The sequence below is a fragment of the Bacillus badius NBRC 15713 genome (assembly GCF_001591605.1).
GTDB classification, from domain to species: Bacteria; Bacillota; Bacilli; order Bacillales; family Domibacillaceae; genus Pseudobacillus; species Pseudobacillus badius.
On sequence record NZ_BCVF01000030.1, the window covers coordinates 1 to 51,634 of the forward strand.

Consider the following 51,634-nt stretch of genomic DNA (forward strand, 5'->3'; position numbering starts at 1 on the left):
GATCAATTTTCTTGCGCCGCCTCAATGGCGACTTTATTAATTTAACACATTCACTTTCGTTTGTCAAAAGTTTTTTTAAAACTTTTTGAAAGTGTTTTTCAGCTTCGCTAACTTATTTCCTTAGCGACTCTTAATACTATATCAGGTGTTATCAAAACCGTCAACTCTTTTATAAAAATAAAATTCAACCTTTAGTGATGGCTTGCAGCTCTTTCGCTTTCAAACCAAAAAGGATGCTGAGCAGCAGAGGGATTTCTCCTCTTCTCCACTTAATCTGCTTACCTTGATTTTTCGGCCTATTTATTGAAGGGAAATTTTCTTGTTAACTTTTATCCTTTAACGAAGCAAAAAAGGCTGCCCTGCATAGGGCAGCCTCTCTATAAGCTTAAACTAAGAAAACGAAATACAGCACAAAGATAATAAACAATAGATACATGATCGGGTGGATTTCCTTCCCTCTCCCTTTTGTGATCATTGTAATCGGATAGAAAATGAAGCCGATAGCAATCCCAGTTGCAATACTGTATGTGAGCGGCATCGCAATAATGGTTAAAAATGCCGGAACGGCTATTTCAAACCTTGACCAGTCAATTTGCCCAAGGGCTGACACCATCAACACACCGACAATGATTAATGCGGGTGCAGTTACCGGTGCCGTAATTACCTCCAGCAGAGGAAAGAACAACAATGATAATAGAAAAAACCCGGCTGTAACAACAGAAGCAAAACCTGTCCGGGCACCAGCAGCCACCCCGGCAGAAGATTCAATATAAGAAGTCGTTGTCGACGTTCCAAGTAAAGCGCCGATCACAGTGGCACATGAATCAGCAAAAAGCGCTTTTCCGGCACGAGGCAATTTATTTCCTTTCATTAAGCCGGCTTGGTTAGCGACAGCCACAAGCGTTCCCGCTGTATCAAAAAAGTCTACAAACAAGAAGGTCAAGACAACGACCAGCATTTGAATCGTAAAAATCTCTGATGGCGATTGAAAAATTGTTTCTAACGCCACGCCGAAAGTGGGTTCAATGCTTGGCACTGTTCCGATGATCTGCTTTGGCAATTCAATCAGGCCAGCCATCATCCCGACTATTGCGGTAATAATCATCCCAATAAAAATACCGCCATTGACTCCTTTTGTCATTAACACCACTGTAATTATGATCCCGAAGATAGCAAGCAATGTATTGCCAGCAGTTAAATCGCCGAGCCCTACAAGCACAGCATCATTATTAATAATAATTCCCGCGTTTTGAAATCCGATAAAGGTGATGAACAGCCCAATTCCCGCTCCTACAGCAAGCTTCAACTCCGTTGGGATGGAGTTAATAATTTTTTCACGCAAGCCTGATAGCGTGAGCAAAATAAAGAACAGCCCAGAAAATAAGACGCCAGCCAATGCTGTTTGCCAAGGAACACCATATGTTAAAACAACCGTATAGGCGAAAAAGGCATTTAACCCCACACCAGGCGCCAGAGCAACTGGATATTTTGCCAGCAGCCCCATGAGCAAAGAACCGATCGCTGCTGCAACCGCCGTTGCTACAAATACAGCCCCATAATCCATTCTCATAGCATCTGGCAAATCCGGCACATTCTTTAACGACAGCGTCACTGGATTCACAATAAGAATGTAAGCCATGGACAAAAATGTTGTTAAGCCGCCGATAAATTCCCGGCGATAATTTGTTCCCAGCTCTTCAAACTGAAAAAACTTTTTCATGATAATCTCCCTTCTCTTCTCCCTCAGAATAAGTGCAAGCATCAGATTTCTTTCTTTATTCATTAAGCTTCACTGGAAATCCGCAAAATCATTCCTTTGCATAAATCCATAGATATCGGCATGCTTTATCCTCAGAATTGCCGTTAAACGAAAAAACGCTTCGGACAAAAGCGTCCGAAGCGTGACTAGGATACGAAACGACAGAGAAATATCTATCTGTTTGCACCTCGTAGTCAAGCTATTTACGGCAGCTCGGTAGAAACTTTTGGGCCATATCCCCAAGATTATACGAAGAAAACATAAAGATTTAATTCTCTCTCATTTTATCGGTCTTCTTACCATCGGTCAAGAAGAACACGAACATTTATTGTATTTTTTTATTTTTTATTCGCCTTTACTCCCACTCGATTGTAGCAGGCGGCTTGCTTGTAACGTCATAAACTACGCGGTTTACGTGCGGCACTTCATTAACAATACGTGTAGAAATTTTTTCAAGAACATCCCAAGGGATACGTGCCCAATCAGAAGTCATGCCGTCAATAGACGTTACTGCACGAATGCCAATCGTATAATCATACGTACGGGCATCCCCCATAACACCTACGCTGCGAATATCGGGCAGCACAGTGAAGTATTGCCAAATCTCCCTTTCCAAACCATTAAGACGAACTTCTTCGCGCAGGATCGCATCAGATTCACGAACAATTTCCAGCTTTTCTTCGCTGATCTCTCCCAATACACGAATGCCAAGACCTGGTCCCGGGAATGGCTGACGCCAAACGATATGATCAGGAATACCAAGCTCTGTGCCAAGAGCACGAACCTCATCTTTAAACAGGGTATTTAACGGCTCGATTAACTTAAACTGCATATCTTCAGGCAGCCCGCCCACATTATGGTGGGATTTGATCGTTTGAGCTGTAGCTGTGCCGCTCTCAATAATGTCAGTATAAAGCGTTCCTTGAGCTAAGAAATCAATGCCTTCGAGCTTAGTTGCTTCATCATCGAACACATAAATAAATTCATTGCCGATAATTTTACGTTTTTGCTCAGGGTCAGATACACCTTTTAATTTGTTCAAGAAGCGATCCTTGGCATCTACCTTGATAACGTTCATATTAAATCCTTGAGCAAAGGTTTCCATTACACTATCCGCTTCACCTTTGCGCAGCAGCCCATGATCCACAAAAATACATGTCAGCTGATCACCAATCGCCTTGTGAATCAGTACAGCCACGACAGAAGAGTCCACTCCGCCGCTTAAAGCGCACAGTACTTTTTTGTCACCGACTACTTGGCGGATTTTTTCCATTTCAACTTCAATAAAGTTTTCCATCGACCAGTCGCCTCTGCAGCCGCATACCTCAAACACAAAGTTTTTCAATAATTCAAGGCCATAGACAGAGTGTTTTACTTCCGGATGGAATTGTACCGCGTAAAGCTTCTTTTCTTCGTTGCTCATAGAAGCGATCGGACAAGAAGGGTTAACAGCATCAACAGAAAAACCTTCAGGAGCAGCTGTGACTAAATCGCCATGACTCATCCAAACGACTTGTTCAGCCGGCAGCCCTTTAAAGAGAGCCGTTTCGTTTTTCACTTGAATAGCGGCCTTTCCGTACTCACGGTGTGAAGCAGGCTCGACTTTTCCGCCAAAATGCTTCGTCATCAGCTGCATGCCGTAGCAAATGCCAAAAATAGGAATATTTAATTCAAAGATCTTTTCATCACAATGAAAGGCAGTTTCCGAATAAACGCTATTTGGTCCGCCGGAAAAAATGATGCCTTTCGGGTTCATTTCTTTTACTTCTTCTGCAGTAATTGTATGCGGATGAAGTTCACTGTACACGCCAAACTCCCGGATACGGCGGGTAATTAATTGATTGTACTGACTGCCAAAGTCTAAAACTAGAATCATTTCCTGGTTATGTAATTCCGGTTTTCCTGTCACTCTTTCCACTCCTCTGTTGTGCAATAAGATACTGCTCGATGTACATAAAATAAAAACTAGAATCCTTTCAGCGCTGAAAGCAGAATTCTAGTTGTTTACAAAAAGAATCTGCCCTCATAGTCCAATCATTTACGGTGATTTAGTAGAAACTTTCGAACCATATTATCGAAAATATATGAAGGAGACATGGATTATTCGAGCTAATTTTAACTCATTTTATATCTATCAACCACGGCGGTCAAGCTGTTCTGTTGTTAATTAAATATTCAGTAAAAAACCTTTTCGATGTGTAACCGCTTTTTTGCTGTCCTTCCAATTTTGCCTGCCTTGGATGGCTTTTCATAGAAGCATTTCTCCGGAATGTCTCCATCTTGATGATGCGTCCATGGTTAGGATGCCCGCAATTTCATTTCTAAGCACAAAATGCATAAATGATCATAAAAAGCCAGGAGCCTTTGCCGCTATGTATACAACGGCAAAGGAGGAACCTGGCTTTTTATGCATTCGTTAATTGACTTTGACTGGTACATTATTCAGCAGGCTGATCGTTGTTTCACGAATCAGACCTGGCAAAACGCCAAAGGAGTAAGGCTTATATACCCTTTCCGTCCACTTATGGCCGTCTTTCCCATATACGCCCATATTGATAGAAGGAATATTTAAACGGCGGATTTCTTCAACTGGCAGCGTATAAAGATTGCCCACGTTCGGCAAGTTATTCAACAAGCTTTGCAGTTCTTCATTCGTTTCATGGATGGATAGGTAGCTGCCATCCGCCAGATAAGGGAAGAACTTTTTCACTTCAAATGTTTCGCCGCTTTCTTGCTGCGCTTTTTCAAGCACCTGCTTCATCGTTGTTAAAATCGCCTGCTCTGCCAGATTATCCTCCCGAAGGAAGTTATGAGGCAAATATGGAGGAGCAAAGAATAACACGACACGCGGTTTTTTAATTGGGTCCATTTCATTCAGCACTTCAACAATTTTAAAGGCAATCATCCGGACGTCAAGCATTTTGTGCTCTTCTGTCACCTTTGCGCATACCGCCTCTACATCAATCCCTCTGTTCTTTAAGTCTCTGCTATATTCTTCAAGAGACACGACTTCAATATCCCAAGTCAAGTGCTTGCGAGGAAGGCCTGAGCGATGCAGGTACTGCTCGTACTGGCTTGACAAATACTGTGTGATTTCCTGGCAAGCTTCAGCAGTAATCTGACGCAGCTTTTGCATGACATCAGCCGCAGAATCACGGTAGAGGAAATAGTTAAAGTATAGATAACTGCTCGTTGCTGTTTGGACGTTGTAGGTGAATTTATTATCCCGCTGGAATAAACATGTCGGCGGCAGCACCATTTCATCTGGAATGTTTTCACATAGCTCCACGTTATTGTGAATTCTTCTTGTTAGTTCAGCTGCGATGAAATTCGGATCGACCCCTTGCAATGTGTCTCCGACGTGAGCTTCCCTTCCATAAATATAAAAGCTCGGAAGGATTTTGCCAGCGGCTCCTGTATAAATATATCTTGTTGTATCTCCATCATATTGCGGCGTAATGAAATCATTATTAATGGCTGCTACATATTCCAAGCCCCATTCATTCTTTAAGCGCTCCAATTCGAATACCGCACTTTTCACTCCAGCGTGCTGGCTTTCCTCATCCGGGTTAAACATGACGAGTAAGTTGCCTGGCAGTTCGTCGCGATGCTCTGTGAAATAAAGAAGGTTAGCTAAATGAACCGCCGCGCCGCTTTGCATATCAACCGAACCGCGTCCGAACATCCAGTCACCGGACTGCGCATCCGCTTGAACATCCGCATCCTGCTCAAACCCTTTAAAGAAGCTTTGGAGATAATCCGGATCAAACGCATGAGGACGCAACGCACCAAAATCTTCAATCCCGACCGTATCAATATGAGCATGGTAAACAATCGTCTGTTTTGCATTGATACCGCCTTTGACAAATGCAAAAACATTTTTTCTGTTTAAAGCATCATTGATGGCCGTTTGCTCCCAAACAAGCGCTGGATTCTCTTGAAAATACGGGTAAGAACGCAAAATATCTAAAATAGCATCGGCTACTGCTACCTCGCCGCCCTCTGAAGCGTTAATGCTTGGGATGCCAACCAATGTTCTTGTTAATTTCTCTACTTGCTCCTGCACAGATAAATGTTTTAATTCATCATACATAACGATCAACCTTTCCATGATGTTTTCAAAGCCCGAATTCTTTTTAATCGTTACAAGACGGATCTTGTTATTTTCCTACGCTGTGTGTTTGTTCTTGTTCTTTGTTCTCTTTTTTAATATAGCGGTTAATATAATCTTTGGTAAGCTCTCTTACTTCTCCGTTCAAGAATAGTAAAGCGATCACGTTTGGCAAAACGATCATAGCAAGCATTAAATCAAGGAACTGCCAGATGAATTGCAATCCGCCAACCGCTCCGGCAATAATAGCCGCTAAATACACAAATCGCATAATTTTGGAAAATTTCAGGCCGAATAAATACTCCGCTTGTTTCTCTCCGTAAAACACAATCACAACAACCGTTGATAAAACAAAGAAGAATAAACAGATTGAAATCAGTGTTCCAGCTATTCCTGTACCTACCACATTCGATAAAGCTGTTACGACCATAGTGGATGCTTTGTCTGCCGTTACATCTTGCCAAGCTCCTGATGTGAGAACGACCAGAGCCGTCATCGTACAAACAACAAGCGTATCCACAATTACCTCGAAAATCCCCCACAAGCCTTGCTTCGCCGGATGCTCTGTTTTAGCAGCGGCATGAGCGATTGGTGCTGTTCCCATCCCTGCCTCGTTCGAATAGATGCCGCGTGCCAGTCCCCAGCGAATTGCAGCTGCGACTCCGGCGCCGGCGAATCCTCCAGCAGCTGAAATCGGAGCGAATGCCGATTTGAAAATCAAGGCAAAAGCAGCAGGAATTTCAGTTACGTTAGCACCTAAAACAATGAGAGCGCTTACTAGATAAATACCTACCATCAATGGAATGAATTTTTCTGTGACAGAACCAATGCGCTGAATACCGCCCAGCGTCACTAAAGCTACTAATACAAGAACAATAATCCCCGTCGCCAGCGGCGGAATATTAAATGAAGATTCCACTGTTTGGGATAGAGAATTGGATTGAACCATCGTACTTGCCACAATTTCAATCATTAAGAAAAATGCGAAAAATACAGCTACCGGTTTCCAGCCAAGCCCCTTTTCAATATAATGCATCGGGCCGCCTACCCATTCTCCTTCTTCATTTTTTGTACGGTATTTAACACCAAGTACAACCTCAGAATACTTAGAAGCCATCCCGATCATCGCAACGACCCACATCCAGAAAATAGCTCCTGGTCCTCCTAGAGCGATTGCCACCGGAACCCCAACTATATTGGCAGCGCCTATCGTAGAGGCAAGCGCAGAGGTCGTCGCTTGGAAAGGCGTGACTGAGCCTGGCGCATCATCTTTCACGAAAATTTTGCCAAATGTTTCTTTCATCACGTGCGGCAAATAACGAAATTGGAAAAAGCCTAAACGGACCGTTAAAAAAAGACCGCCGCCTAACAACAGCAGCATCATGGGAGGTCCCCAAATCCAATTCGTTACTGAAGCCACTAATTCTTCAAAGTTCTTCATATCGTTCCCCCTCATTGTTCATCTTTGTGGAAATACTTTGTCTATTCCACCCATTCCTTAGAATTTCGTAAAAATTGCAGGAAAAAAAGAACAAACTTATAATTACACCTCCAATTATAGAATATTTTGCGCATAAAGAAAGCGCTTTTATTTTTTGCGCAAAATATACTTGCGGATAGAAACAAAAAAAGCATAATTATTTTACAGTAAATAACATAACGGCTGCCCAGTAAAAAAGGACCTCCCCCTTCTCTGAAAGCAGACGACATAAAAAGGCATCAGGGAAATTTATTTCCCTGATGCCTTTTCCATCCCTGCTTTATTTCCAAAAGTCATCAAAAATGCTAATTGGCAAGTGCCGTTTGTGACGCGAATTTAAATATAATTGTTCAATGCGCTCTTTTGCAGCTTCCGGCACTTCTTTTCCCTCAAGATAGTCATCAATATATTCATAAGACACCCCAAGAGCCGCTTCATCAGGAAGCATGGGCCGGTCCTCTTCCAAATCAGCCGTAGGCACTTTTGTATATAAATGCTCGGGACAATCGAGAGCTTTCAGCATTTGACGGCCTTGCCGCTTATTTAAGCGGTAAAGCGGAACCAGGTCGGAGCCTCCGTCTCCGTACTTTGTGAAAAAGCCGGTGATTGCTTCCGCTGCATGATCCGTTCCCAGAACAACGCAATTTTTCATCGCGGCAATGCTATATTGAGCTTTCATTCGTTCCCGCGCTTTTTCATTGCCTTTAGCAAAATCGGAAAGTGTGATGCCTGCTGCTTTTAATGCTTGTTCGCTTGCATCTGCGGCCGCCTTGATATTCACAGTAAGCGTTTCGTCAGGCTGGATAAAATCGAGAGCATCCTGGCAATCCTCTTCGTCCTTTTGCACGCCATTTGGAAGTCGGACCGCATAGAACTTGTAGTCTTCTGATCCAGTTTCAGCCTTCAGCTCATCGGCCGCCATCTGTGCCAGCTTCCCGGCAAGAGTAGAGTCTTGGCCTCCGGATATTCCGAGAACAAATCCTTTAAGAAAAGAATGTTTTTTTACGTAGTCTTTCATGAAATCAATGCTCTTTCTGATTTCTTCCTGCGGGTCAATCACTGGCTTTGCTTTCAGTTCCTCAATGATCTGCTGCTGTAAATCTGTCATTCATTATTCTCCTCCTCAAGTTGTCGCTGCTTTAATCTTTTCTCTGTTTGCTCTTTTACTTTCTGAATAAGCTCCATTTTATTATTCCAGCATTTTTCGCTTAAGTCGACTGGATAGGCCTCCGGATTCAAAATTCGTTTATACTCGTCCCACAACAGCCCAAGGCTGCTCTTTAAATATTCACGGATAGCTGTTAATGTCGGCAATTCATACACAAATTCACCTGAAACGAAAATGTCTTCATGCAGATCACGCGCTTCAAAATTTGTGACAAACTTGGAGATATACGTATGGACGGGATGAAACATTTTAATTTTCTCCTGTTCCTCCGGTTTTTCGTCGTCCAACACAATATAGTCGCCTTCAGACTTGCCGCTTGTCCGGCTGATAATCCGGTAGACGCGCTTCTTGCCGGGCGTAGACACCTTTTCGGGATTGCCGGAAATTTTAATCGTATCCTCAAGTTCTCCGCGTTCATTTTCAATGGAGACCAGCTTGTAAACCGCGCCTAAAGCCGGCTGATCAAAGGCTGTGATCACTTTGGTGCCTATGCCCCATGTATCGATCCTGGCGCCTTGCGCCTTTAAGTTTAAAATGGTGTATTCATCAAGGTCATTGGAGGCAACGATTTTTGCCTCATGGAAGCCCGCCTCATCCAGCTGCTTTCTCGCCTCCTTGGACAAATAAGCAAGGTCGCCGCTGTCAAGGCGAATCCCCATAAAACGAATTTGACTGCCCATTTCCTTAGCAACTTGGATGGCATTGGGAACACCTGATTTTAATGTATCGTACGTATCCACCAGGAAAACACAATTCTTGTGCGATTCCGCATACTTGCGAAACGCTGTATATTCATCCCGATACGCTTGAACCATCGCATGAGCATGTGTGCCTGCTGGCGGAATGCCAAACAGCTTCCCGGCACGAACATTGCTCGTAGCGTCAAAACCGGCAATATAGGCGGCGCGCGTGCCCCAAATTGCAGCGTCCATTTCCTGGGCCCGCCTTGTCCCAAATTCCATGACGGCATCTTCTCCGCACACCGTCTTGATGCGGGCAGCTTTTGTGGCAATTAACGTTTGAAAATTAATGATATTAAGCAGCGCTGTTTCAATTAATTGTGCTTCAATAAGCGGCGCCTCTACCCGAATGAGGGGTTCGTTGGCAAAGACAAGCTCTCCCTCTCTCATCGAACGAAGGCTTCCTGTAAATTCTAACTTCCTCAAATATTGCAGAAAGGCTTCGTCATACTCACCGATACTGCGCAAATAGCTAATATCACTCTCTGTAAATTGGAGGTTCCTTAGATAATGGACAGCTCTTTCCAGCCCTGCAAATACGGCATAGCCATTTTCAAAGGGCATTTTTCGGAAAAACAGATCAAACAAAGCCTTCCTTTCATGGATGCCATCTTTCCAATACGTATAGGCCATATTAATTTGATACAAGTCTGTATGCAACGATAGACTGTCATCTGTAAATAAACGTGTCACCTTCATCGCCCCTTTATCGGTTATGTTACCACGATTCCCGCTTCTTCAATCTTTATACAGCTGTTTTTACCCTTTCATTTGTCAGTTGTCCCAAACATTGGTATTCTTTTAAGCAGTGGTTTATACTTTTTTATTCAGCTTTACCTGAACAGGTCTCTCCCAAGAAAAAGTGGGTATAAGACTAGTAGAAAAAGTAAAGGGAGAAGAAATCAATATGAATGAAAAGCTATTGATATGCTGGAATAGCCCGGATGAAAGCCTTTCAGACGAACTCTATATTGAACAGCTAAAACAATCGTTTAAAGATAAAAAAATAAAACAATTAATTAAGCAGGCCAAAGCTCTTTATAAAATCGATAGGCCTGAACTGCAGCCGCCAGCCTATTCGTTTTCTGTTATCCACGCCGATGTCCCGATGGACAAAGATTCTGATTTCCAGCCGGTTGAAACAGAAGGCTTTGTTATTTACGAAGGGAAGGGCAACGATTACAAAGAATTCCTGATTGCCGTCAATACGGTGTTGTCTCTTATTCATCCATCTTCGGAAAAGTGTATTTTCATTATTAAAATTGCGGCTGAGCTTAAATACCTGAATAGAGAAGTAGGCGCAAGATTTATTCATGACCTTGCGGAAGAAGTCTTTTTATATTCAAGAAAGAAAAAATAAAACGATTCCGGTCTCACCGGAATCGTTTTATTTTTCATGAGAAGATATCCGGCTTTATTTTCAAACCAGCTGCTGATCGTTCTCAAGAGGTCAATTATTTAGTTTCTGCCGCCTTATTTTCGTTATCTGGGCGATGCGTATAGTCATAGTCTGACGGATCGACCGGTGTAAAGCCCTGCGGCGTATAGAAGCGCAGCAAGTCTTCATTCAGCACTTTATCTGAAAGACGGAGCTTTTTCCCAACGATTTCTGCTTGCTTCTTCAGCTCTTCTGTTTCTTCTATTTCTTCGCCGGTTTCTGTGCTGTAATACTTATCATTGATAGCTGTTACGTCCTTGCTGATAAAATCTCCATTGCGGAACGGCACGACTTCATTATGCTGCGGCGACAATAAATCCGTCCCCATCTGCACATACGGCTTCGTATCAATTCCTAATAAATGAAGAAGCGTTGGCAACAAGTCTATTTGTCCGCCGTATTGGTGCTGCACCCCGCCTTTGACGCCAGGCACATGAATAAACAGCGGCACCCGCTGAAGCTGGGCATTTTCAAACTTGCCTACTTCCTTGCCTGTTACCACAGACATGGCTTTGTTATGATTATCGGAAATGCCGTAATGGTCTCCGTACATAATAATCACTGAGTTGTCATACAGCCCCGATTTCTTCAGGTAAGCAACAAACTCCTCCACCGCTTCGTCCAAATATCTGGCGGTTTGGAAATAACCATCTACTGATTTATCGCCCGTATGATGAGGTTCAATCGATGCTTCCTCTTGGCTCATCGGGAAGGGAAAATGGTTCGACAGTGTAATAAACTTCGCATAAAACGGCTGCTTGACTGTTTCAAGCAATGGGGTTGATTCTTTAAAGAACGGCTTGTCCTTCAACCCGTAGTTCAAGACGTCTTTTTCATTCATATCGTAGTAGCTGGAATCAAAAAATTGATTGAAGCCTAATGACTTGTAAATTTCATCGCGGTTCCAGAAGGATTTTTTGTTGCCGTGAAATACAGCAGACGTATATCCTTGCTGTCCTAAAATAGCTGGTGCCGCCTGATAGGTGTTATGTCCCTTCATTGAAAAAGCGGAGCCTTGCGGCAAGCCGAACAAGGAGTTTTCCAGCATAAATTCAGCATCTGATGTTTTCCCCTGGCCGGTTTGATGGAAGAAGTTATCAAAATAAAAGGTATTCTGATCATGCGCCAATGAATTCAAAAACGGCGTTACTTCTTCTCCGTTCAGCTTGTAATCAATAATGAAGTTTTGCAGCGATTCCAGATGAATATAAATGACATTTTTCCCTTTCGCTTTCCCGAAATACTCCGGGTTCGGCTGAGCATAAAGCGAATTAGTGAAGTTGACCACTTCTGTGATGTCGCTGCTGTCTGCCAGCGCTCTCTGCGTAGAAGCTTTTGAGCTTTGGACAGCATCATAAATGGTGTAATTGTACATTCCTAAATACTTCACCAGGTAGTTGCGGTCAAATGTTCTCGTTAACAGCTGCGGACGGTCTGTTTCTGCCAGTCCCAAGTTGACAGCAAAGAGAATAATAGCTGTTAAAAAAACCGCTCCTACTTGACGCCCTTTTAACTTGATCGGCTCCGGCTTCACATACTTAGAAAGCAGCAGCCCGATTAAAAGGACCGTATCAAGAAAATAAATAAAATCATATGGATGCAGCAAAGCACCAATGCTTTTTCCTAAATCACCTGCATTATCCGTTTGGGTAAGCGTCGGCAATGTAATGAAATCGGTAAAAAAGCGATAATATACGATATTCGCATATAGCAAGAAAGATAATAGAAAATCAATAATAATCATCCATATAAACGATCTTCTTCCCTTGGCAAAAAGAGCGAAGGCGAGGAAAAGGACTGCAGAGCTGATCGGGTTAATAAACAGCAAAAATTTCTGCATGACGTTATCGATGCCAAGATCAAATTCTATTTGATAAGCTGCGTATGTTTTAAGCCAAAGGAGAATGACAGCCAATGAAAAGAACCCCATCGGCTTGCTAAGAGAAAACAATTCCTTATTCATTGCTTTCTTCACTTTCTTTTCACCCCTGTTCTATCTAAATACTATTAAGATGGAAATCTGCTATTCGTCAAAACTTTGATTCCCGAAATAAAAATGAACATAATACATAATAGGGAGCGTGGGAAAAAAAGTCAACTATAATATGCTCAAAAACTAAATCACCTTCTTTTTCCACAACTGGCATAGCAAGGCCAACTGCTAATATGAACAGCGGCCTCTCCCGCCTCTTCAATTTATTCATCCGATTTAAAAATATCCCCATCAGCTGAAAATCGCTTTTTTGGCAGCTGCGGCAAGCTGGAGCGTTTCAAGTGTTTTACAATATTCATCAGTAATCTCTCCATTGATCTCTTCATGTTCTTCCTGCAAATAATCAATCACTGCTAAATGCTCAAACCAATCCCCAGGCTCCGCCGGAGAGTGTCTGGCATTTGCCCAGGCGAATGCCAGACTAGGACTGTACAGCCGGGCGGCCCCTTCCCTTAGCCGGCAAGCCTGAAGCCGTTTTGTAAAGACTGAACCCGGAAGATCTTCATTGACATCGTTAAACAGATACGGCCAATAATCTTTTCGTGATCCGGTATGGCGATGGCGGGCGGCCCAATTGACCACCTTCCCTAGCTGGCTTTTGTCTTGGAAAAGCAAGCGGTACAGCTGCTTTCCCAATCTAATCCGTTCATGCAGGGAGGAAAAGTGATGCAGCGTCAGCCCGATCAGCCCCGTTCTTTCTGTTTGAGGACCGGCATCAAACGGAAAGAGCAGATGACTGGCGGACAGAAGATCCTGAACAACGAATGCTAACGTCTGAAAAACTCGCTCCTTGAACAGCGGATCTTGAATCACCCTTTGCTCCAAATAGCTTTGTTCGTTAATAATGAGGGCAAAAGTGAGAAAAACAGAACCGCCCTTTCGCCAATAGTAGTTCCATATTACTTCCATAAATGTCGACACATTCAAATAAGGCAATAAGTAAAATAAGCTTTTGCTCCTCCTTTTGCTTTCCATAAATAATAACAGCTGCGGATAAGCATCTTGAAAGATGAGCCAGTTGCCCCGTTCCAGAAAACTGAAGAAAGCTTGCCGCTTCTCTTCATTTAAAAGGCGCGAATGAAGCTCTCCTCTTAAGTCAGTCATATTCCATCCCCCATTCCGGGAGATCATATGGGCAAGAAACGCCCAGTGAATTTCCGGGTACATCCAATAAAAGTCTAAATAGGCTTTTGTCCGCGTGATGTTATTTGCATTAAGCCGTTCTGTTTCCGAGCGGATGTTCCGAAGCAGCTTCTGTTCTTCTCTTGAAAGACTTTTCTCTCCCGGCATAGGTACAGCTTGAAGTCTTTTCTTGCAATCCTCTTTAATTTCCGCAAGAGCGGCCGTCAGCGGATTTTTGTTCTTCTTTTTTGGAAAAAAAATGACCATTCACCTCCGCCAGCCTTCAACTTGAAAGAATTCTTTTTCCCGAAAAGAATATGTATAGAAAAAATGTGTTTACCTGAGGGGATGATGCATCGATGAAGTTGCGTGTAAACGATCTGATGGCTCAAATAACTGAACAGCTCAAACGGTCGCAGACAGCGGATGGTTCGTGGGCTTATCCATTCGAAACGGGCATTTCCACAGATGCTTATATGATTATTCTATTAAGGACCTTAGGGATAAATGATGAAGAGTTGATTCGCGGATTAGCAGAAAGAATCTTGAGCAGACAGGCCACAAACGGTGCATGGAAGCTTTTTCAGGATGAAAAGGATGGCAATGTGACCGCAACAGCAGAGGCCTATTATGCTCTTCTTTATTCTGGCTATGTTGCCAAAGGAGACGCACGCTTGCAGGCCGCCAAAACATTCATCCGCGCCAAGGGCGGAATCGAAAACACCCATATGCTGGCGAAAATCATGTTTGCTTTGACCGGCCAATACCGCTGGCCTCCTTGTTTCCCCATCCCAATTGAAGCCGTTCTTTTGCCTTTTTCGTTCCCAGTCAATCTCTACGACTTGTCCGTGTTCGGCAGAGCCAATCTGATTCCTATCCTGGTTGTGGCTACTAAAAAATACAAAAAGAAAACAAAGAAAAGCCCTGACCTCTCTGACTTGTTCATCTCCAGATCTGACGACAGCTTTCACTGGCCGGACAACCGGGAAATCCAAAAGCTTCGTGCAGCTATGGAGAACGAAATCAGGCATTTGCCGCGACTGCCCCACTCTATCCATTCAGCGGCGGTGCAGCGGGCGAAACAATACATGCTTGATCATATCGAGCCCGATGGCACGCTTTACAGCTATTTCAGCTCTACTTTCTTGATGATCTTTGCTCTTCTGTCACTCGGCTATGCCAAAAGCGACCCGGTCATTCTGGAGGCGGTGGCCGGCTTAAAATCGATGAAATGCACAATCGGCGGCCATCCGCATATCCAGTACACAACAGCTTCTGTGTGGAACACAGCTTTAATTAGCTACGCTCTGCAAGAAGCCGAAGTTTCTCCATCTGATCCCGTCATTCAAACAGCAAACCGGTATTTGCTAAGAAGGCAGCAATATAAATATGGAGACTGGGTGTTTCACAATTCAAATGCCTTTCCCGGCGGCTGGGGCTTCTCCAATATCAATACAATGAATCCGGATGTGGATGATACAACAGCCGCTCTAAGGTCGCTCGCCTCTCTGGTCAACAGCTCTTCGACCGTTTATCAATCATGGAAAAGAGGAGTTGGCTGGACCATGTCCATGCAAAATACAGACGGCGGCTGGCCGGCTTTCGAAAAAAACATCAACAAGAAATTATTTAACTTCCTCCCTATTGAAGGCGCGCGATTTTTACTGACGGATCCGAGCAGCGCAGACTTAACAGGAAGAACACTTGAGTTTTTCGGCAGCTATACCAACGTGCAGAAAAAACACAGCCTCCTTAAAAAAGGAACTGACTGGCTGATAGAGAATCAGGAAACAGATGGTTCCTGGTACGGCCGATGGGGCATCTGCTATATTTACGGGACATGGGCAGCGATGACAGGTTTAAAAGTAGCTGGAACAGGCACACAAACACCAGTGATCCAACGAGCAGTCCACTGGCTATGCCGAATTCAAAATGAAGATGGCGGCTGGGGAGAATCTTGTACAAGCGACATCAAGCGCACGTATATCCCGCTTGGCTCCAGCACCTTAATCCATACGTCTTGGGCGCTTGATGCCCTGATTGCAGCCGCTGATAAGCCGACTAAGGAAATCCGGGCTGGCCTTTCTTACTTGCTCCGCTCCTTCCATAAAAACGATTGGACGATAGATTATCCTGCTGGCCAAGGAATGGCTGGCGGCTTTTATATTCACTATCACAGCTACCGCTATATCTTTCCTCTTCTCGCCTTGGCCCATTACAAAAGAAAATTCGGCTGATGGTGCTGTCCTGCTTGGCAGCCAAACAAAACCGCCGGCGGTCTTGTTTGGCTGCTTCTTCAAGTATGCGTGAAAGGGGAGTAGCCCGCCGGAAAAGAAGCGCTTTGCAAGCCGTGCTCTTCCAGCTTCCGATACAAGGTGGCAAGGCTGATATTTAACTGGGCAGCAATCTGCTTTTTTGCCTTTACTGAATGCCCATACTTTCTTAGCATATCCTGCAGAATTTCCTTTTCATGAAGGCTCAGCATCGCTTTCAGGGAAGAAGGCTCAGAAGGGATATTTTTTTGTTCAAGTATCCGTCCCGGCACACTCTGAACCGTAATACGGTTGGACTGTTCCATATTCACTGCATATTCCACGGCGTTTTCCAACTCTCGTACATTCCCAGGCCAATTATAATTTTGAAACAACTCAATCACATGCGGATCAAACCCATAAATATTCTTTCGCAAAGAAGCCGTGTGCTTAGACAGAAAATGATTCATTAAAATAGGAATATCCACTTTCCTCTCGCGAAGCGGCGGCAAATAAAGCGGAATGACGTTTAACCGGAAATATAAATCCGCCCGAAATTCTCCTTCCTTCACCATTTTCTCCAGGTTTTGATTCGTGGCAGCAATTACTTTAATGTCAACTGGCAGGGGCTGTCCCCCGCCTACCCGCTCTACCTTTTTATGCTGAAGCACATGCAAAAGCTTGACCTGCAAATGCAAGGGAAGATCGCCAATCTCGTCTAAAAAAATAGTGCCGCCGTCGGCCATCTCGAACTTGCCGATTTTCCCTTCCTTATTAGCGCCGGTAAACGCTCCTTTGGCATAGCCGAACAATTCGCTCTCAAGCAAGGTTTCCGGAATAGAGCCGCAATTAACAGAGATAAAAGGACCTGAGGCTCTATTGCTGGCATTGTGAATAGCCATGGCAAATACCCCTTTTCCGGTGCCGCTCTCGCCCGTGAGTAAAATATTAGAATGGCTATTGCTCACTTTCATCGCTTGCTGCTTTAAGCTTTTGATCATATTACTTTTTCCCTTTACTTCAGCAAAGGATAAATCGAGCTCCCCTGCGGTCAACGAATAGGCCAGCTTTCTGACATCTGACATTTTGCGAATGGAAGCGACAACTCCATAAATATGATTCTGATTGAAAATGGGGGTGGCTGTGACAACAAAATGGAAATGTTGTTTAGGTGTTTGATAGATCTCTTCTTTTTCCGTGTATCCCTTGCCCGATTCTAAGACAGACAGCATCGGCGACTCCGGCAAAAGCTGCTTCAGCGGCTTGCCCACCAGTTGACCTTTTGGAGTATCCAAAAGCAGTTCGACGGTAGAATTGCAATGGGTAACGGTTCCGCAATGATCAATCGCAAGAATGCCGTCCTGAATTGATTCTAAAATAGTGTTTAATTTATTCTTTGTTAAGAGCAATTGATTGGCAGCTTCTTTTTCAGCTACTTTCCCAGTTATCAGTTCAGACATGCGCCACAAAAAGTTTAACATTTGCTGTTTATTCTTAATGAGGCGGCTATGTTGCTCTTGGTTAAATGCCAATAACCCAATGACTCCAATTGCCTTCTCTTTATACAGAATTGGGCAGCAAATTTCCGCCACTTCCTCCAGCTCTCCCGTGTCAACGAGCGGATCATACATCGGATCATTGCGGGCATCTTCGACGACAAAAGCCTGTTTTGTAATGAGTACGCGCCCATATACATAGCCGGCTTCCTTTTTTCCTCCTTCTTCTTTGGTGTTGACCCGCTTTCGGCATTCTCCTGTGCCAGCCATGACAGTCATCGTTTCATCCACTATTTCCGCTTCCACCTTCAATGCAGCTGATATAGCATCAGCCACCTGTTGAACCAGCTCCTGTATCCCTTGTAAAAAAGTCACGCCCTCACTCCTGTTCATTAGGAATTCATACTGACTAACTTCTCTTTTCAATGAAGAAATCCTCTTAAGGGCCTGGTTGGAATATGTATGGCCTTCCCTCAAAAAGGAGCTGTCTCCAAAGGTCATGAAACACAATCTTTGGATTCGGCTCCTTTTTACAGATAGGCGCAATCAGCTATGCTTGCTCTATTTCCATGACTGCCAGCTTTTTGCTTTCCAGATCATAAAGCTCTCTTCGCCTGTCTTTCACTGGTGTGACTGTACCGATATTCCGGCTTCTTCGCAGCGTTTCCAAGTCGACCTCCCCAACGATGATGGTTTCAATGTTCGGGTTGCACTCACCGACCACGCCCTTTTCCGGAAAAGTGAAATCACATGGCGAAAAAATGCCTGATTGCGCGTACTGTACGTCCATATGAGGCACATGAGTTAAATTTCCGGCCGTACCCGCAATAACCGTGTACACTTGGTTCTCAATGGCCCGTGCCTGCGAGCAATACCTGATTCTTAAATAGCCTTGCTGATCCTCTGTTGAGAAGGGAGTGAAAATAATTTGGGCTCCCTTATCAGCAGCGATGCGCGCCAGCTCGGGAAATAAAATATCATAGCTGATTAACATTGAGATTTTCCCACAATCAGTATCAAACACATGGATATCATTGCCCGGCTGGATACCCCACCATTTGCGGTCATCGGCCGGGATATGAATTTGGCGCTGCCTGTCCACCGTACCATCGCGCCGGAACAAATAAGCAATGTTGTAAATCGAATGATTCTCCTCTACAAAATGAGAGCCGCCAACAATATTGACGTTATACTTAATCGCAAGGTCCGTAAATGTCCGGATATATTGTTCTGTAAAACTGGTGAGCTTCTTTACCTGCAAGCTGGGGATATCCTCTCCGAGAAAGGATAAAAGCTGCATCGTAAAAGCCTCTGGAAAAACAGCAAAATCCGATCGGAAATTGGCACTGGCGTCAATAAAGTATTCACACTGGCTCGCAAAATCCTCAAAGGAATGGATTTGCTTCATCATATATTGCACGACAGAAATTCTTACCGGGAAAGACCGTTTATAATGATGCTGAGCTTTCGGCAAATAGTCGACATTGTACCATTCCATTAATGTGGCGTTTTTCAACGACGCTTGATCATCCAATAAATAATTAGCGTTCACCCTTTTCAGTACAAAGCCATTCATCATCTGAAAGGTGAGAACGGGATCGTACAGGTTTTGTTTCATTACTTCGTCTACATACTCCCTGGCCGTTAACCGATCCGCATGCTTGCTGTAATTAGGAATTCTTCCGCCGATGATAATGCTTTTTAAATTTCTTTCCCTGCACAGCTGCTTCCTTGCCTCATACAGCCGCTGGCCTATTTTCATCCCCCGAAAATCCGGATGCACAGCCACATCAATCCCATATAAATGCAAGCCGTTCGGATCATGATTTCTTATAAATCCATCATCTGTGATCTCATCAAAACTATGATCGTCATCATACTCTTCAAAATCCACAATCAAACTTGAACACGAACCGATAATTCGCCCGCCATACTCCACACAAAACTGGCCTTCTGGGAATATTTTCAGATGGCTCTCTAAATGCTGCACTTCCCAAGGCTCCATTTGCGGAAAAGCAATCTTGGATAACTCGATAATTTCAGGAAAGTCATCTGATCGAATGTTGCGGACAATGATTTTCTTATCAAAGTTTGATAGTTTTTTACCTGGCATAGAAACCGCCCTTTCTTTTTAAACCGGGAGATAAGGCTGATGCTTCCGCCCGCACCCGGCTGCCTCCTTATGAATGAGTTTTGTTTGCAGTTGCAGAGCCTGTCCCATTACGAATTGAACGGAACAGCGGTTTTGCCTACACTTCCTCATTCAATGCGTATGCCTCACTCTTTGACTTTATTCCAGCTTTTTTAGCACAAGGGCGTGCTCCTGCCAGGCGGACGAGGAAAGAAGAGGCTCCTTTTACAGATGTCTGCTGCAAAAAAGAGCCCCTTCTCATCTCTTATATTCTTCCAATCTCCATTAGTCGGCAAACCAGCCTGTCGGCTCGACCTTTAATGTGTTAATAATTTGCTTGACCTCCGTATATTCCTCAAATCCGTACGTGCCGAGCTCCCTTCCGAGCCCGCTTTCTTTATAACCGCCCCAAGGCCCCTCCACCAGGTTTTGTTCATACGTATTAATCCATGTCACTCCAGCCCGGATGGATTTGGCCATCCGCTCAGCCTTGGCGCTATCCGATGTGAAAATTCCTGCGGCTAAACCATAAGGAGAATCATTGGCGAGGCCCAGCGCCTCTTCTTCTGTCTCAAAAGGAAGGACGCAGAGAACAGGACCAAAGATTTCTTCCCGGGCGACAGTTGCCTGCGGATCAACATCTATAAATATAGTCGGCTCGATAAAATAGCCTCTGTCACGTCCCTGATCCAGCAGGCGGCGGCCTCCACAGGCAAGCTTGGCCCCTTCTTGGCGGCCAATGGCGATATACTTTTCTATTTTCTCCATGTGCTGCTTGCTGATGACCGGTCCCATTTGCGAAGCGGGATCGGCACCGTTACCGACACGGATTTTTTGAGCTGCTTCTGTTAAATCCTGTACGAAGCGGTCATAAATGCTCCTTTCTACCAGCAAACGGGAGCCAGCTGAACACACCTGCCCAGAATTGTTAAAAATGGCAAATGCGGCATAATCTAAAGCGCTTTCATAATCAGCGTCGGCAAAAATGATATTCGGTGATTTTCCGCCCAATTCGAGGGACACCTTTTTCAAGTTGCTTACTGCTTCCTTCATTATTCTTTTTCCGGTAACGGTACCGCCTGTAAAAGCAATCTTGTCTACTAGGGGGCTGGTCACAAGCGGGTGTCCGGCGCTCAGACCGGTCCCATTGATCAAATTTACAACTCCCTTCGGAAAGCCGGTTTCATCTATAAGCTCAAATAGGCGGATAGCGGTAAGCGGCGTGAGTTCCGAAGGCTTTAAGATACACGTGTTGCCGGCAGCAAGCGCTGGCGCCAGCTTCCAAGCGGCCATCAACAGCGGATAATTCCACGGAATAATTTGTCCGCACACTCCGATCGGCTCTCTCACCACCCGGGAAACGAGGGGCGCTTCAGTCTCAAAGGTTTCTCCCGAAGGCTTCGTCGCCAATCCCGAATAATACCGGAATGTTTTGACTGCCTCTGCCACATCCCCCCGGGCTTCCTTTAATGTTTTGCCGTTGTTGGCTGTTTCCATTTGGGCAAACTCTTCTTGATGCTCTTCAATTTTAGCGGCTAATTCCATCAAGAGGGCAGCCCGCTGATGGGCAGAGGCAGAGCGCCAGCTGCCTTGATCAAAGGCAGTTCGCGCCGCACGAATCGCTTTTTCAGTATCTTTTTCCGTGGCTGCCGCTGCTTCCGCAATCGTCTCGCCGGTAGCTGGATTAATAACGGGCATGGTTCCTCCATTAACCGGCTTGATCCATTCGCCGTTTATATATAACTTTCTGACATTCTCCTCATCCATCCACGCCCCGATTTTTATAGCTTTTTCGATTTGGCTCATTGCCTATCTGTCTCCTTCTTCCTTTATTTAAAACAAAGCCTCAGGCTGTGCTGCTTACCTCGTCAGGAAGCCCCCGCAATCAGCCTGATAGCAAGTTCTATGTTCCAAATAAGAGCGGTAAATTAACTCGTCACCGCCGGCTTTTGGGCAAGGTGAGCCACATGCTTGTCAATTGCATCGATCACGGTATCTATCTGTTCGTACGTAATAACAGCAGGCGGCTCAATGCGGATCACCGTTGCATTATTTAGCGTGCCTCCCACAAGGATCTGATCATTAAATAATCGTTTCGCCAGCTCAAAACCGATTTCATTTGTCGCAAATTCCATTCCGATTAACAATCCTTTTCCGCGGACAGCAACCATGACCTCTGGATAGCGCTGTTGAATCTCAGCTAATTTTTCTAAAATATAGTCGCCTTTCTCCCGGGCTTGTTCAACAATATTCTCTTCTAAGATCGTTTTAATTCCAGCAATGGCTCCGGCGCAGCAAAGAGGATTTCCGCCAAATGTCGAAGAGCCAAGCAGGAATGGATTTTCCTCCATCTTCTTCCAGACATGGGGACGGGCGACCATGGCGGTAATCGGCATGACTCCGCCGCCGAAGGCCTTGCCAAGTGTCATAATATCCGGCACAACCTTCCAGTGATCAATGCCGAATAATGTACCTGTTCTCCCCATTCCGGTTTGAATTTCATCGACAATCAATAAACAGCCATGTTCATCACATATCTCTCTTAACCTTGGAAAATAATCATCAGACGGAATGTTGATGCCGCCTTCTCCCTGAATCGGCTCTACGATGATGCCGGCTACTTTTTCTCCTGTTGCTTCCAATTGTTTAATCGTATTTTCCATCGCCTCCGCGTCACCAAACGGCACATGGTGAAATCCTGGAACAAGCGGCAAATACGGTTCCCGGAATACTGCCTTGCCGGATGAAGAAAGAGCGCCAAACGTTTTTCCATGGAATCCATTGACAGTGGAAATAAAATGGGTTTTGCCTGTGGAAAGCCGGGCTAATTTAAGAGCCATTTCATTCGCCTCAGCCCCTGAGTTCGTGAAGTAGGTGTACTGCATGTCTCCTGGGGTAATGGCGGCTACAAGCTTCGATAAATAGCCGCGCAGCGGATCTACCAATTCCTGGCTGTGAAGAGCATATCGTTTTAATTGAGCCTCCACCGCCTTGACGACCTTCGGATGGCGATGCCCAAGCAAATAAACCCCATAGCCTCCGAGGCAATCAATAAACTCCCTGTTTTTCGTATCGCGGAAGATGGCTTTCTCATCCTCCCACTCAACAAATGAAAAATCAGTAGAAGCCGCTTTCCGATGATTCAGGATCGCCTTGTTGACAAAATGGGTAAAGTTATAAATGGAGTCCTCGATAATCTGCTCTTTTTGCTCCTCACTCAGTGAATCACTCTCAATCAGTTCTAAAATCTCGGTCGCAATCTGAAGTGCTTCTTCATTTGATTTTCTCATCTTTTTCATCCCCTCATTATATGTTCATACCTTCCTCTCTATTAATGCAACTGCTGTGCCAACCTTCAAAGCAAGTAAAACCAGCGTTTTTCTTCTCCCTTCTTTCTCATATTCGAGAAACCTGCCGCATTTTTAATGACAACAGCCGAAAATTAGATTGCTTTTATGACGTTTTCTTCTTTTTTCTCATTTTCGAGAAATATTTCTCAAAATTGATAAACCGATTTATTCATTAACAAAAAAAACTGCCCATATGCGGACAGTTATGCTGTATTAAAAAAGCTTATCGAGCAGCCGGTAATAATGCTTCATTACGCTAACGGCTTTGGCGTGCTGGTGATAAAAAGGAATAGGAGTTAAAGCCGTTTTCTCCAGCGGATTTTTTCCTTCCCCCGTCTTCATGACATTAGCAGCAATTAATTTTCCCATCAGCGTCGACATGGCTGCTCCATGCCCGGCATACCCAAAGGCGAAATGAGTGCCATCGTCCAGCTGGCCGATATAAGGCACCTTTTCTTTAGTAAACGCCACTTTTCCGCTCCATTGATACTCAATACGACACTCTTTTAAATCCGGAAATACCCGGATCATTCCGTCATGCAGCTGCGAAAACAGCTGTTTGGCCTCCCGCCGGCCGGCCGTTCTTCCTGAGCCGCCAAACGCCAAACGGTGATCGTCAGTTTTTCGAAAATAATACAGCAGGTTTTTCGTGTCATATATCCCTCGGTTTTTCTTAATTAACCGCTTTAACAAATCAGGCGGCAGCGGCTCCGTCGCAATCATAATGCTTTCCACCGGGATCACTGATCGGCTGATTGCTGGGTGCAGATCGTCTGAATAAGCATTTGTCACAAGGACAATTTGATCGGCTGTTAGGCTGCCTTCAGTTGTGGTTACCTTAATTTTTCCATCGGGACGCCTGGCAAGTTGAAGAGCTTCTGTTTCTTCATAAATGATGCCTCCCTGCTCCTCTGCCAGATTAGCTAAAGCGAGCGCATAATTCAACGGATGAAAAATCGCGCTCTTGTCATCAATGCTGCCTCCTGTATAAAAAGAGCTGTCTAATTCCTGCTGCATCTCTTGCTTCCCGATAATTTTGACCTCGTAGCCGAAATCGCGCTGCAGAACATCTTGTTCCCTTTTTAACCACTCTACATGCGCCGGCTTATAGGCCGCTTGAAAATGCCCTTCTCGATGAAATCCGCATGAAATATTATTCTTTTTAACAATCTCCTCAATTAAATCAATCGAATCCAATGTCAGTTGCAGCATTTGCTTGGCCGTCGGCAGCCCGTATTTTTTTATCAGCTTGCTCATAGAAAGCACGTAGCCAGTCAGTATTTGCCCCCCATTTTTTCCGCTCGCCCCGCTTCCAATCCTTCCTTTTTCCAGAACAGCCGTTTCGTATCCCTGCTTCTGTAAATGATACGCTGCCGATAACCCCGAAAACCCCCCGCCAACGATTACCACTTCACATGTCTGGTCACCTACCAGCTTTTCCCGATGTTTTCTCCCTTTTTCAGTCGCTTCCCATAACGACAGTTGCTTCACACGCTTCCCCTTCCTTCTTTCCGCTCACCGTTCCGGCTGCATTTCTATATACGGCTCCTGTGAAGGCTTCCCGGCACAAACATACATTTTTTTTGATGAGAGATTCATAATAATTGAAAAAACAGTCTCCATTCGTCTGTGAGGAGGAAGCTTCTCATTGCTAAAGTGGTTGATAGAATCCGGAGAATTATATTGATCTGCCAGCCATTCTTTAAAGTTGGCCTCTTTCACTTTTGTATTTTGGCCCCTGTGCAGCCGTATCAGATCCTGTGCCCGTTTCATCCTTATCATGGAATCGGTCTCAATCGAATCATTCAGATCGGTGATATATGATTGGATCAACGGGGAACAAATATGGTTGGTGTGTACAACAGAGCCGTCCGCGCTTTCCTCTACGTCCATCCCAGCAGGACTTACCTCCACGTTCATCACGAGGCCGTTTTCGTTTTCAGCTGACCCGATTAAAAAATTTGCGGCAGAAGCGATAGCGCCTTTGTCTATTTTTAAAAGGGCTTCCGAATAAGTAAAAGAATTCAGCACACTCCTTAAGCCTACATGCACCGGAAGACGGTCCGACTTTCTGTCCGTTAACAGCGCATTTAAACAAACACCAATGCCAGCGGAATTGCAGCCTATTTTTCCGATCATCCCGCCTTCTGTTATCATGCGGATCGACGGCTTGCCTTTCTGTTCTATTTCCGTGTACAGAAGACTTTTCGACTGGACCGGCTTCCAATCCCAGTTTTGTCCGATGATAATATCAGAAGAGACCGGAGGCATGACCCCGATAGCTGTGCAGCCATCCGCAAACCGGGTATATTGGCCGGATAATGCGATTTCACTCCGGGCATTTAAAGTTAAAATATCCTCAAAATCCACGCCCGCTCCCGCAGCCACCCCTTCCATCTCCTCAATTAAATCACTGTCATGCCGGGAAATTGCCTCGATGTGCTTCAGCGCCAGCTCCCTTGCTTCTTTCCAGCGGATCTGGCTGTAGTCATAGAAAAGCGTTTCGTAGGTTTCCAGGCTGTTCAGCACTTCTCTTTTCCCTTCTGACCCATGTTTTCTGCCTATTTCCCGATAAGAGCCCTGCAAATAAATTTTTTTAATCATCTCATCACCGCTAACTAAATATTCTAAAAATTAAAATCAATCATCGTGCCGCTTACTATTTATTAGATGAATCAAGGAGCCATTTTATCCATCGTTCTTACAAGCCCTTCACTCTTCTGTCCGCTTTCAGCTGGAATCCGATCGATCTTAATATTGAAATAGCCATAAATAACAGCGATGATCGGGCTAATCCAAGCAAGGAACGCATAGGGTGCATATTCAAAGGCACTTACGCCGAGCACACCAAGCATAAAGACCCCGCATGTTGTCCAGGGAATAAGCGGCGAACTCATCGTGCCTGCATCTTCCAGTGTACGGGCCAATACCTTCGGATGAAGGCCTCTTTTTTTATATTCCGATAAGTACATGCGTCCTGGAATAATAATTGACATGTATTGTTCACACCCGACAGCGTTAGCTGAAAAGCAGGTAACCACTGTAGTAGCAATTAAGCTGCCGGTTCTTTTTATTCTGCTGACTAACGCCTGCACAATGGTTTCTAGAATCTGCGCTTTCTCAAGCACGCCTCCAAAACTCATAGCGATCAGTACAAGCGCAATCATGCTCATCATATTTTCAATTCCGCCTTGGTTAAGCAGCTCATCTGTAATCACATTGCCAGTGTCAGCTGCAAAGCCGGTGTGCATGGCAGCGATGACATCGTTCAGTCCGGCTCCTTGCACGAATAGCGCGCACAAAGCGCCTGCAATGGACCCGATTGTCAGCCCAGGTATCGCAGGGATCTTAAGCACAAGTATGACAATAATAAAGAGAGGCGGAATCAGCAGCAATGGAGAAATAATAAATTGGTCGGTCAGAATGCTTTGAATAAGCTCAACATCATTGACACGGGACCCTTCTCCAAAATATTTAATGCCAAGAATTCCATATAAAATGAGAGCAATCACCAGTGCCGGGCCCGTTGTATAAATCATATTCCGGATATGATCAAACAGGCCGATGCCGACAACCGCAGGGGCCAAATTGGTGGTTTCGGACAAAGGGGACATCTTATCTCCAAAGTAAACGCCGGAAACAATCGCTCCTGCCACCATCGGCAGAGGCACGCCCAATCCTTGTCCAATCCCCATGAGTGCAATGCCGACTGTTCCTGCAGCTGACCATGCATTTCCGGCTGCCATGCTGACAATGCAGCAAATTAAGCAGGCGGCAAGCAAATAATAAGCCGGTGAAATGATTTCCAAGCCATAATAGATCATGGTCGGCACAATGCCTCCTGCCAGCCAGGTGCCCATCAGCGTTCCAATAATCATTAAAATCAGAATCGCTTGAAGCGACAGCATGATCGTTTTTAAAATGCTTTTTTCAATGTCTGTCCAGCTGTGCCCTAGCCGTACCGCAATCACCGCAGCGACAATCGTGCTTAGAAACAGCGGAATGTGCGGTTCTGCTTCAAACTTGATAACAGATACAGATAAAGAAACGACCATAAATAAAACCGGCACTAAAGCCAGCCATATAGAAGGCTTTTTCACCTTTTTCCTAACGTTTTCTTTCATATCGTTACCCCTCTCTTCATTTGTTTCGCAATCGGCATTTGACTAAGCTAAAATCTTATTTATCAAGATCAGTAAAGCGCTTACATATGAATGCAAAATACATACCAATAAAAAACCGCTATTTTCCTCGACTAACAGCTCCAGGTTTCTCATTTATAAGAAGCCTAAACAACGAGCTGATCCTTCCCGGGCAAATGCAGGCTGTTTTCTCAGCTCTCAGCTGTCCGCACACTCATTTCGCAATTTTTATAATGATTTCTTAACAATGAGAAGTTCTTGCCGCTGATCATTGCTTTGATGATGGCTCGTCTGCGGACCATTGCAGGTCGGCCCCTCTTTTTTCTTCTCTAAAACAGGCTGATAGGGGTGAAAACAGACACTTTCGGCGAGCACAGCTTTTTCCGCAAGTGTTTGAATAGATATCCCCGGATGTCCCACCGCCTGTTTAAAGTAAAAGGATGAGAAAGAAAGGCGCGCATGATTAGCCATCAGGCGGTGCGTTTCATTTGCCAAAGAGTACCTTTCCTATAAAACAATCAAAACGAACAGCACCTATGCAAAGATTGCACATAAGAGCAGCGGGTCAGGTCACCTTCTTGCACACGGATGAAGAAGCCCTCCCTCCTCTCGTCTTCTCGACCATAGAGCTTTTTACCTGCATTTACCAATGATAAACGTGCATCCAAGCTGTTTTTATGCAAAATAAACTAAATTATGCAATATTTCATAGAAAAAGAGCGTTCTTTTTCCTATATTTTCTTCAACGTTTGACAGCTTTAGTGCTTATTTAAATAAATAAACGGCTTTCACAGCCGGATTAGATAAATTGGCGCAAAAATTGCAACAGTATACAACAAAGGAACTTTTAAGGCAGAAACCAAAGGAGGGAGGACGTATACAGGACTGAACCATCGCCTTAAAATCTCTCCATATTTCTGAATTTTCAAGAAATATGACTCTTTAAATACTGATTTGAACAACTTAGGAATAAAAAGGAGAGTGAATACATGTCAGAAAACCATACACTGAAACGTTCCCTTGGACTTTGGGCTATTGTCGGTCTCGGGCTGGGCTACATGACGCCTACTGTTGTGTTTGACACATTTGGAATCGTTTCCAAAGAAACAAACGGAGTGGTCCCCCTCGCCTACATCGCCGCTTTAATCGTTATGTTATTTACAGCTATTAGTTATGGAAAAATGGTTCAGGTATTTCCAAGCGCAGGATCTGCCTATACGTATACGAGAGAAACAATGAACCCTCTGCTCGGCTTTTTAGTCGGCTGGGCTTCCTTATTGGATTATTTGCTGCTTCCCATGATTAATGCCCTTATTATCCGTCTTTATATGGAATCTGTTTTTCCTGATATTCCTTCATGGATCTGGGTGGTTGTCTACGTAGTCATCATTACCGCCATTAATATGTGGGGAATGGGAAAAACATCCGGGCTGAATTCCCTTCTCGTCGTTTTTGAGGTCGTCTTAATCGGAGCTTTTTTAGTTCTTGCCTTTAAACAGTTATCGAGCGGAATGGGGCAAGGAACGATTTTTACGACTCAGCCGTTATTCCATGCCGACATTCATCTGACGGCCATTTTAACAGGAGCGACTGTCGTGTGTTTCTCCTTTATCGGGTTTGATGCGGTGACGATGTACACCGAAGAAGCTGTTGACCAGAAGATTATGCCCAAAGCCATTATGCTTACGGTACTGATTGGCGGAGGAATTTTCTTTGTTTGCAGTTACTTTGCCCAAGCTCTGTTCCCGGACTTGTCGGGCTTTAAAGTAACAGACGATACATTGCCGGAAATCGGCTTATTCGTCGGCGGATCGATCTTTAAGCTCTTTTTCCTGTCGGGAGCTTTTGCGGCCACCGTGGCATCGGGGCTTGCCTCTCATGCCAGCGTCTCCCGCCTGCTTTATGTAATGGGCCGAAACGGCGTGCTGCCTCGCAGGATGTTCGGTTACATTCATCCGCGATTCCGGACACCTGCCTTCAACGTCATATTTGTCGGAGTTGTTTCATTACTTGCCATTGCTCCAAGCTTGGAATTAATCTCAGCGGTCATTAACTTTGGCGCGCTGATTGCTTTCACATTCGTGAATCTATCTGTTATCGCTTACTTTGTATTCAAGCAAAAGAAATATAAAACACCAAAAGATATTTTCTCTTACTTGATTATGCCTCTTATCGGAGCAGGCTTAACCGGCATCTTATGGTATCACCTGCACATGGATGCGCTGGTGGCCGGACTCGTTTGGGTCAGTATTGGTGTTGTGTACATGCTATTCCTGATGAAGTTTTCTAAAACCAAACTGTCTGACATTCATATGGAGGAAGAAAAATCGGCTTCCTTATAACAGATGAAGGAGCTGTCCATACGTCTCTGAAATAAAAACGGGCAGATTGTTCTCCGCCTGTTTTGAAGAAAAATAAAGAGACCGACCCAAAAGATCATGAAAGAGGATCTTGTTGGGGCGGTCTCTTTGACTGCCTTCTTCTTGAAATAAAAACGTTCAGGCAATTGTTATGGCCGAGCGGCAGCTTCCAATCCATTTCAGGAAGGATGTCTCCGCGCCCAGATAACAACAGGAACAAGCAACAGCGACAGCAAGCCGCCAAGAAGCGAAAGGGCAGCATAGCTTGAATAAGCAGCTATTATGCCGGAAAGAACTCCGCCAGTCGCGCCAGACAAAGCAACCAGCACATCGACTGTCCCTTGAACCTTCGCACGGTCAGACGGCAGAGTGGCATCAACGATTAATGTGGTTCCGCTAATCAGCCCAAAGTTCCAGCCGAGCCCAAGCAAGGCAAGTGCGGCAATCAGCAAGAATAGTGAATCCGCAGGAGCGAAAGCCGCTAAAAGACCGGCAGCAAGCAATGTAACCCCAGAAGCAACAGCCATCGCTGTACGTCCTGCCTTATCAACAAGAAGGCCGGTTACGAGCGAAGGAAGGTACATGGCGCCGACATGGATGCCAATGACGAGCCCCACCTCGTTCAAATGGTGGCCATGATGTCCCATATGAACAGGGGTCATCGTCATAATCGCCACCATCACGAGTTGAGTCAGAATCATAATTGCGGCACCAACAACAACGCCTCGGCGGTCGGTGGCCAGTTGCCCCGCCTCTGCAGACGAGCAGGCTTTTTGTTCTTCTCCAACTGCTTTTGCGACGATCAAAGGATCTGGACGAAGCAAAAAGAAAATCACCAAACCGGCGAGTGTATAAGCAGCAGCGGCCAAAATAAAGGGCCCGGCTAAAGCAGGAACACCTATAGACATGGCAAACTCGCCCATAATACCGACGAGATTGGGACCGGCAACCGCACCAAGCGTCGTAGATACCATGGCGATGCTGACAGCCGTTGCCCTTTTGGCAGAAGCCGCTAAATCGGTTCCTGCATAGCGCGCCTGCAAATTGGTCGCCGTGCCGGAACCATAAATCAGCAAGGAAGCAAAAAGCAGGATAAGGTTATCTGTGACTGCGGCAAGAACTACCCCAATGGCTCCCAAACCGCCAGCCAAAAAACCGGCAGCTAAGCCGAGACGACGACCAAAACGCTGGGATAGCCTTCCGACTAACAGCGCAGCTCCAGCAGAGCCAAGAGTAAACAGAGCTGTTGGAACCCCCGCAAAGCCATCTGTGCCTAACATGCTGCGGGCGAGCAGAGCGCCAACCGTAATGCCGGCAGCAAGCCCGGCCCCGCCAAAAATTTGCGACAGCACGACGATCATTAACGTCCGCCGGTACAGCTTGTTCTGCTTCTCCGGAGAATGTATATAACTTTGCAGCCAAACCGGTTGCTCTTGGACTGCAGCTGAATCCTTACTTTTGTACTCCATCCCTGTCCCTTCCTTCTAACCCTTTTCTTTTATGCTTTTACTTTGTTCGATCCTACTGCTTTTTAACACTGTCATTCTATTACATTAATAGCAGAATACTGCCACTAAATGAGTCTCTATTTCATTCTACTCTATAAACCCACCAGGGTAAATATGAAAATAATCAAGAGCGGCAGCCTTGCTGGGATCCACCGAATATGGCTGCTTCTCTTACAAAAGTATGAACGGTCAATCTGCCCGAATGAGAGACACACAACGTTCACACATATATTTACAAAAATGGAGCAATGAAAGATATACTGGTTTTATATTCAAAAAATGTGAAGGAAATCAGCAGATAAAGAGCTATCTGCCGCCTTGCAAAAGGCTTGGGGAGGGATTTGAATGTCCGGCGTTTCGCTCATTGAATTAAGCAGCACCGCACTGTATATTTCTTTTTTAATTTATTTAATTGCTATTGTCCCTTGGGGGTTATCAGTAAAATCAAAAAAGAAAGCTTTTGCCAGAATGGGGCTTGCCTTAACTATAGCAGGCTTTGTTTTGCAATTATTTTACTTTATAAGCAGATGGTATGTTTCAGGGCATGCCCCTGTAAGTAATCTTTATGAATTTATGACTTTCTTTGGAATCATGCTGGTGGGCAGCTTCTTGATTATGTACTATCTTTACCGCCAAAGTGTCATGGGGCTTTTTGTTCTTCCAATAGCTCTGCTCATTCTTGGTTACGCCAACGCTTTTTCCAAAGAAATTTCTCCGCTTATTCCTGCTTTACAAAGTAAATGGCTGACTATCCATGTGATAACTGTCGCTTTTTCAAGCGCTATTTTATCTATATCCTTTATTACCGGATTCATTTTTTTATTAAAAACGATTGATGTGAACGAAAAAAGCAAACAAACTTTTTTCTTGGAATTAACGATGTACTTTTTAACTGTTGTACTAGGCTTCATCCTCATTACGACTTCATTTAATGTGACGGGATATAAGAAATATGTGATGTTTGAAAACCGCCAGCAAAAAATAGAAGTCTATGACTATCAGTTGCCGGCCATTACCGTCCCGAAAGATTCCGTTGTTGTCAAGTCACCGGCCAGCACAGAGGCTTTGCGCGATAAAAACGGTCTGGTTGAAATCCCTGTCATCATCGACGCTAAAAAACTAAACACGATTATTTGGGCATTTCTAACCGGCTCCCTCGTTTATGCGCTCATTCGCCTCATAACCAAGCGGAAAATGATCTCTTTAATCAAGCCTTTTTCACAAAAGGTAAATGCCGACTTAATGGATGAGGTCACATACAGATCAGTGGTCATCGGATTTCCTTTATTTGCCCTTGGCGGCTTAATATTCGCTATGATTTGGGCGCAAATGGCCTGGAGCCGATTTTGGGGCTGGGACCCGAAAGAAGTTTGGGCACTTATTACGTTCTTGTTTTACGCCGCCTTGCTGCACCTAAGAATCGGCAAAGGCTGGGAAGGCGAAAGAACAGCTTGGATGGCCTTGATCGGTTTCGGAATTATTATTTTTAATCAAGTGTTCGTCAATTTGATCATTTCAGGATTGCATTCTTATGCGTAATCCTATCTGGCCTCCGTCAAATCAATGAGACGGGGCTTTTTCTTTTGCCTCCGGATCGAAATGCGAAATAACCATAAGAAGGCCTATTTGCCCCTTGTTTCTCCTCGGAAAACCTGTGAAAGTCTGCCTCCCCTTGTTATTTTCTGTTAAAATATACACGTATTGGAGGGGAATGGTATGGAAGAAATTCATTTTGGTTTATTAGCTTTTTTGATTGCAGCTGGTTTTGCGGCGGCTTTTATTGATGCGGTGGTAGGCGGCGGCGGACTAATCTCTATCCCTGCCTTGCTGTTTACCGGGCTCTCTCCCGCTGTCGCATTAGGAACGAATAAGCTGGCAGCCACGATGGGAGCCCTGACAAGCACGATTTCTTTTCTTCGCTCGGGAAAGATTCATACGAAGCTTGTATTAAAATTGCTTCCTCTTTCCGTTATTGGATCTGCCATAGGGGTCTACATCGTACAGCTCATACCGTCTGAATTTTTAAAACCGCTCATTCTGGTTCTTCTTATTCTTGTGACCGTCTATACACTGCTGAAAAGGGATTGGGGAATGGAATCTACCTTTAGGCAGCTGTCCTTTAAAATGGCGCTGTTCATTATTAGTGCCGCCTTCGTGATCGGATTTTATGACGGCTTTTTAGGGGCCGGAACCGGCTCGTTTCTGCTTTTTGCTTTTTTGCTGCTGGGCTTTGATTTTGTTCAAGCGGCCGGCAATGCAAAAGCGTTAAATTTCGGCAGTAATTTAGCCGCACTCCTTACATTTATTGGGTTTGATTCAGTGAACTTCTTTTACGGAATTCCCATGGGGCTAGCGATGGTGCTGGGCGCTCTGGCAGGGTCTAGAGTAGCGATAAAAAGCGGTGCCTCTTATGTAAAAGTGCTGTTTATTATGATAACGGTCCTCCTCATCGGAAAAAGCTTCTGGGATTATATGCAGACCCGCCTGTTTTCTTAAATTAAAACCAGTGACCTTCCAAGCTGCCGCACTTCCCGGCAGCTTGAAGCGTTTCAGCTAAACGATCTTTCGGCCCCTCTTCCTTTTGTTCTGTACAGCAGAAAAAACAAGCGGCTCCGGCCATTGCGAATATATCGTCTATCTCCTTGCATAATGCTTTATAATCATGATATCTGTATGGTTGGAAAGGGTGATCGGTCATGATGACAGTAAAGGAGTTGCTGCAGCTGCCTATTACTAAAGACTTCTCGGTAGCAGCGGGCAGCCAGGCATTAAATAATCGAGTCCAACGTGTTGAAATTTTAGATTTTGAATTCGCTCCCGGTATCGAGCAAGTAAGGGATACTGTGTTCAACCCCGGCAGCCTTGTACTGAGCAGCCTATTATTTGCGAGCCAAGCTCCCGAACGTTTAATTGATATGATGAAAAAACTGATAGAATTAAAAGTAAGTGCTCTAGCCTATAAGCCAGTTATTTTTAAAGATTTGCCCGATAACGTCCTCACTTTTGCCAATGAACAAGGCTTCCCTATTTTGCGCTTTGGCGGAGATGAGTTTTTTGAAGACATTATTATGGAGGTAATGAGCCATATAAAGAAAAACGATCATTCTCTCTTTTTGGAGCGTATGATGCAACGCTCTATCGAAGAGGAGCTATCAGAGAGTGACATCCAAGCCTTCCTTCAAAAAATAAATCAGCCGTTTGGAAAGTATGTATGTGCAGCCAATATTCAAATGAATGGAATAGCAAGCATAGAACAGGTGCCTGCTTTATCCCGATTGGCTCCTCTCTTAGAACCCGGCATGGTGGCTCCATTTAAAAACAGCCTTTTCATCCTTTTCACGGGCAATCACAAACAGCTGGCCTTCGAAAAAAAGGTAAAGGAGCAGCTCGCTCTTTGTTCCCTGCCTATCGATTCATTAACGATTGGCTACAGCCAGGTTCACTCAACGCACACCGGCCTCCACCTTTCTGTCAGGGAGGCTTATTACGCGCGCATCATGGCTGAAATCGGCAGGAGCCCTGCCTGTCACTATGAACAGCTTGCTTCCGATCAGCTGCTGATCGAGCTCTACCGAAAAGATGCGCCCTTTGCCAATAACTATGTACATACGTACCTGGGAAGGCTGTTGGAAGGAAAGGCTGATCGCGACCTGCTCAATACAGCGGTAACATTTGTACTGAAAAAAGGCAATGTAAAAGAAACGGCCGCCATCCAACACTGCCATCCGAACACGATTCGCTACCGCATGATGAAGATACGCCAGCTCATTGAGCCGTTGAGCAGCGAACTCATTTTTTATGAGCATTTATCGGCAGCTGTTAAGTTGTATTTGCTCCAGCAAGCTATGGAGGAATCTCCTGCAGTGTTGGAATCTGCACAAAAATAAAACGAAAAATTTAGAAAATCACTTAAATCATTAGGCTGTTTCTCGTGATATGGTGGTAGTAGTCAGGAGGAGAAAAAATGAAACAATATATAGGGGATGGAATGCTGCTGATTACAGCCATTGTGTGGGGCAGCGGCTTCGTTGTCACTGCTATTGCACTTGACTATTTAAATGCTTATCAAGTGATGGCCGGGCGCTTTGTTTTGGCTACACTCATATTGATCGTGCTGTTTGGATACAAATTCAAGACATTCTCAAAGCCGGTCATTTGGAAAGGCGCGGTCTTAGGCACCATTTTATATATCGCCTTTGCGTTGCAGACCGTCGGCTTGGAGTATACGACACCGTCTAAAAACGCTTTTTTAACAGCTGTCAATGTGGTGGTTGTGCCGCTCATTGCGTATCTCGTTTATAAGCGCCGGCTCGACCGCTATGAAGTGGCCGGCTCATTCATCGCTATTACAGGGATTGGCTTTTTGTCATTACAGGGTCCCTTGACAATCAATATCGGCGATGCCTTGTCTCTTGCTTGTGCGGTCGCCTTTGCCTTTGACATCTTTTATACGAACCGGTTTGTTCAAAAAGAAGATGCTATTTCCCTAACCATTATGCAGTTCTTTACAGCCTCTCTTATTAGCGTTATCGTCGTGCTGATTCGCGGCGATATACCTCACACAGTGGAGAAAGAGGCTCTTTACTCTATTGCTTATTTGGCTGTGTTTTCAACAACGCTGGCCTACCTTTTTCAAAATATTGCCCACCAGTATACAACAGCCACCAAGGCGGCCATTATCTTATCGATGGAATCATTTTTCGGCATGCTGCTGTCCGTTTTATTTTTGAACGAAGTGCTGACGGCCCGGATGGCGATTGGGGCGACACTTATTATGGCGGCCATCTTGATTGCGGAAGCAAAGCCGGCGTTTCCGAAAAAACAATTGGCGAAGAATGTGCGCTAATTTGAAGCCGGCGGCTTCTGCCGCACACAGAATAGCGGGGAGGTGCATCGCTCTTTTTGAACATACCTGTATCAACAAAGAGCCATACACCTCCTTTTTTCATGACAAAAATATTCCAAGCCTTTATTTTCTTTTTCCTTCTATTCCGGAAAGGCTGATTTTCCTGAGCTCCATCAGGCTTCCTATACAGCCAACCAAACCCGCAATAGCGAACAATGCCGGTATAAAAATCGAGCCCGACGTTTCGGTCATAAGCCGGTACACACCGAACATGCATAGCAATAGATTACCGATTAAGCCGACGATCATTCTCGCCCGTTTGTTCATCCTTATCCCCCCAGTTCTGTTTACCACTCTTTGCTCCATTCTTCCCCTAATATTTCGCCGTTTTCAGCGATATACTCCACCGCAACTGTCCCTTGCTTCACTGCCGCTTCCGTCTTTAGGAAAGAAATAAACTCCTCGACAAGCCGTTCATCCCCATCCTTCTTTTTGCGCGGCAAGGTCAAGCGTACCATGGGAGATGCCTGATAATCCTTATAGCTTCCTGGATGATCGGGTGAAAGCTTTAATGTCTTCCCGATCTGGTCGTCAAAAAAGACGGCCGCTCTTGCCCGCTCCCCGAATGTCTTTTTCACATAAGGAAGGATGTTCCTTTCTAGCTCTTGCGTCCAGCTTTTGGCAATATACGTATCTGTCATTTGTTCAGCCTCGCTGTCATAATAAACTAAGAACTCTATGCCGTTTGCTTCATCTCTCACCTTAGCAGCATAGTCGAATTCAAAGTTTCCCATATTATCATACAGCGTATCGTACACTTGAAAGTGATCGGGGAAATTGGCTTTCAAATAGTGCGCCGCTTGGCTTCTGACTTCTTCTTCCTTTTCCTTATCCGGCCTCATGCTAATAACAAAAGAAACATAGAGTACAATCATTCCCAGAAAAACTATGGCAACAGCACCAAGAATCCCCTTCATCCATTTGTTCAACTGACATGCCTCCTCCAAAGCCAAAACGCCTTAACGATTCACTTGCCGGTCTAAAAAAGCGAGGAAGCGTCTTTGAGCTTTTTCCTTTTTGATCATCCTGTTCACGCGAAGAGAGCTTTGCAAATACCATCTTACCTTCCGGTTAACAAAAAAAGAACGATGGTAGCTTTCATCCGTGTAAATCTGTTTAAACCAATCAAATTGATTTAGCCTCGCTATATGACGGTCGATCTTTTTCGTGTCTAATGCATCATCCTGCGGAATGATTATGGAAAATAATAGTTCTGCTACCCACTCCAGCATAAGGTCCTCCGCCCTTCAATTCATGTGCGTATAGCTCTATCATACTTGATTGGCTAGATGATTTTAACCAAATCTATGATCTTATTTTATTTCAGCGAATTCCTCAGCCTGCCATCTGGCAGACGTATTTTCACTAAATAATAAGCCGCCCCTGGAGAAGAAAACCTTTCTTCCGGGACGGCTTGTGTGAATGACAGCTATTGAAACCTCGCTCGTTCAAGAGTGAAAAATTAATCAGCTGCCTTTAGTAACCTTTCAGCCATTTTGGCTAAGTTTTGAGCACTTCTGCTGACTTCTTGGATGGTTGCCGAAAATTCTTGTATAGCGGCAGCCTGTGTATCCGTTAAGTGGTGGATACCGGAAAATCCCTGATCCAGCTTTAAAATCAACTCTTGTATGCTCTTAGTAATCGTATCAATTTGAGAAACATTTTCCTTGGAGTTTGTCGCCAGCTTTCTGATCTCATTAGCCACAACCGAAAAACCCCTCCCTGCTTCTCCGGCTCTCGCCGCTTCAATCGCTGCATTCAGTCCCAGCAGGTTGCTTTGGTCGGATAAATTTCTTACTACCGTTGAAATCTTTCCAATTTCCTCTGTACTTAAGCTGACACCTTTTATTTGGTCCGCTACGCCGGTGACATTATCCGCCAGTGTGGTTACTGAGCTCGCAATTTCTTCAATGGATGCTTCTGTTTCTTCCGCAATAGCTGACAAATCCTCAGCCACCTCAAGAAGCTGGTTGGATTTTTCCAGGCTGGTTCCAACCCCTACTCCCCCAACGACCTTCCCATTTTGGTCATGCAATGGAATGGCGCGAGCAATGAGAGGAAAACCAAATAGCTCTTTCGGAACAATGGCGCTCTTTTCTTCATTATTCTTAATAGCATCAGTAATAATGTCTCCCTCCATAAGAGGATCGCCCGGATGAACATTCAAAGAAAAGGTGCTGGCGGGAATGTTAAGAATTAATTTTTCTGTATCATACACGCCAACCGTAATATCCTCATGAATCAGTCGATTTAAAAACGGGGCTACTTTAATAAATGCTTCTATTATTTCGGCTTCTTGCTCTGTTTGTTGAACGGCATGCGTCATGATCATCTGCTCCTTTGATTAATAAGGGAATTTTCTCTGTCCAAAATTCACGGAAACCCACTGCAAAGTTGTAAACTCGTCTAAGCTCCATTCTCCATTCAGGCGCCCTAAACCAGACTGCTTTTCACCGCCAAAAGCGACGATGGGCTCATCATTAATCGTAATATCATTGACATGAATCATTCCTGTATGAATTTTTTTCGCTATCTCTACCCCTTTTTCAAGATTAGCCGTGTGAATAGCTCCGCTTAAGCCAAACTTTGTGTCATTGGCAATGGCCACAGCTTCTTCTTCGGTATCAAACGGAATCACACAGACCACCGGCCCGAACAGCTCTTCTTGCGCCAATACCATCTCCGGGGTGACATCTGCAAAAATGGTCGGCTCTATCAAGTTTCCCGAAGCGTTCCCGCGCAGCACAGGATTGGCCCCCAGCTCGATCCCTTTTTGAATAATAGATTGAAGATTCTCTGCCTGCCTTTCATTGATCACCGGTCCAATTACAGTATCCGGATCGCGCGGATCTCCTACTTTAAGAGAAGAAACCTTTTCTGCATACTTAGATACAAACTCTTCATAAAGCGGCCTTTGAACTAAAATGCGGTTAGCTGACATACAAATTTGCCCTTGGTGGGTAAAACGGCTAAAAACAGCCGCCTGAACCGCATAGTCGATATCAGCGTCTTCCATTACGATAAAGGCGCTGTTTCCGCCTAGCTCCAGAAGAGGTTTTTTAAAGTTTTTTACCGCCAGCTGGCCGATGTAGCTTCCTACTTTTGTTGAGCCGGTAAAGGAGATGATTCTTGGAATAGGGTGTTCAACGAATGAATCGCCAATTTCCTTGATGTCTGTCACTACTACGTTTAACAATCCTCCGGGAACACCCGCTTCTTCAAAGATTTTGCCAATCAGCGTCCCGCCGGTGACAGGTGAATCTTCATGAGGCTTCAGCACGACTCCATTGCCGGCTCCTAAGGCTGGGGCAACTGATTTGACTGATAAAAAGAAGGGAAAATTAAAGGGGCTGATCACTCCCACTACCCCAGCAGGAATGCGATACAATCGATTTTCCTTTCCATCCTCTGTTGAAGGCAAAATTCTTCCTTCCATTCTTAAAGGGAATGTTGCTGCTTCTTTGATGATATTTTTCACCAATCCGATCTCAAAGGCAGCTTTCAACCGTGTGCCTCCCAGCTCAGCAATGATCATATCAGTGATCTCTTCTTCATGATCTTCTATGTAAGTAACCGCTTTTTCAAGAATATCCCGTTTTTTGTAAGGATTCACCTTACCCCATTCTTCCTTGGCACGTAAAGCCGCCTTATAAGCGGAGTCCACATCAGAAACATCGGCCATTTGAAATTCCGTAATCAGCTCCCCGTTATATGGGTTACGATCACCTAATTTGTTCATGCTTTTCCCGTCTCTCCATGCTCCGCCAATAAATTGCTTATTTAAAGACTGAATGTTTAACATGATATCCCTCCAGCAGATTTAGATTCATTCCATAGCACTATTACTATCGGTATATGAAATCCCTTGTTTAGGATTTTATTGAAAGATTTTAGAAAAAAATATATTTATTCTTACCAAATCCAGCTATATCATCTGTTTTTCACGATCGTTTCTTCTATTTTTTCACAGGCTTTACAATAAAAAAAGACACTACACTCAGTAGCTCCTGCAAAGCTCTTCCAGAGTGTTAGTGTCCTCTTTGTTTCCTATCGTTTACGTAATCCGGTAACTATCAACATACGTGTATATAAAAGAATCGACTGTTCAACCAATCGAGCCGACTGCTAATCCCCATTCTTTATAGCTGGCTGAATTGCATGTCGTCCATCAAGGCAGCTACTTTCTGTTCACCTTCTACCGCCCAGTTCGTTTTTTGATGAATCGGCGCATCTTTGTCTTCCGGGCTTTGGAATTGATCGAGCCCTGTTGTGGCAAGCGCCGGGCTTTCTTCATCATCCAAACCAATATTGGCGATATGCTTGATCACAAAAGGAGTTTTAAAGACAAGCAAAGCATCCTCCTCGTCCAGCATGCCCGATTCGACATCGAATGGCAGCCGCAGGTAAATGCTTTCTCCGCCATCGCTGTACAATGTCGTATCAAACATTCCTTGATCAAAATCCCAGTTCCCTCCAATGACTAATCCGTGATCTCCAAATAGCCGGCAGACTTCTCCATATAGTGCGCGCTTTCCTTCGAGCTCCGTATCAAGCTTAATCATGTTATCTCTCCTCTGCTGTTATTGCTTTCCATTTACCCGCATGGCAAGCTTCTAAACAACTAGTCAAAGAAGAGAGGCCGTCCGGCTAGTTGGCCCCTTTGAGCCGCTGATTGAGAAGGTCAGCCTGCATTAACGCTTCCCGGTCCTGCAAAATATCGCCAGGCCGGTTCCCTTCCCCCAATATATAAGCAGAAAAAGGCAGCTTCAAGAAATCAAATGTATAACGAAATTGCTGAATGAGCGGCAGCCCTTTGATTTTTGGCTCATCCCCGCCAACAGCAAGCACGATCGCCTCTGCCGATTGGATGCGCTCCGTCAATTGAGGAAACCGTTCATCCCGGATCGCTTGACTGAGCCGGTCAATCATAATTTTCATGCTGCCGGACATGCTGTACCAGTAAATGGGCGTAGAAAAAATAAGAACATCGCTTTCAAGAAAGGCGTGAATAATTGTGTCATACTCATCCTCTACAGGCTGAAAGCCGCCTTCCTTATGGCGCAAATCATGAATCGGCTGAATCGCTAAATCTCGCAAATAGAGTTTGCGATGCTTGATCTCTTTCGTCACCAAATCTGCCAGCAGCTCACTGTTGCTTTCTGCTCTGGAGCTGCCGATAAATGTCGTGATCTTCATTCAGTTCATTCCTTTCCCTATTGTCTGCTCATACAGCTAGAGAGCACGTGCATTTCTCTTTAAGGGGACCACGGGGCAGCTTCCCACTCCTCTCTCAGCATCCCCATCCGGATCGAATCGAAATATTCACCATTATAGTAGCGTACATTTCTGATCCTGCCCTCCATTTTCACTCCAAGCTTCTCCCCCAGCTTTATCATCCGCCCATTACCGGACCAAGTAGTATAGCCCACCCGAACCAATGGCATATCCTCAAATAAATGATTGATCCATAGTTGAAAAGCTCTTGTGCCATATCCGCCATTCCAATAGGCCGGATCATAGAGAGCGATCCCCATCTCAAGCCACTTTGACGGCTTGTGTTCCCAGTAATAATTGACCGTTCCAACAACCTCTTCATTGACTTCTATCGCCCAGCGATGTGCCTGCTTGACCATCTCTTCTTTTTTATTGAGAAATTCTTCATAAGTGAGGCGCCTATGAGGAAAGTAAGGAGCATCCCACTGTTTCCATCCAGGCTCTTCCTCTTTATACATCAGCTCCCAAAGCCGCGGCATATCCCGCTCTCCGATTGGCCGAATCATTACTTCCTTGTCTGTACAAACCATTTTCTCTCACCAAGCTCTCTATTTATTATAAAAATTAGGAAGGATACTTTCCCACGAAGACACCAGCTTTCAAAAACATGACAGCCCCGGCTCGTTTCCCAGCCAAAACCATCTGCACTCTCTGTTGGAACTTCTATACATCCTTCCGCATTTCCTCTAAAAAAGAAAGAGCGAGAGTAGATCTCCCGACTCTTACCGAAGATAGCTGGTCAATAAAATCATGGTGAGCAGACCAAGGATAAAGGAAAGCGTTGATGAGCGCTCGTTGCCGTCTCCGTGGCTTTCCGGAATCAGTTCCTTATAGACAATAAATAACATCGCACCGGCGGCAAAGGCTAGCCCGTAAGGAACCACTCCTGCTAGTTTTTCTCCAAATGCCAGTCCAAATAAGGCAGCCAAAAGCTCAGTGAAGCCTGCCAGTGTTGTGTAAACAATCGCTTTCAACCGGCCTGCCCCTTGAGTGACTAAAAACAAGGCCATCAAAAAGCCCTCGGGGATATTCTGCAGGCCGATAGCAAAAGACACCAACGGACCAAGGTCTTTATATTCGCTTGCATAGCTGACACCTACGGATAACCCCTCGGGCAAATTATGCAAAATCATCGTAATCATTAACAGATAGGCACTGGCTGGTACTTGTGCTCCCGAGCGATGTTCCAGATCGACATGGGGCAAGCTTTTTTCCAATATAGTAAGAAACAAGGTGCCGACTAATATGCCAATGGTTAATACAATCACATTTGATAATTTAATAGCCGATGGAATTAATCCGTAAGTGGAAGCGGCCACCATGACTCCCGCGGTGAAAGCCAGTAAATTATCCTTCCCCCTGTGGGTCATTCTCCGGATAAACAAAATTGGAAGAGCGCCTAATGATGTGCAAAGAGAGGAATAGATTATGCTTGTCATATAGAGAAGTTCCATATATACCCCCTGCGTTTACTATTACCAATGTATGTACAACCCTTTTATAACAGTACAGAAAAGAGGGGATGCAAAAAACGCCCCCTTCACGATCAGCACTCGCTGACAATAAAGGGGACGCTTTCAATTATACCCAGCCCAAGCCTCTTGCTATGGAAGCGGTCAAGAAAGTGACGGCAATGGCAATGGCCGTAGGTATAGCAAAGGCCATAAATGTCCATTTGGTGCTTTTCGTTTCTTTATAAATATTAACAAGGGTTGTGCCGCAAGGGTAATGAAGCAAGGAAAACAGCATCATATTCAGCGCAGTCAGCCACGTCCATCCATGGTTGAGGAATACCTGCTTCAATTCTGAAAGATCGTCAAGCTCAAGCATCGCTCCTTGCGATAAATAAGCCATAATCAAAATCGGGATAACGATTTCATTAGCCGGCAAGCCGAGGATAAAGGCAGCGAGAATGAATCCATCCATTCCCAAAGCTTGCCCGAACGGGTCCAGCAACTGGATAAAATGCATTAATATACTCGTATCGCCTACATAAATGTTTGCAAACACCCACGTTAAAATAGATGCTGGTGCGGCCACAATGACGGCACGCTTTAATACATACCATGCTTTATCAAGGCTCGCCCGCAAAACGGTGTTCCAAAACTTCGGCTTGCGAAAGGGCGGCAGTTCCAATGTGTAATGAGTAGGCACGCCTTTTAAGGCGGTTTTTGATAACACCCATGAGACAGTTAAAGTCACAATAATTCCAAATAACACCATACCCATTAATACAGCAGCTGTAACAAGTGTGCCGGCAGCGCCGGTGTAACCGACAGCCATAAACAAGGATGCTAATAAAATTAGTGTCGGCCACCTTCCGTTACAAGGAACAAAGTTATTCGTTAAAATGGCAAGCATCCGTTCACGAGGAGATTCAATAATCCTTGTAGACATGATGGCTGCGGCATTGCAGCCAAATCCCATTGCCATGGTCAGCGATTGCTTTCCATGCGCGCCGGCTTTTTTAAACAAGCGGTCCATATTGAAAGCTACACGCGGAAGGTATCCGTAATTCTCCAAGAGGGCGAATACTGGAAAAAAGATCGCCATCGGCGGCAGCATGACACTGATCACCCAGCCTGTTCCGCGAAACAGGCCCAGCACTAATACACCATGCAGCCATGCTGGCGCATTGATTGCCTGAAACAACAAGGTCAGCTCTCCTTCTGCCCATCCAAAGGCTGAAGCCAGCATACTAGAAGGCACATTAGCGCCGGCAATCGTTAAATAGAAGACCATGCCAAGCATAGATAACATGATCGGGAATCCCCAAATGCGGGAGGTAAAAATCCGGTCGAGCTTTTCTGTCTGTGCTTGCGGCGGCTGTTTGTAATGAACCACCTCTTCACAAACGGCCCTGCTCGTTTGATAAATATTGCTGACAATCTGATCGCGAATTTCATGGCTCGAGGCCGATTTTGCTTCGTTGGCGATTTGCTCTAGCAATCTAGGAGTTGGCGCTGATTGGAAGCTCATTAGCTGTCACCCCATCCTTCTTCTTATCGATATACTCCTTCAATTTGGCCACAAGGGCGTCGTCCCCATCTAATAAACGGAGAGCGATCCACCTTGATGGCAGCTCCGCACCGAAAAGGCCGGTAATTTGCGCTTCAATCTGTGAAATCTTTCTTTCAATCTCTTCTGAATAAGTCATGCGGTAAGGAGAGGGATTTATTTTTTCTTTCACCAAATGATCCAGGGTGTTCAATAAAAGGTCAATGCCGATTTTATTTCGTGCAGACATCTTTACGACAGGAACACCGAGCTTCGCTGCCAGTTTTTTCTCATCAATGACAATGCCTTTTTTGTCTGCCTCATCGATTAAGTTAATACAAACAATCACCCGGTCGGTCATCTCCAGCACCTGAAAAGCTAAATTTAAATTCCGCTCCAACGATGTGGCATCCAACACAACAATGGTCGCATCCGGCTGTTCAAAGACAATGTAATCCCGGGCGACTTCTTCATCGGCTGAGTTAGAAAACAATGAATACGTCCCCGGCAGATCCACGAGCACATATTCTTCACCTTTATGTTCAAAAGAGCCTTCTGCCCGGATCACTGTCTTTCCGGGCCAATTCCCCGTATGCTGCTTTAAGCCTGTTAATGTATTAAACAATGTGCTTTTTCCAGTGTTAGGATTTCCTGCTAACGCCACTTTAATTGCGCTCATGCGGGTCCCCTCCTTATGATTTCTCCGAAAATCAACGAGCTTTCTTCTTCGCGAAGAGCAATCGTTGTATGGCTCACACGGAAAGCAACCGGATCACCCAGAGGGCTTTTCTGAAGCACTAAGATTTCAGCCCCTGCAACGAAACCTAAATCTAACAGCCTTCTCCTCATCACACCTTCTACTTTCAATTCTCGGAGCAAAAAGCAATCCCCAGGCTGGCATTCGGAAAGCGGCACTATTTTTTTAGAAACAGGCATATTTTATTCCCCCACAAAATAATGTTTACTCTATTTTTAAATGTTTCCTTGATGCAACTTTATGCTTAATCATATGCGCAAGCAAACATAATTGTCAACGAAAATTCATGTTGGGCTTTAAAAATAAACACAAAAAAGCCTCCCACCCATTTAACACATGGATGGAAGGCCCCGCTAACAAATCTGACTGGAACAAATGGCCCGTTCGTTTATTTATCTCCCGGAGCCGGCTGGTCTACTCCCCGCACGCGATGCCGATGTCCGTCATCCTCTGTTGTATAAAAATCATAATAATGAACATGCATGCCATCCCCTACTGGAATCGCGGGTCCGGAATAGGCTTTATAGTGATGTGTATGGCCGTCTTCGAAAACAACGTATCCCTCTGTATAATGAATATGGCCATGGTTTTGCGTCTGTATCGGCGGAGAAGTCACATCTAAACACTGATGAACATGCCCAGCCTCAACAGACGTGTAATCAACTGAACCATGATTATGATGCGGCACAAAGCCTTTGACAAAATCCTCCCTGCTTATCTTCGGCATCAGCTACTCACTCCTTGTGAACATATTCACGACCAGGTTGCTGCTTATTGGAGCCTCGCTTCTCAAAAACAACTGCCTGCTTGCATATTCAAAAAGCTGCGGCCGGCTGATTTCCCTTTCACCTCCGTGTCATTCGCCTTCCTGTTAATTTATACGGCGCAAAAAAGAAAATTATGTGTTTGCCTTCAAGAAACAGCCTATTCCTTAACTGCTTTTTAAAAGCAGGGAAAAGTGGGAAGCCGACTCTCTGCTGCAAGAAAGAAGCAAGCGCCAAGATCAAAATAAGCTGGCGGATACAAACGGGAGTTTTTTCATTTGCTTGACTGTATGACCTTTCTTCTTAATTCCCGGATCGGATACAGCCCCTCTGTCTCATGAAGCTTCCGCAATTCTACAGCAGCGAGTTTCGTCACGGCGTCATATTCACCCAGCACAGAGTCCAGCATAATAAATGCAGCGTCATCGTAGGCTTCATTTTCTGGATCAAAATTCTTAATAAACAACCGTACGTCCACTAAACCACTTTCCGGATCATACAGATAATCAAAGTACACATCTTCGCTGGATACCGTTATCCCGCCAAGAGCCACCTCATACTCTTCATCGGATGGCTGGCGAAAGGCGGTCACACGAAAGCCGTCGAGCTGCGGGGCCTTATCCGCCAGTTCTATAACGGCGGGGAACGCTTCCTCCAACCCATCCGCACTAATCACAAACTCCCGCTTTCCATCGACAGGCTCTGCGCTAAACTCAAAAACAAGCTGCTTATTCACTTTTCCCAGCCTCTTGTCCAGCTGGTCAAACAGTCTTTCCAGTTCACTCTCCGGAAGCTCATAGTAGTCCTGCTGCACCTCCGTAAACCATTGCCAAAACAGCGCTGCTTGGTCTTTTTTCTGAAATAATTTTCTAATCGGCATCTTTCCCGCCTCCCCTTCTTGATGCTTTAAGCATCATAATAAAACGCCTGTGTAAAGCTATACGCTTTGCCCTTCTCTTCACACCATTCGGCGAAGCCTTCTGTTTGACCGCTGCTAATAAACGCTGTCCAGTCATTCAGGAGCGCCTCATGCCCGGCAATTGCCTTTTTCCACCCGTTTTGCCGCTCTTCATCTGTTATATACTTGTGCAAAGCTTTCAGCCGCTGGATCATTTGGCGGTCCTCTTCGATCTCCCCTAAGTAAGCATCTTCTGCAATGTGGTGAAAAGAGTACCAAACGCAGTGAGAATAAAAGTCCATGAGTGCCTCCAGCACCTGCTGGTCCTTCTTTCCGCTTTTTTCAAGGGCTGCCTCTAAATATTCCAGCCGGCTTTCCGAGCTTAGAAATAAACCGTGCCATTTGAACGGGCGGGCATCGCAGTCCTTCTCTTTCATCCACCTCTCCAGCACTGGCTTCAACAGCCTTTGCTCTAATGGATAGACAATCAGCTCTCGGCTATTCTCTGCTGTTTCACATAAGGAGAATAGCCGGCTGACAAACACTCTCTTCTCTGCCTGCTCCCACTCTCTTGTTTTCTGCAAGAAAGCATCCAGCTTTTGAAAGGAAGCTTGACGAAGCCCTTGATCTTTGAGCCTGCAATAATCTTTAAATAATGGATACCCGGCCATGCCTGGGCTCGCCAAAATCAGCGCATACATATCGCTCATGTCTCTCACCTCCTCCGTTTTTTCCAGTGCAGCTACTGCTTTTCATCTTTCTATTATACAATCAAAATCATTAAAAATGGCGAAGGAGAAGAGCGGTTATAGGCCAAGCTGCCAAATCCAGCCCTTCTCCTTCGCCATGCTGGCCGCTTCTCAACGTGCGAAGATAAATTGAAGTTATATGGTATTTTTGTTGTACAATAGCAGAAAAGGAGACTTTAGGATGATGGATCGAATCTATTTCGCAGACAACCCGTGGCCCAACGGTCACCGAATTGCCGCTTTCAAATGGGGAGCGCATTTTAAATACGGCGAAGAAGCCGAATTAGCCGGCCGAGCTGGATTGTATTTTGATTTACATATAGAAACGGCTGATTATTATGAAGAAGATGCGGATGAAGAGGAAGAAGAGGATCAGGATCAGGACGAAGAGGCACTAAGTGATTGGCAGGCAAAGATTGTTTGGGGGAATTACCACAGCTGTACATTGTCTTCTGAAGAGTGGGGAGATAAGGGCTTTCTCGTCGGCAGTGACCAAGCTCCTTTTGACCCGGAGGCGTTAGACGGGAAAGAATTTGCTGTTGATTTCCTGTCCCAAGAGGAGCAGGAGCTGATTGACTTTGACCAGACCGCCTTTGATGTGTACTTGCTCGGCCATGATGCCGCCGCCTTTCATACGATTGCCTTCACTAAAAAAGCAGGCGCTGTGTACCAAATTGATTGGAAAGGCAAACTGGCCCTTGCCTATGTCGGCGATTATGAGTTCAAGTATGATTTTCATACCTCTATCACCGCAGCATCATTCAGCGGCATCGCCATCCCTGCTGAATTAACAGATGACGAGGCATATGGCTTGCTTCAGCGCTTTGTCAGCACCCCTTCATTCTTTCAGCTGCAAAACCGTCAGGGCGAAAGACGATTTGTGTTTAAATAAGAAAAAGCAAGCTCCCTGCCGCCGTCTTATTCAAGCAAGGCGAGGGCAGGGAGCTTGTCTGTAAAATGCCGTGCGCTCTGGGCGCCGTCTCTATAAAGAAGCGGTTCCTGTTCATCAGGCTGGCATCTTCGATAATCGTTTGATCCTTAACGCTAAAAGCATAGAAACCACCAATAAACCGACAGCAAAGCCCACGATGCCATGCCAGCCAAACAGCGACCAAAAGACACCGCCGGCTGATCCGCCAATACTCGATCCTAAATAATAGGCAAATAAATACAAAGAAGAGGCCTGAGCCATGTCATGCGTGGCCTGCTGGCTGACCGATCCGCTGGCCACAGAATGGGCCCCGAAAAACCCAAACGTAAAAATGACAAGCCCAAGAAGCTGATAGACGATCGGCACAGGCAATGTCACTAACACACCTGCTATCATGAGCAGCATGCCGATGATTAAAAGCACAGGACGCCCATGCTTATCAGCCAGCATACCGAACCAGGCGGAGCTGAAGGTGCCCACTAAATAAACGAGAAAAATCCAGCCTATAATGGTCAGGCTCAGCTCGTAAGGCGGCGCAGCCAGCTTAAAGCCAAGATAATTAAAAACGGTCACAAAGCTCCCCATGGAGAAAAAAGCAATTAAAAATAAAGGCACGAGTACCGCATCTTTCAAGTGGGAAACGAGCGACCGGAAAAGTGGTTTTAAAGCTAACGGCTGGGGCTGAAAATGCTTGGACGGCGGCAGCGCCCAAACAAAATAGATACAAGCGATTAAACTGACGCTGCCTAAGAAGACCAAGCCCGCCTTCCAGGAAAGCAAGTCCGTCATCGTTCCCATGAGCACCCTGCCGGCAAGCCCGCCAATCGTATTTCCGCTTATGTAGAGCCCCATCGCTACGCCTAAGCTCTTTCCTTCGATCTCCTCTCCTAAATACGCCATCGCTATAGAAGGGATGCCCGCAAACGCAACCCCCTGCACAATGCGTAGCGCAAGCAGCAGCTCAAAGGATGGCGACCAAGCGAGCACTGCCGTTAACACAGACGCGGCCACAATACAAATGGACATGATGTTTTTTCTTCCCCAGGCTTCAGAAAGCGAACCGAAAATAAGCAATCCGAAGGCCAATGAAAGCGTAGTGAGTGACAGCGACAAACTCGCCATTGCCGGAGTGACGTCAAATTCCTCCGCAAAAACCGGCAACAACGGCTGGGTCACATACAAATTGGCAAACGTAATAAAAGCCGCAGCGAACAGAGCGAAATTCGCTTTCTTAAAAGCCGGTGTCCCCTGTTGAATATATCTCTTGCTGCTTCCTTGTTCCTTACTCATCCCGCTCACGGCTTCTTTTCCCTGCCATCCGACAAGAGAATGCCTCCTGCCCTTTGCACCATTCCTTGGCAAAAGATCTTACTGTAGCAAGTTTCATTTTCAAGACTCCCTTTTATCCTTCTATTAACAAGGATACAGAAGTAGAATCAATAAATAAATACAACAGATGGCTTATACGGCTATATCCTAAAGGAGTGACAAGATATGTCTCCAACTACACTCATTGAATTAGGTATATTAACTAGCGCTGCCCTCGGACTCAGTTTATTAACCTTCTTGTTTCCTAAGAAAAGACGAACATTTCTATGGATCGTTGCAGGTTTATTGCTGATTGGAGGAATAGCCTTTTACAGCGCGAGGCCATTGATTGTATAGCACCAAACAAATGAGGCAATCGAGGAATTAAACAAACACTTAATCAAAAAATATCCAAATGACCAATGGAAGATTTCCGGCAGAGACGTTATAGACATACGCCCTGCGGTCTCCTTGCATGTCGTATTTAAAAGCGAGCCAACGATAGTGTACGAATACACGGTACAAGACAGACGTATAAAACAAGTCTATTTGTTCATGTTATCTGGTGATAATGTAGAAGCTGCCAATATAGAGCCGCAGCACGACGAAGGCGGATCAAAGCAACCCATTGAAGAGTAAATTCTTTATACCCTTATACACCTGAACATCCCCCGCAAGCAGACAGAAAAGCCCCTTATCCATGCAGTGACCCCTGTCAAATAGACAATAATAAATAAGCACCATTAATTAGCCTGAGTTCTATATTTATAAGGACTCAGGTTGTTTAATTTCTTTTGAAACCTCTGGTGATTATAAAATCGGATATATTGTTGTACGGCAAACTTAACCTCTGCGGCTGACCGGAAAAAATAGAGATTAAAACATTCCGATTTAAAGTGGCTGAAAAAGCTCTCCATACAAGCATTATCCCAACAGTTTCCCCTCCTGGACATACTTGGTTTCATTTGATATTTTTTAAGTATTTGGCTATAAAGACGTGATGTGTATTGATATCCTTGATCACTATGTAGGAGTATTCCTTTTACATTGCGTTTTATTTTTGCTTTTCTAAGTGTGTCTATCACTAATTTCAGGTCATTTCTATTGCTAATCTGGTAAGCGACTATCTCGTTGTTATATAAGTCCTTAATGGCCGAAAGATAAAGCTTTTGTCCATTAAAAATTAGGTATGTAATGTCTGTCACCCACTTTTCATTAGGCTTTGACGCTTGAAAATCTCTATTCAGGTGGTTGTCTGACACGACATAAGCTTCCTTCTTTCCGTAATAAGGTCGTTTCTTTCTGATGACTGCTTGAATTCCCAACTCACTCATTAATCGCTGGACACGTTTATGATTGATGGACAAGTTATAAGTTAAACGCAACCAAACTAATATTCTTCGATAACCATAGATTCCCTTGAATTTTTCATGGCACTCTAAGATTTTCTCTTTAATGGCTTCGTTTTCTATTTGTTTTTGAGAGGGGGATAACTGCCTTTTCATCCACTTGTAGTACCCACTCTTAGACACTCCTGCAATTCTACATAATAATTGAACGGAGAAGTCTCCTCCAGACATCTCTTTAATCACCTGATACTTTTCTTTTGCAGGAACTTCATTCATTCCTCCTTTCACATCCCTAAGAGCTTTTTTAGCATTTCATTCTCTGCCTCAAGTAATTTTATTTTAGTTTCCGGGTCTTCTGGAAGCACCCGAGGTCTACCTTTACCGATTCCTTTAAACTTTCCCCGTTTCTCTTCAAGCCCAATTATCCCTTCAACTTGAAAGTAGTTGACCCATCTTCTCACCTGATTTTTATCTATCCCTAACTCTTTCGCAATAGCGTTATACCCCATTCCTTTTTTTAGATGCAGATCTACCACTTTTCTCTTAAAAGCTATATCGTAAGTTTTACGTTTTTTCCCCATAAAACATCCCCCCATAGTAGACAGATTAATGTGCTTTCTTTTTTCTGTCTACCATAGGGGGATCATATCA

At 44.8% G+C, this 51,634-nt stretch carries 44 protein-coding genes and 2 riboswitches; of the genes, 9 read left to right on the forward strand and 35 right to left on the reverse strand.

Annotated features, from left to right (window positions below; all coding sequences use genetic code 11):
* Positions 1-385: 385 nt before the first annotated feature.
* From BBA02S_RS14245 to BBA02S_RS14270, 6 genes are all read right to left on the reverse strand, one after another.
* Positions 386-1,720, reverse strand: coding sequence for an NCS2 family permease (locus BBA02S_RS14245; RefSeq protein WP_041101312.1), 1,335 nt, complete (start codon positions 1,718-1,720; stop codon positions 386-388).
* A gap of 210 nt (positions 1,721-1,930) precedes the next feature.
* Positions 1,931-2,032: riboswitch (purine riboswitch) on the reverse strand.
* 82 nt (positions 2,033-2,114) lie between these two features.
* Positions 2,115-3,668, reverse strand: coding sequence for a glutamine-hydrolyzing GMP synthase (gene guaA / locus BBA02S_RS14250; protein ID WP_041101314.1), 1,554 nt, complete (start codon positions 3,666-3,668; stop codon positions 2,115-2,117).
* A gap of 97 nt (positions 3,669-3,765) precedes the next feature.
* Positions 3,766-3,867: riboswitch (purine riboswitch) on the reverse strand.
* 308 nt (positions 3,868-4,175) lie between these two features.
* Positions 4,176-5,852 (reverse strand): M20/M25/M40 family metallo-hydrolase, encoded by a 1,677-nt coding sequence (locus BBA02S_RS14255; protein ID WP_041101316.1) that lies wholly within the window; start codon positions 5,850-5,852, stop codon positions 4,176-4,178.
* 67 nt (positions 5,853-5,919) lie between these two features.
* Positions 5,920-7,311 carry an alanine/glycine:cation symporter family protein gene (locus BBA02S_RS14260; protein WP_041101318.1) on the reverse strand — a complete coding sequence of 464 codons (1,392 nt, stop codon included), beginning with the start codon at positions 7,309-7,311 and terminating at the stop codon, positions 5,920-5,922.
* A 319-nt stretch (positions 7,312-7,630) separates the two neighbouring features.
* Entirely contained in the window at positions 7,631-8,458 is an 828-nt protein-coding gene (nadE, locus tag BBA02S_RS14265; protein WP_041101320.1) for an ammonia-dependent NAD(+) synthetase, read from the reverse strand.
* Positions 8,455-9,891 (reverse strand): nicotinate phosphoribosyltransferase, encoded by a 1,437-nt coding sequence (locus BBA02S_RS14270; protein WP_231557225.1) that lies wholly within the window; start codon positions 9,889-9,891, stop codon positions 8,455-8,457. Before BBA02S_RS14270 ends, nadE begins: the two co-directional genes overlap by 4 nt.
* Before the next feature lie 274 nt (positions 9,892-10,165).
* On the opposite strand from BBA02S_RS14270, the gene BBA02S_RS14275 reads away from it, so the two are divergent.
* Positions 10,166-10,618: a hypothetical protein gene (locus BBA02S_RS14275; RefSeq protein WP_041101324.1), complete on the forward strand. Its 453-nt coding sequence runs from the start codon at positions 10,166-10,168 to the stop codon at positions 10,616-10,618.
* Between the two features lie 94 nt (positions 10,619-10,712).
* Here the strand turns inward: BBA02S_RS14275 and ltaS are convergent, their stop codons facing one another.
* Both ltaS and BBA02S_RS14290 read right to left on the reverse strand, forming a co-directional pair.
* On the reverse strand, positions 10,713-12,671 hold the full coding sequence (gene ltaS, locus BBA02S_RS14280) for a lipoteichoic acid synthase (RefSeq protein ID WP_041101326.1): 1,959 nt from the start codon (positions 12,669-12,671) through the stop codon (positions 10,713-10,715).
* Between the two features lie 249 nt (positions 12,672-12,920).
* Positions 12,921-14,078, reverse strand: a complete 1,158-nt coding sequence (locus BBA02S_RS14290) for a DUF2515 family protein (RefSeq protein WP_041114410.1) — start codon at positions 14,076-14,078, stop codon at positions 12,921-12,923.
* A gap of 92 nt (positions 14,079-14,170) precedes the next feature.
* On the opposite strand from BBA02S_RS14290, the gene shc reads away from it, so the two are divergent.
* On the forward strand, positions 14,171-16,048 hold the full coding sequence (shc, locus tag BBA02S_RS14295; protein ID WP_041114409.1) for a squalene--hopene cyclase: 1,878 nt from the start codon (positions 14,171-14,173) through the stop codon (positions 16,046-16,048).
* Positions 16,049-16,107: 59 nt separating this feature from the next.
* Here the strand turns inward: shc and BBA02S_RS14300 are convergent, their stop codons facing one another.
* The 8 genes from BBA02S_RS14300 to BBA02S_RS14335 all read right to left on the reverse strand — a co-directional run bounded on the left by BBA02S_RS14300 (position 16,108) and on the right by BBA02S_RS14335 (position 27,677).
* Positions 16,108-17,934, reverse strand: a complete 1,827-nt coding sequence (locus BBA02S_RS14300; RefSeq protein ID WP_041101332.1) for a sigma-54-dependent Fis family transcriptional regulator — start codon at positions 17,932-17,934, stop codon at positions 16,108-16,110.
* A 175-nt stretch (positions 17,935-18,109) separates the two neighbouring features.
* Positions 18,110-19,672, reverse strand: a complete 1,563-nt coding sequence (locus BBA02S_RS14305; protein WP_041101334.1) for a bifunctional GNAT family N-acetyltransferase/carbon-nitrogen hydrolase family protein — start codon at positions 19,670-19,672, stop codon at positions 18,110-18,112.
* A gap of 303 nt (positions 19,673-19,975) precedes the next feature.
* Complete coding sequence (locus tag BBA02S_RS14310) at positions 19,976-21,496, reverse strand: aldehyde dehydrogenase family protein (protein ID WP_231557224.1); 1,521 nt, start codon at positions 21,494-21,496, stop codon at positions 19,976-19,978.
* 122 nt (positions 21,497-21,618) lie between these two features.
* Positions 21,619-22,989, reverse strand: coding sequence for a putrescine aminotransferase (locus BBA02S_RS14315; RefSeq protein ID WP_197072551.1), 1,371 nt, complete (start codon positions 22,987-22,989; stop codon positions 21,619-21,621).
* Positions 22,990-23,253: 264 nt separating this feature from the next.
* Positions 23,254-24,531, reverse strand: a complete 1,278-nt coding sequence (locus tag BBA02S_RS14320; protein WP_041114408.1) for an NAD(P)/FAD-dependent oxidoreductase — start codon at positions 24,529-24,531, stop codon at positions 23,254-23,256.
* A 24-nt stretch (positions 24,532-24,555) separates the two neighbouring features.
* Positions 24,556-25,644, reverse strand: a complete 1,089-nt coding sequence (locus BBA02S_RS14325) for a C45 family autoproteolytic acyltransferase/hydrolase (protein WP_052477412.1) — start codon at positions 25,642-25,644, stop codon at positions 24,556-24,558.
* A gap of 71 nt (positions 25,645-25,715) precedes the next feature.
* A complete protein-coding gene (nhaC, locus tag BBA02S_RS14330) occupies positions 25,716-27,164 on the reverse strand; it encodes a Na+/H+ antiporter NhaC (protein WP_041114407.1) in 1,449 nt (482 codons plus the stop codon).
* A 246-nt stretch (positions 27,165-27,410) separates the two neighbouring features.
* Positions 27,411-27,677 (reverse strand): hypothetical protein, encoded by a 267-nt coding sequence (locus BBA02S_RS14335; protein ID WP_041114406.1) that lies wholly within the window; start codon positions 27,675-27,677, stop codon positions 27,411-27,413.
* Between the two features lie 494 nt (positions 27,678-28,171).
* Here BBA02S_RS14335 and BBA02S_RS14340 point away from each other — a divergent pair, with 494 nt between their 5' ends.
* Positions 28,172-29,524: an APC family permease gene (locus BBA02S_RS14340; RefSeq protein ID WP_041114405.1), complete on the forward strand. Its 1,353-nt coding sequence runs from the start codon at positions 28,172-28,174 to the stop codon at positions 29,522-29,524.
* A 197-nt stretch (positions 29,525-29,721) separates the two neighbouring features.
* Here BBA02S_RS14340 and BBA02S_RS14345 read toward each other — a convergent pair whose 3' ends face one another.
* Positions 29,722-31,011 carry an MFS transporter gene (locus BBA02S_RS14345; RefSeq protein WP_041114404.1) on the reverse strand — a complete coding sequence of 430 codons (1,290 nt, stop codon included), beginning with the start codon at positions 31,009-31,011 and terminating at the stop codon, positions 29,722-29,724.
* Between the two features lie 384 nt (positions 31,012-31,395).
* On the opposite strand from BBA02S_RS14345, the gene ccsB reads away from it, so the two are divergent.
* The 4 genes from ccsB to BBA02S_RS14365 all read left to right on the forward strand — a co-directional run bounded on the left by ccsB (position 31,396) and on the right by BBA02S_RS14365 (position 35,896).
* On the forward strand, positions 31,396-32,589 hold the full coding sequence (gene ccsB, locus BBA02S_RS14350) for a c-type cytochrome biogenesis protein CcsB (RefSeq protein WP_041101348.1): 1,194 nt from the start codon (positions 31,396-31,398) through the stop codon (positions 32,587-32,589).
* Positions 32,590-32,766: 177 nt separating this feature from the next.
* Entirely contained in the window at positions 32,767-33,546 is a 780-nt protein-coding gene (locus BBA02S_RS14355) for a sulfite exporter TauE/SafE family protein (protein WP_041114403.1), read from the forward strand.
* A gap of 200 nt (positions 33,547-33,746) precedes the next feature.
* Complete coding sequence (locus tag BBA02S_RS14360) at positions 33,747-34,937, forward strand: PucR family transcriptional regulator (protein ID WP_231557223.1); 1,191 nt, start codon at positions 33,747-33,749, stop codon at positions 34,935-34,937.
* A gap of 77 nt (positions 34,938-35,014) precedes the next feature.
* Positions 35,015-35,896, forward strand: a complete 882-nt coding sequence (locus BBA02S_RS14365; protein ID WP_041101352.1) for a DMT family transporter — start codon at positions 35,015-35,017, stop codon at positions 35,894-35,896.
* A 123-nt stretch (positions 35,897-36,019) separates the two neighbouring features.
* Here the strand turns inward: BBA02S_RS14365 and BBA02S_RS14370 are convergent, their stop codons facing one another.
* The 15 genes from BBA02S_RS14370 to BBA02S_RS14440 all read right to left on the reverse strand — a co-directional run bounded on the left by BBA02S_RS14370 (position 36,020) and on the right by BBA02S_RS14440 (position 47,356).
* Positions 36,020-36,223, reverse strand: a complete 204-nt coding sequence (locus BBA02S_RS14370) for a hypothetical protein (RefSeq protein ID WP_041114402.1) — start codon at positions 36,221-36,223, stop codon at positions 36,020-36,022.
* Positions 36,224-36,243: 20 nt separating this feature from the next.
* Positions 36,244-36,885, reverse strand: a complete 642-nt coding sequence (locus tag BBA02S_RS14375) for a hypothetical protein (RefSeq protein WP_041101356.1) — start codon at positions 36,883-36,885, stop codon at positions 36,244-36,246.
* Positions 36,886-36,915: 30 nt separating this feature from the next.
* A complete protein-coding gene (locus BBA02S_RS14380) occupies positions 36,916-37,188 on the reverse strand; it encodes a hypothetical protein (RefSeq protein ID WP_041101358.1) in 273 nt (90 codons plus the stop codon).
* A gap of 230 nt (positions 37,189-37,418) precedes the next feature.
* Entirely contained in the window at positions 37,419-38,282 is an 864-nt protein-coding gene (locus tag BBA02S_RS14385) for a methyl-accepting chemotaxis protein (RefSeq protein WP_041101360.1), read from the reverse strand.
* An 18-nt stretch (positions 38,283-38,300) separates the two neighbouring features.
* The gene (gene yfmT / locus BBA02S_RS14390) at positions 38,301-39,758 is read right to left on the reverse strand and encodes a benzaldehyde dehydrogenase (RefSeq protein WP_041101362.1); all 1,458 of its coding nucleotides are present in this window, start codon (positions 39,756-39,758) and stop codon (positions 38,301-38,303) included.
* Between the two features lie 337 nt (positions 39,759-40,095).
* Positions 40,096-40,518: a YugN family protein gene (locus BBA02S_RS14395; RefSeq protein ID WP_041101364.1), complete on the reverse strand. Its 423-nt coding sequence runs from the start codon at positions 40,516-40,518 to the stop codon at positions 40,096-40,098.
* A gap of 85 nt (positions 40,519-40,603) precedes the next feature.
* Complete coding sequence (locus BBA02S_RS14400) at positions 40,604-41,152, reverse strand: flavodoxin family protein (protein WP_041101366.1); 549 nt, start codon at positions 41,150-41,152, stop codon at positions 40,604-40,606.
* A 59-nt stretch (positions 41,153-41,211) separates the two neighbouring features.
* Entirely contained in the window at positions 41,212-41,760 is a 549-nt protein-coding gene (locus tag BBA02S_RS14405; protein WP_041114401.1) for a GNAT family N-acetyltransferase, read from the reverse strand.
* A gap of 192 nt (positions 41,761-41,952) precedes the next feature.
* Entirely contained in the window at positions 41,953-42,684 is a 732-nt protein-coding gene (locus BBA02S_RS14410; protein WP_041114400.1) for a ZIP family metal transporter, read from the reverse strand.
* A gap of 127 nt (positions 42,685-42,811) precedes the next feature.
* On the reverse strand, positions 42,812-44,209 hold the full coding sequence (locus BBA02S_RS14415; protein WP_041114399.1) for a nucleoside recognition domain-containing protein: 1,398 nt from the start codon (positions 44,207-44,209) through the stop codon (positions 42,812-42,814).
* Positions 44,181-44,906, reverse strand: a complete 726-nt coding sequence (locus BBA02S_RS14420; protein WP_041101374.1) for a FeoB small GTPase domain-containing protein — start codon at positions 44,904-44,906, stop codon at positions 44,181-44,183. Before BBA02S_RS14420 ends, BBA02S_RS14415 begins: the two co-directional genes overlap by 29 nt.
* Positions 44,903-45,163: a FeoA family protein gene (locus BBA02S_RS14425; RefSeq protein ID WP_041101376.1), complete on the reverse strand. Its 261-nt coding sequence runs from the start codon at positions 45,161-45,163 to the stop codon at positions 44,903-44,905. The genes BBA02S_RS14420 and BBA02S_RS14425 overlap by 4 nt, the downstream gene beginning before the upstream one ends.
* Before the next feature lie 209 nt (positions 45,164-45,372).
* Positions 45,373-45,711, reverse strand: coding sequence for a YmaF family protein (locus BBA02S_RS14430; protein WP_041101378.1), 339 nt, complete (start codon positions 45,709-45,711; stop codon positions 45,373-45,375).
* 311 nt (positions 45,712-46,022) lie between these two features.
* Positions 46,023-46,628, reverse strand: coding sequence for a hypothetical protein (locus BBA02S_RS14435; RefSeq protein ID WP_041101380.1), 606 nt, complete (start codon positions 46,626-46,628; stop codon positions 46,023-46,025).
* Between the two features lie 26 nt (positions 46,629-46,654).
* Entirely contained in the window at positions 46,655-47,356 is a 702-nt protein-coding gene (locus BBA02S_RS14440; RefSeq protein ID WP_052477411.1) for a hypothetical protein, read from the reverse strand.
* 220 nt (positions 47,357-47,576) lie between these two features.
* Here BBA02S_RS14440 and BBA02S_RS14445 point away from each other — a divergent pair, with 220 nt between their 5' ends.
* The gene (locus BBA02S_RS14445) at positions 47,577-48,287 is read left to right on the forward strand and encodes a hypothetical protein (RefSeq protein ID WP_231557222.1); all 711 of its coding nucleotides are present in this window, start codon (positions 47,577-47,579) and stop codon (positions 48,285-48,287) included.
* A 114-nt stretch (positions 48,288-48,401) separates the two neighbouring features.
* Here BBA02S_RS14445 and BBA02S_RS14450 read toward each other — a convergent pair whose 3' ends face one another.
* Positions 48,402-49,616, reverse strand: a complete 1,215-nt coding sequence (locus BBA02S_RS14450) for an MFS transporter (protein ID WP_041114411.1) — start codon at positions 49,614-49,616, stop codon at positions 48,402-48,404.
* A gap of 204 nt (positions 49,617-49,820) precedes the next feature.
* Here BBA02S_RS14450 and BBA02S_RS20740 point away from each other — a divergent pair, with 204 nt between their 5' ends.
* Positions 49,821-49,991: a hypothetical protein gene (locus BBA02S_RS20740; protein ID WP_156141522.1), complete on the forward strand. Its 171-nt coding sequence runs from the start codon at positions 49,821-49,823 to the stop codon at positions 49,989-49,991.
* 386 nt (positions 49,992-50,377) lie between these two features.
* Here BBA02S_RS20740 and BBA02S_RS14455 read toward each other — a convergent pair whose 3' ends face one another.
* On the reverse strand, positions 50,378-51,259 hold the full coding sequence (locus BBA02S_RS14455) for an IS3 family transposase (RefSeq protein ID WP_041100460.1): 882 nt from the start codon (positions 51,257-51,259) through the stop codon (positions 50,378-50,380).
* Between the two features lie 8 nt (positions 51,260-51,267).
* A complete protein-coding gene (locus BBA02S_RS14460; RefSeq protein ID WP_041100449.1) occupies positions 51,268-51,564 on the reverse strand; it encodes a transposase in 297 nt (98 codons plus the stop codon).
* Between the last annotated feature and the right edge of the window lie 70 nt (positions 51,565-51,634).

What these genes read in the sequence shown, in the direction of transcription:
- BBA02S_RS14355 (WP_041114403.1), top strand. Translation starts at nt 32,767, where the DNA reads ATGGAAGAAATTCATTTTGGTTTATTAGCTTTTTTGATTGCAGCTGGT.
- BBA02S_RS14425 (WP_041101376.1), bottom strand. Translation starts at nt 45,163, where the DNA reads ATGCCTGTTTCTAAAAAAATAGTGCCGCTTTCCGAATGCCAGCCTGGG.
- BBA02S_RS20740 (WP_156141522.1), top strand. Translation starts at nt 49,821, where the DNA reads ATGTCTCCAACTACACTCATTGAATTAGGTATATTAACTAGCGCTGCC.
- BBA02S_RS14450 (WP_041114411.1), bottom strand. Translation starts at nt 49,616, where the DNA reads ATGAGTAAGGAACAAGGAAGCAGCAAGAGATATATTCAACAGGGGACA.
- BBA02S_RS14290 (WP_041114410.1), bottom strand. Translation starts at nt 14,078, where the DNA reads ATGGTCATTTTTTTTCCAAAAAAGAAGAACAAAAATCCGCTGACGGCC.
- BBA02S_RS14415 (WP_041114399.1), bottom strand. Translation starts at nt 44,209, where the DNA reads ATGAGCTTCCAATCAGCGCCAACTCCTAGATTGCTAGAGCAAATCGCC.
- BBA02S_RS14380 (WP_041101358.1), bottom strand. Translation starts at nt 37,188, where the DNA reads ATGCTGGAGTGGGTAGCAGAACTATTATTTTCCATAATCATTCCGCAG.
- BBA02S_RS14365 (WP_041101352.1), top strand. Translation starts at nt 35,015, where the DNA reads ATGAAACAATATATAGGGGATGGAATGCTGCTGATTACAGCCATTGTG.
- BBA02S_RS14325 (WP_052477412.1), bottom strand. Translation starts at nt 25,644, where the DNA reads ATGATTAAAAAAATTTATTTGCAGGGCTCTTATCGGGAAATAGGCAGA.
- yfmT (WP_041101362.1), bottom strand. Translation starts at nt 39,758, where the DNA reads ATGTTAAACATTCAGTCTTTAAATAAGCAATTTATTGGCGGAGCATGG.
- BBA02S_RS14435 (WP_041101380.1), bottom strand. Translation starts at nt 46,628, where the DNA reads ATGCCGATTAGAAAATTATTTCAGAAAAAAGACCAAGCAGCGCTGTTT.
- BBA02S_RS14455 (WP_041100460.1), bottom strand. Translation starts at nt 51,259, where the DNA reads ATGAATGAAGTTCCTGCAAAAGAAAAGTATCAGGTGATTAAAGAGATG.
- BBA02S_RS14445 (WP_231557222.1), top strand. Translation starts at nt 47,577, where the DNA reads ATGATGGATCGAATCTATTTCGCAGACAACCCGTGGCCCAACGGTCAC.
- BBA02S_RS14430 (WP_041101378.1), bottom strand. Translation starts at nt 45,711, where the DNA reads ATGCCGAAGATAAGCAGGGAGGATTTTGTCAAAGGCTTTGTGCCGCAT.
- nadE (WP_041101320.1), bottom strand. Translation starts at nt 8,458, where the DNA reads ATGACAGATTTACAGCAGCAGATCATTGAGGAACTGAAAGCAAAGCCA.
- BBA02S_RS14420 (WP_041101374.1), bottom strand. Translation starts at nt 44,906, where the DNA reads ATGAGCGCAATTAAAGTGGCGTTAGCAGGAAATCCTAACACTGGAAAA.
- BBA02S_RS14275 (WP_041101324.1), top strand. Translation starts at nt 10,166, where the DNA reads ATGAATGAAAAGCTATTGATATGCTGGAATAGCCCGGATGAAAGCCTT.
- BBA02S_RS14405 (WP_041114401.1), bottom strand. Translation starts at nt 41,760, where the DNA reads ATGGTTTGTACAGACAAGGAAGTAATGATTCGGCCAATCGGAGAGCGG.
- BBA02S_RS14310 (WP_231557224.1), bottom strand. Translation starts at nt 21,496, where the DNA reads ATGAGCCAAATCGAAAAAGCTATAAAAATCGGGGCGTGGATGGATGAG.
- BBA02S_RS14340 (WP_041114405.1), top strand. Translation starts at nt 28,172, where the DNA reads ATGTCAGAAAACCATACACTGAAACGTTCCCTTGGACTTTGGGCTATT.
- ccsB (WP_041101348.1), top strand. Translation starts at nt 31,396, where the DNA reads ATGTCCGGCGTTTCGCTCATTGAATTAAGCAGCACCGCACTGTATATT.
- shc (WP_041114409.1), top strand. Translation starts at nt 14,171, where the DNA reads ATGAAGTTGCGTGTAAACGATCTGATGGCTCAAATAACTGAACAGCTC.
- BBA02S_RS14440 (WP_052477411.1), bottom strand. Translation starts at nt 47,356, where the DNA reads ATGAGCGATATGTATGCGCTGATTTTGGCGAGCCCAGGCATGGCCGGG.
- BBA02S_RS14270 (WP_231557225.1), bottom strand. Translation starts at nt 9,891, where the DNA reads ATGGCCTATACGTATTGGAAAGATGGCATCCATGAAAGGAAGGCTTTG.
- BBA02S_RS14315 (WP_197072551.1), bottom strand. Translation starts at nt 22,989, where the DNA reads ATGAAAAAGATGAGAAAATCAAATGAAGAAGCACTTCAGATTGCGACC.
- BBA02S_RS14245 (WP_041101312.1), bottom strand. Translation starts at nt 1,720, where the DNA reads ATGAAAAAGTTTTTTCAGTTTGAAGAGCTGGGAACAAATTATCGCCGG.
- nhaC (WP_041114407.1), bottom strand. Translation starts at nt 27,164, where the DNA reads ATGAAAGAAAACGTTAGGAAAAAGGTGAAAAAGCCTTCTATATGGCTG.
- BBA02S_RS14460 (WP_041100449.1), bottom strand. Translation starts at nt 51,564, where the DNA reads ATGGGGAAAAAACGTAAAACTTACGATATAGCTTTTAAGAGAAAAGTG.
- BBA02S_RS14410 (WP_041114400.1), bottom strand. Translation starts at nt 42,684, where the DNA reads ATGGAACTTCTCTATATGACAAGCATAATCTATTCCTCTCTTTGCACA.
- BBA02S_RS14385 (WP_041101360.1), bottom strand. Translation starts at nt 38,282, where the DNA reads ATGACGCATGCCGTTCAACAAACAGAGCAAGAAGCCGAAATAATAGAA.
- BBA02S_RS14370 (WP_041114402.1), bottom strand. Translation starts at nt 36,223, where the DNA reads ATGAACAAACGGGCGAGAATGATCGTCGGCTTAATCGGTAATCTATTG.
- BBA02S_RS14305 (WP_041101334.1), bottom strand. Translation starts at nt 19,672, where the DNA reads ATGCCAGGTAAAAAACTATCAAACTTTGATAAGAAAATCATTGTCCGC.
- BBA02S_RS14345 (WP_041114404.1), bottom strand. Translation starts at nt 31,011, where the DNA reads ATGGAGTACAAAAGTAAGGATTCAGCTGCAGTCCAAGAGCAACCGGTT.
- BBA02S_RS14260 (WP_041101318.1), bottom strand. Translation starts at nt 7,311, where the DNA reads ATGAAGAACTTTGAAGAATTAGTGGCTTCAGTAACGAATTGGATTTGG.
- BBA02S_RS14395 (WP_041101364.1), bottom strand. Translation starts at nt 40,518, where the DNA reads ATGATTAAGCTTGATACGGAGCTCGAAGGAAAGCGCGCACTATATGGA.
- BBA02S_RS14400 (WP_041101366.1), bottom strand. Translation starts at nt 41,152, where the DNA reads ATGAAGATCACGACATTTATCGGCAGCTCCAGAGCAGAAAGCAACAGT.
- BBA02S_RS14255 (WP_041101316.1), bottom strand. Translation starts at nt 5,852, where the DNA reads ATGTATGATGAATTAAAACATTTATCTGTGCAGGAGCAAGTAGAGAAA.
- BBA02S_RS14360 (WP_231557223.1), top strand. Translation starts at nt 33,747, where the DNA reads ATGATGACAGTAAAGGAGTTGCTGCAGCTGCCTATTACTAAAGACTTC.